The sequence below is a fragment of the Nocardia sp. NPDC055165 genome (assembly GCF_053606985.1).
In genome coordinates this window covers 498562-556232 of record NZ_JBSGSS010000004.1, presented here as the reverse complement: position 1 = coordinate 556232, position 57671 = coordinate 498562, and the positions used below count along the sequence as shown (strand labels likewise).

47 protein-coding genes (2 of these 47 only partly in view) are annotated in these 57671 nt (G+C 67.2%); 19 read left to right on the top strand and 28 right to left on the bottom strand.

Going from position 1 to position 57671, the window contains the following annotated elements:
* Window positions 1-531, top strand: the end of a protein-coding gene (locus ACWFRF_RS11900) for a DUF2142 domain-containing protein (protein ID WP_452449891.1). The gene continues 993 nt to the left of window position 1, outside the view; only the last 531 of its 1524 coding nucleotides appear in the window; its start codon lies beyond the left edge, outside the window; it ends in the stop codon at window positions 529-531.
* 21 nt (window positions 532-552) lie between these two features.
* Here ACWFRF_RS11900 and rfbB read toward each other — a convergent pair whose 3' ends face one another.
* Window positions 553-1554, bottom strand: coding sequence for a dTDP-glucose 4,6-dehydratase (gene rfbB, locus ACWFRF_RS11895; protein ID WP_378989525.1), 1002 nt, complete (start codon window positions 1552-1554; stop codon window positions 553-555).
* A 326-nt stretch (window positions 1555-1880) separates the two neighbouring features.
* On the opposite strand from rfbB, the gene ACWFRF_RS11890 reads away from it, so the two are divergent.
* Window positions 1881-2579, top strand: coding sequence for a hypothetical protein (locus tag ACWFRF_RS11890; RefSeq protein WP_378989524.1), 699 nt, complete (start codon window positions 1881-1883; stop codon window positions 2577-2579).
* A 118-nt stretch (window positions 2580-2697) separates the two neighbouring features.
* On the opposite strand, the gene ACWFRF_RS11885 is transcribed toward ACWFRF_RS11890, so the two are convergent.
* Window positions 2698-3741, bottom strand: a complete 1044-nt coding sequence (locus ACWFRF_RS11885; protein ID WP_452449889.1) for an alpha/beta hydrolase — start codon at window positions 3739-3741, stop codon at window positions 2698-2700.
* A gap of 245 nt (window positions 3742-3986) precedes the next feature.
* Between ACWFRF_RS11885 and rfbA the strand changes: the two genes are divergently transcribed.
* Together rfbA and ACWFRF_RS11875 are read left to right on the top strand one after the other, a co-directional pair.
* On the top strand, window positions 3987-4859 hold the full coding sequence (gene rfbA / locus ACWFRF_RS11880) for a glucose-1-phosphate thymidylyltransferase RfbA (protein ID WP_378638078.1): 873 nt from the start codon (window positions 3987-3989) through the stop codon (window positions 4857-4859).
* 3 nt (window positions 4860-4862) lie between these two features.
* Complete coding sequence (locus tag ACWFRF_RS11875) at window positions 4863-5414, top strand: dTDP-4-dehydrorhamnose 3,5-epimerase family protein (protein WP_266295138.1); 552 nt, start codon at window positions 4863-4865, stop codon at window positions 5412-5414.
* A gap of 60 nt (window positions 5415-5474) precedes the next feature.
* On the opposite strand, the gene ACWFRF_RS11870 is transcribed toward ACWFRF_RS11875, so the two are convergent.
* Complete coding sequence (locus ACWFRF_RS11870) at window positions 5475-6950, bottom strand: MFS transporter (protein ID WP_452449886.1); 1476 nt, start codon at window positions 6948-6950, stop codon at window positions 5475-5477.
* An 85-nt stretch (window positions 6951-7035) separates the two neighbouring features.
* Here ACWFRF_RS11870 and ACWFRF_RS11865 point away from each other — a divergent pair, with 85 nt between their 5' ends.
* A complete protein-coding gene (locus ACWFRF_RS11865) occupies window positions 7036-7455 on the top strand; it encodes a MarR family winged helix-turn-helix transcriptional regulator (RefSeq protein ID WP_378638073.1) in 420 nt (139 codons plus the stop codon).
* Here the strand turns inward: ACWFRF_RS11865 and ACWFRF_RS11860 are convergent.
* Window positions 7439-8284 carry a helix-turn-helix domain-containing protein gene (locus tag ACWFRF_RS11860; RefSeq protein ID WP_452449884.1) on the bottom strand — a complete coding sequence of 282 codons (846 nt, stop codon included), beginning with the start codon at window positions 8282-8284 and terminating at the stop codon, window positions 7439-7441. The genes ACWFRF_RS11865 and ACWFRF_RS11860 overlap by 17 nt on opposite strands.
* A 121-nt stretch (window positions 8285-8405) precedes the next feature.
* A complete protein-coding gene (locus tag ACWFRF_RS11855) occupies window positions 8406-8990 on the bottom strand; it encodes a DUF4282 domain-containing protein (protein ID WP_378638068.1) in 585 nt (194 codons plus the stop codon).
* A gap of 191 nt (window positions 8991-9181) precedes the next feature.
* Here ACWFRF_RS11855 and ACWFRF_RS11850 point away from each other — a divergent pair, with 191 nt between their 5' ends.
* The 3 genes from ACWFRF_RS11850 (at window position 9182) to ACWFRF_RS11840 (ending at window position 12747) form a co-directional block, all read left to right on the top strand.
* Complete coding sequence (locus ACWFRF_RS11850) at window positions 9182-9685, top strand: hypothetical protein (RefSeq protein ID WP_378989518.1); 504 nt, start codon at window positions 9182-9184, stop codon at window positions 9683-9685.
* A gap of 107 nt (window positions 9686-9792) precedes the next feature.
* Window positions 9793-11952 carry a molybdopterin oxidoreductase family protein gene (locus ACWFRF_RS11845; protein ID WP_452449881.1) on the top strand — a complete coding sequence of 720 codons (2160 nt, stop codon included), beginning with the start codon at window positions 9793-9795 and terminating at the stop codon, window positions 11950-11952.
* A gap of 168 nt (window positions 11953-12120) precedes the next feature.
* A complete protein-coding gene (locus ACWFRF_RS11840; RefSeq protein WP_378989514.1) occupies window positions 12121-12747 on the top strand; it encodes a pyridoxamine 5'-phosphate oxidase family protein in 627 nt (208 codons plus the stop codon).
* On the opposite strand, the gene ACWFRF_RS11835 is transcribed toward ACWFRF_RS11840, so the two are convergent.
* Window positions 12748-13245, bottom strand: coding sequence for a GtrA family protein (locus ACWFRF_RS11835; protein ID WP_378989513.1), 498 nt, complete (start codon window positions 13243-13245; stop codon window positions 12748-12750). It abuts the gene before it with no gap.
* A 27-nt stretch (window positions 13246-13272) separates the two neighbouring features.
* Here ACWFRF_RS11835 and ACWFRF_RS11830 point away from each other — a divergent pair, with 27 nt between their 5' ends.
* The 3 genes from ACWFRF_RS11830 to ACWFRF_RS11820 all read left to right on the top strand — a co-directional run bounded on the left by ACWFRF_RS11830 (window position 13273) and on the right by ACWFRF_RS11820 (window position 17589).
* Complete coding sequence (locus tag ACWFRF_RS11830; protein ID WP_378989554.1) at window positions 13273-14688, top strand: FAD-binding oxidoreductase; 1416 nt, start codon at window positions 13273-13275, stop codon at window positions 14686-14688.
* Complete coding sequence (locus ACWFRF_RS11825) at window positions 14685-15464, top strand: decaprenylphospho-beta-D-erythro-pentofuranosid-2-ulose 2-reductase (protein WP_378989511.1); 780 nt, start codon at window positions 14685-14687, stop codon at window positions 15462-15464. The genes ACWFRF_RS11830 and ACWFRF_RS11825 overlap by 4 nt, the downstream gene beginning before the upstream one ends.
* A gap of 115 nt (window positions 15465-15579) precedes the next feature.
* Window positions 15580-17589 carry an arabinofuranosyltransferase gene (locus ACWFRF_RS11820; protein ID WP_452449879.1) on the top strand — a complete coding sequence of 670 codons (2010 nt, stop codon included), beginning with the start codon at window positions 15580-15582 and terminating at the stop codon, window positions 17587-17589.
* Between the two features lie 55 nt (window positions 17590-17644).
* Here the strand turns inward: ACWFRF_RS11820 and ACWFRF_RS11815 are convergent, their stop codons facing one another.
* Complete coding sequence (locus tag ACWFRF_RS11815; RefSeq protein ID WP_452449877.1) at window positions 17645-18274, bottom strand: TIGR03086 family metal-binding protein; 630 nt, start codon at window positions 18272-18274, stop codon at window positions 17645-17647.
* Window positions 18275-18357: 83 nt separating this feature from the next.
* Here ACWFRF_RS11815 and ACWFRF_RS11810 point away from each other — a divergent pair, with 83 nt between their 5' ends.
* The 5 genes from ACWFRF_RS11810 to ACWFRF_RS11790 all read left to right on the top strand — a co-directional run bounded on the left by ACWFRF_RS11810 (window position 18358) and on the right by ACWFRF_RS11790 (window position 24578).
* On the top strand, window positions 18358-19320 hold the full coding sequence (locus ACWFRF_RS11810) for a helix-turn-helix transcriptional regulator (protein WP_387445961.1): 963 nt from the start codon (window positions 18358-18360) through the stop codon (window positions 19318-19320).
* A gap of 176 nt (window positions 19321-19496) precedes the next feature.
* Window positions 19497-20039: a hypothetical protein gene (locus tag ACWFRF_RS11805; protein WP_378989507.1), complete on the top strand. Its 543-nt coding sequence runs from the start codon at window positions 19497-19499 to the stop codon at window positions 20037-20039.
* A 215-nt stretch (window positions 20040-20254) separates the two neighbouring features.
* On the top strand, window positions 20255-20767 hold the full coding sequence (locus tag ACWFRF_RS11800; RefSeq protein ID WP_387445962.1) for a hypothetical protein: 513 nt from the start codon (window positions 20255-20257) through the stop codon (window positions 20765-20767).
* Window positions 20768-20849: 82 nt separating this feature from the next.
* On the top strand, window positions 20850-24254 hold the full coding sequence (locus ACWFRF_RS11795) for an arabinosyltransferase domain-containing protein (protein ID WP_452449875.1): 3405 nt from the start codon (window positions 20850-20852) through the stop codon (window positions 24252-24254).
* Window positions 24255-24416: 162 nt separating this feature from the next.
* Window positions 24417-24578, top strand: coding sequence for a hypothetical protein (locus tag ACWFRF_RS11790; protein ID WP_156677619.1), 162 nt, complete (start codon window positions 24417-24419; stop codon window positions 24576-24578).
* Window positions 24579-24652: 74 nt separating this feature from the next.
* Here the strand turns inward: ACWFRF_RS11790 and ACWFRF_RS11785 are convergent, their stop codons facing one another.
* Window positions 24653-27985, bottom strand: coding sequence for an arabinosyltransferase domain-containing protein (locus ACWFRF_RS11785; protein ID WP_449966957.1), 3333 nt, complete (start codon window positions 27983-27985; stop codon window positions 24653-24655).
* 78 nt (window positions 27986-28063) lie between these two features.
* Between ACWFRF_RS11785 and ACWFRF_RS11780 the strand changes: the two genes are divergently transcribed.
* Window positions 28064-28561, top strand: coding sequence for a peptidylprolyl isomerase (locus ACWFRF_RS11780; protein WP_378638030.1), 498 nt, complete (start codon window positions 28064-28066; stop codon window positions 28559-28561).
* 163 nt (window positions 28562-28724) lie between these two features.
* Entirely contained in the window at window positions 28725-29258 is a 534-nt protein-coding gene (locus ACWFRF_RS11775; protein WP_452449873.1) for a hypothetical protein, read from the top strand.
* Window positions 29259-29472: 214 nt separating this feature from the next.
* On the opposite strand, the gene ACWFRF_RS11770 is transcribed toward ACWFRF_RS11775, so the two are convergent.
* The 20 genes from ACWFRF_RS11770 to ACWFRF_RS11675 form a co-directional block, all read right to left on the bottom strand.
* Complete coding sequence (locus ACWFRF_RS11770; protein WP_378638019.1) at window positions 29473-31017, bottom strand: acyl-CoA carboxylase subunit beta; 1545 nt, start codon at window positions 31015-31017, stop codon at window positions 29473-29475.
* 4 nt (window positions 31018-31021) lie between these two features.
* On the bottom strand, window positions 31022-36238 hold the full coding sequence (gene pks13, locus ACWFRF_RS11765; RefSeq protein ID WP_452449871.1) for a polyketide synthase Pks13: 5217 nt from the start codon (window positions 36236-36238) through the stop codon (window positions 31022-31024).
* Window positions 36239-36337: 99 nt separating this feature from the next.
* A complete protein-coding gene (gene fadD32 / locus ACWFRF_RS11760) occupies window positions 36338-38248 on the bottom strand; it encodes a long-chain-fatty-acid--AMP ligase FadD32 (RefSeq protein ID WP_452449869.1) in 1911 nt (636 codons plus the stop codon).
* 181 nt (window positions 38249-38429) lie between these two features.
* Entirely contained in the window at window positions 38430-39449 is a 1020-nt protein-coding gene (locus tag ACWFRF_RS11755; protein ID WP_378638012.1) for an LLM class F420-dependent oxidoreductase, read from the bottom strand.
* Window positions 39450-39589: 140 nt separating this feature from the next.
* On the bottom strand, window positions 39590-40582 hold the full coding sequence (locus ACWFRF_RS11750) for a cutinase family protein (RefSeq protein ID WP_378989553.1): 993 nt from the start codon (window positions 40580-40582) through the stop codon (window positions 39590-39592).
* Window positions 40576-41079: a DUF732 domain-containing protein gene (locus ACWFRF_RS11745; RefSeq protein WP_378989498.1), complete on the bottom strand. Its 504-nt coding sequence runs from the start codon at window positions 41077-41079 to the stop codon at window positions 40576-40578. Before ACWFRF_RS11745 ends, ACWFRF_RS11750 begins: the two co-directional genes overlap by 7 nt.
* Window positions 41080-41192: 113 nt before the next feature.
* Window positions 41193-42986 (bottom strand): alpha/beta hydrolase-fold protein, encoded by a 1794-nt coding sequence (locus ACWFRF_RS11740; RefSeq protein ID WP_387445966.1) that lies wholly within the window; start codon window positions 42984-42986, stop codon window positions 41193-41195.
* A gap of 203 nt (window positions 42987-43189) precedes the next feature.
* The gene (locus ACWFRF_RS11735) at window positions 43190-44194 is read right to left on the bottom strand and encodes an alpha/beta hydrolase (RefSeq protein WP_378989495.1); all 1005 of its coding nucleotides are present in this window, start codon (window positions 44192-44194) and stop codon (window positions 43190-43192) included.
* A 298-nt stretch (window positions 44195-44492) separates the two neighbouring features.
* Window positions 44493-45554: an alpha/beta hydrolase gene (locus ACWFRF_RS11730; RefSeq protein ID WP_452449866.1), complete on the bottom strand. Its 1062-nt coding sequence runs from the start codon at window positions 45552-45554 to the stop codon at window positions 44493-44495.
* Window positions 45555-45855: 301 nt separating this feature from the next.
* Window positions 45856-46926 carry an alpha/beta hydrolase gene (locus ACWFRF_RS11725; protein WP_378637999.1) on the bottom strand — a complete coding sequence of 357 codons (1071 nt, stop codon included), beginning with the start codon at window positions 46924-46926 and terminating at the stop codon, window positions 45856-45858.
* A 233-nt stretch (window positions 46927-47159) separates the two neighbouring features.
* On the bottom strand, window positions 47160-49055 hold the full coding sequence (gene zomB / locus ACWFRF_RS11720) for a flagellar motor control protein ZomB (RefSeq protein WP_452449864.1): 1896 nt from the start codon (window positions 49053-49055) through the stop codon (window positions 47160-47162).
* Window positions 49056-49059: 4 nt separating this feature from the next.
* Window positions 49060-49992, bottom strand: coding sequence for a decaprenyl-phosphate phosphoribosyltransferase (locus ACWFRF_RS11715; RefSeq protein WP_378989492.1), 933 nt, complete (start codon window positions 49990-49992; stop codon window positions 49060-49062).
* Window positions 49993-50018: 26 nt separating this feature from the next.
* Window positions 50019-50531 (bottom strand): phosphatase PAP2 family protein, encoded by a 513-nt coding sequence (locus tag ACWFRF_RS11710; protein ID WP_364403367.1) that lies wholly within the window; start codon window positions 50529-50531, stop codon window positions 50019-50021.
* 74 nt (window positions 50532-50605) lie between these two features.
* Window positions 50606-52516 (bottom strand): glycosyltransferase, encoded by a 1911-nt coding sequence (locus ACWFRF_RS11705; protein ID WP_378989552.1) that lies wholly within the window; start codon window positions 52514-52516, stop codon window positions 50606-50608.
* A gap of 8 nt (window positions 52517-52524) precedes the next feature.
* Window positions 52525-53763 carry a UDP-galactopyranose mutase gene (gene glf, locus ACWFRF_RS11700; RefSeq protein ID WP_378989491.1) on the bottom strand — a complete coding sequence of 413 codons (1239 nt, stop codon included), beginning with the start codon at window positions 53761-53763 and terminating at the stop codon, window positions 52525-52527.
* A 271-nt stretch (window positions 53764-54034) separates the two neighbouring features.
* Window positions 54035-54688 carry a hypothetical protein gene (locus ACWFRF_RS11695; RefSeq protein WP_452449863.1) on the bottom strand — a complete coding sequence of 218 codons (654 nt, stop codon included), beginning with the start codon at window positions 54686-54688 and terminating at the stop codon, window positions 54035-54037.
* Window positions 54689-54779: 91 nt separating this feature from the next.
* The gene (locus ACWFRF_RS11690) at window positions 54780-55325 is read right to left on the bottom strand and encodes a hypothetical protein (RefSeq protein ID WP_452449861.1); all 546 of its coding nucleotides are present in this window, start codon (window positions 55323-55325) and stop codon (window positions 54780-54782) included.
* 79 nt (window positions 55326-55404) lie between these two features.
* Window positions 55405-55815, bottom strand: coding sequence for a hypothetical protein (locus ACWFRF_RS11685; RefSeq protein WP_452449859.1), 411 nt, complete (start codon window positions 55813-55815; stop codon window positions 55405-55407).
* Between the two features lie 111 nt (window positions 55816-55926).
* On the bottom strand, window positions 55927-56685 hold the full coding sequence (locus tag ACWFRF_RS11680) for a MerR family transcriptional regulator (RefSeq protein ID WP_452449858.1): 759 nt from the start codon (window positions 56683-56685) through the stop codon (window positions 55927-55929).
* A gap of 56 nt (window positions 56686-56741) precedes the next feature.
* A complete protein-coding gene (locus ACWFRF_RS11675) occupies window positions 56742-57452 on the bottom strand; it encodes an SDR family NAD(P)-dependent oxidoreductase (protein WP_452449857.1) in 711 nt (236 codons plus the stop codon).
* A gap of 103 nt (window positions 57453-57555) precedes the next feature.
* Here ACWFRF_RS11675 and ACWFRF_RS11670 point away from each other — a divergent pair, with 103 nt between their 5' ends.
* Window positions 57556-57671, top strand: the start of a protein-coding gene (locus ACWFRF_RS11670; protein ID WP_378989485.1) for a TetR/AcrR family transcriptional regulator. Its footprint extends 511 nt past the window's final position; 116 of the gene's 627 nt are visible here — the first part of the coding sequence; it begins with the start codon at window positions 57556-57558; its stop codon lies beyond the right edge, outside the window.

Below are 57671 nucleotides of genomic sequence, written 5' to 3'. Positions count from 1 at the left end.
TGGGGCCAGGTGCGACCGGGTGATCAGCTGAAGGGAATCCTCAGCGACCCGGTGCAATTCGTGCACACCTTCGGCGAGAGCATCGCGCTGCGCGACCATCGCTGGTTCAACCAGTTCTTCGGCGAACTCGGTTTCGCGTATGTGGACGTGCCCGCGATTTCGATGCTGGCGTGCCTGCTCGCCTTCGCGGTGAGTTTCGGCATCGTCGACCGGATGAGTGCCACCACAGCCACTTTCCGTCGCACGCTGATCGTGGCGCTCACGGTGCTCGCGAGTGTGGCGATGATCTACGTGACGCTGTACATGTCGTTCACGCCGGTCGATTTCTATATCATCGACGGTGTGCAGGGCCGGTATTTCGTGCCGCTGGCAATCATGGGACTGGCGGTGCTGGCTCGCGTGGTGGGGCTGCGACTCACGAATTCCGATGGTGTGATTCCGGCCCGCGGGACCGCGATCACCATCGCCTGCGCGTCGACTTTCGCGCTTGTCGCTACCGCCGCAACGTATTACACCGTCGTCTGGGGATAATTCCCCAGACGACGGTGGGGATTACAGAGTTTTCTCGCCCGCTGCCGCGTAGGCGCGTTCGGTATCGGCCTTTTTCGGTCGCCACCAGTTCTCGTTGTCGCGGTACCAGGCGACGGTGTCGGCCAGGCCGGCGCGGAAGTCCGCGTAGCGCGGTGACCAGCCCAGCTCCTCGCGCAGCAGACTCGCGTCGATGGCGTAGCGCTGGTCGTGGCCGGGGCGGTCCGTCACGTGATCGAAGTCGGTGGGCTCTCGATCGAACGCCTGCAGAATGAGCTGGACGACCGTGAGGTTGTCGAGTTCACCCTGGGCGCCGATCAGATAGGTCTTGCCGGTCCGGCCACGCTCGAGAATGTCCCAGACCGCGCGATTGTGGTCGTCGACGTGGATCCAGTCGCGCACCTGATGACCCGCGCCGTACAGCCGTGGGCGCACACCGTCGATCAGGTTGGTGATCTGGCGTGGGATGAATTTCTCCACGTGCTGGTACGGGCCGTAATTGTTGGAGCAGTTCGACAGGGTCGCGCGGACACCGAAAGACCTGGTCCAGGCGCGTACCAGCATGTCGCTGCCCGCTTTGGTCGCCGAATACGGGCTCGACGGGTTGTAGGCGGTGGATTCGGTGAAGCCCGGCTCGTCGGGGGTGAGATCGCCGTACACCTCGTCGGTGGAGACGTGGTGGTAGCGCACCTCGTGGCGGCGTACCGCCTGCAACAGCGAGTAGGTGCCGACGATATTGGTCTGCACGAACGGCCACGGCTCGGCCAGGGAGTTGTCGTTGTGGGATTCGGCCGCGAAATGCACGACCGCGTCCACCCCGCTGACCAGATTGTCGACAAGATCGAGATCGGCGATATCGCCGTGCACGAATTCGATCCGATCCGCGACCGGATCCAGCGATGCCCGGTTGCCCGCGTAAGTGAGCGCGTCGAGCACGGTCACTTGGACATCCGGGCGCGTGGCCACGGTCTGCTGGACGAAATTCGCACCGATGAACCCGGCCCCGCCGGTTACGAGCACTCGCACTCGGTCAACGATACGTGCATTCCGTGGACGCTCGTGACGAAAGGTGTCACCGTTATGTGTTGCTGGAACGTCTCTGACCTGTGACCCGGCATATATTTACACAGTGATCTCCGTCACATTACCTGTAGGTAGGTTAAGACTCAAAGTCGGTTTTCCTGAGAAAAAGCCCGGTCAACGCTCAGGTTTCTATCAGCGCACAGGCATCGGAGTATCAATGGTGAACAAAACTTGAACTAACAGTCACAGCAGGTTCACCTCTGGTTAGCTGCGGGAGCTTTTGATCTACGAGTCCCCTCCGCACGCTCCAAACTTGAGGTTCAACAAAAATGCTGATGAGGAAATTCGCCGCCACGTCGGCGCTGCTGATCGCCGCCATGGGCGTCACCGCCGGCACCGTGAACGCCGCGCCGGCCGAAGAAGCCGCCCCGATCAACTACTCCGCCGAGGTCGTCGACGGTTCCAAGTCCGTCATCACCACCGATGCCGGCTCGCTGGTCGTCGAAGACGGCGCCTTCAAGATCAAGGCTGCCAACGGCACCACCGTCGCCGGCACCCCGCTGTCGTTCCGCCTCGATGACTTCGAGCTGCCGATCGCCGCCGAGATCTCGGGCAACAAGGCCGTCCTGACCCCCCAGCTCGACCCGGCCCAGGCCGTCTACAAGCCGGTGGCCCTGCCCTACGAGGACAAGGCTCCTTGGAAGACCGAGTACGAGCGTGAGCAGGCCGCCTGGAGCCGTCTGACCTCCACCATCTCCATGGGCGCCACCATCGGCACCCTGGCCGGCGGCCTCGGCGGCGCGACCATCGGCTGCATCGCGGGTGCCGCGGCCGGCCTGGTCGCCACCGGTGTGCTGCTCGCCCTGTTCGGCGCGGGCCCGATCGCGGGTTGCGTCGTCGGCGCCACCACCATCGGCGCCCTCGGCGTCATCCTGGGCCAGATCTTCGTGACCGCTCCGGTCGCGATCGGTGCTGCGATCCAGTACTTCACCACGATCAACCAGCCCTTCGTCGCTCCGGCCAAGTAATTTCGCCGCAGGACAGAAGGAAAGCGGCCCCCGCCCGGAGAAATCCGGGCGGGGGCCGCTTCTTCGTGTCGGAGGTGGCTCGGTCGGCCGACCGTGGTCAGGACCGCCCGAGCCGTTCTCAGGCCGTACGTGCCCGCTGGGCCGGTTCCACCGCGGTGCGGACGAACTTCGCCACCCGGCCCAGCGCCGAACGGCTCTCCGGCATGCTCGGCAGGATGCTCATGAACGCGTGCACCTGCCCGCGCCACAGCTCCAGGGTGTTGGGCACGCCCGCGGCGGTGAGCCGGTGGGCCATCAGTTCACAGTCGTAGCGCAGGAGCTCGTCCTCGGCGGCGATGAGCAGCACCGGCGGCATCCCGGCCAGCTCGGCGTTGACCGGCGACAGCGCGGGATCGAGCGGACCGGCGTGCTCGGCGCCCAGGTGGACGACCGCCTCGAGGCCCTTCAGCGGAATGTAGGCATCCCGGTTGACATTGACGTAGCCCTCTTTGGCCCGGTAGTCCAGATCGAGCAGCGGGCTGAGGCCGACGAGGGCAGCAGGCAGCGGCAGACCGATCTCGCGCGAGCGGATCGCCGTCGCGAAGGTCAGGAACCCACCCGCCGAGTCACCGGCGAACACGATGCGCGCCGGATCGGCGCCGTGCCGCAGCAGCCAGCGGTAGGCGAGCACACAGTCGTCGATCGAGGCGTCGATCGAACCGGGCAGTTGCCGGTATTCGACGTTGAGGACGGGCAGTCCGGTGCGTCTGGCCAGTCCGGCCACGACCGCGCGGTGTGTCTGCAATCCGCAGACCGCGAAGCCGCCGCCGTGCATGTACAGCAACGCACCGTGGCGCAACGCGCGAGATCCGCCCGCGGGCCGCACCATTTCCATCTTGAAGCCCTGGAGCTGGATCTGCTCGCGCTCGATGCCGTGCGGTTCGGGCCGCAGCCGCGACAGCAGGTCGACCGCGACGGCGCCGACCGGAATGGTGGCCCGGTTGATGGGCACCGTGCGCAGCAGCGGTCCGATCAGGCCGAGGCAGGCGCCCATCAGGACTCGCGAGGAGGTACTGGTCCGGCCGGAGTTGACGATGATGCCCGACTCCGGCCTCTCGGCGGTACTGATCGGGGCCACGGGCGCGAGCCCACCCATCACGCCGGTGATCTTTGTGGCTACCATCGCGCACCTACCTCTACAGCTGGCGCGTCGACCCCTGACCAGGCGTAAACCCCCCGGATCGGATGTCGGCGCTGACATCTAACACAGTGATGTTTCACACATCGACGCTCACATAATCAGATGAACGTCTTGTCTGTCTCAGTTATCGCCCGACACACCCGGTCACGAAACGTTCGTGACCAATTCGTCGACGTGTCGGAACCTCCCCGTCTCCGGGGCGGACGGGACTGGCAGACTTGCCACCTATGCGCGGAATCATCTTGGCGGGCGGCACCGGTTCACGGTTGCACCCGATCACGCGCGGGGTGAGCAAGCAGCTTGTCCCGGTCTACGACAAACCCATGGTCTACTACCCGTTGTCCACCCTCATGCTGGCAGGGATCGACGACATTCTGGTGATCACCACGCCGGAGGACGCCGACGCGTTTTCCCGGCTGCTGGGCGACGGCAGCCAGTTCGGCGTCGCGATCAGCTACGTGGTGCAGCCCGAACCCGACGGTCTCGCGAGCGCCTTCGTCCTCGGGGCCGATCACATCGGCAACGAACCGGCGGCGCTGGTCCTCGGCGACAACATCTTCCACGGGCCCGGCCTCGGCGCCAGCCTGGAACGCTTCCACGACATCGACGGCGGCGCGGTGTTCGCCTACTGGGTGAAGGACCCGACCGCCTACGGCGTGGTGGAGTTCGACCAGGGCCGCGCGGTCTCCATCGAGGAGAAGCCGAAGGTCCCGCGCTCGAACTACGCCATCCCCGGCCTCTACTTCTACGACAACGACGTGGTCGAGATCGCCCGCGAGCTGAAGCCGTCGGCGCGCGGCGAGTACGAGATCACCGATATCAACCGCGCCTACCTCGAGCAGAACCGGCTCAGTGTCGACGTGCTCGCCCGCGGCACCGCCTGGCTCGACACCGGCACCTTCGATTCCCTGCTCGACGCGGCCAATTACGTGCGCACGATCGAGGAGCGGCAGGGCCTCAAGATCGGCGTGCCCGAGGAAGTGGCCTGGCGCCGCGGCCTCATCTCCGACGAGCAGCTGTGCAAGCTCGCCGAACCGATGGTGCGCTCGGGCTACGGCCGCTACCTGCTGGATCTGATCGACCGCGGAAAAGACTGGTAGCGCATGGAATTTCGTGAACTGGCGATCCCCGGCGCCTGGGTGGTGACCCCGCGTCTGCTCGGCGACGACCGCGGCATGTTCTGCGAGTCGTTCAAGGCCTCGGAGTTCGAGAAGGCCACCGGGCGCCCGTTCGAGCTGCACCAGGTGAACACCTCGGTCTCGGCCGCCGGGGTGCTGCGCGGCATCCACTACACCGACGATCCGCCCGGTCAGGCCAAGTATGTGACCTGTGTGCGCGGTGCGTTCCTGGATGTGGTGGTCGACCTGCGGCCGGGCTCACCGACCTACGGCCGCTGGGACAGCGTGCTGCTCGATGACGTCTCGCGGCGCTCGGTGTTCCTGTCCGAGGGTCTCGGCCACGCCATCCTCTCGCTGGAGAACCGGTCGACGGTGACCTACCTCTGTTCGCTCGAGTACTCCCCCGAGTTCGACAGGGACCTGGACGCTTTCGATCCGCGCCTCGGCATCGAATGGCCGACCGAGGGCCGCGACGGCCGCCCGCTGACCTATGTTCGCTCGGCGAAAGACGAAGCAGCGCCGAAGTTTTCCGCCTGATTCACGTGAAACGTCGAACGGCACCACCTGCGCGAGGTGGTGCCGTTCGACGTTTTCCGATCAGGCCACCGGTTCGAGAACCTTCGCCTCGACCGGTGCGACCTCCGCCGGCTTGCGGAACCGGGGCAGGAAGACCGTGAGCGCGAGCAGCGCGCCGACGATGGTGACGCCCGCCGCGAACTCCAGGCCCGGCCGGTAGGCGTCGAGCATCTGCTGCGGAGTGGCACTCGTTCCGTGCCCTCCGGAGGTGACGATGGCGGTGGTCACCGCGAGCACGACGGCCGCGCCGACCTGCATCGAGGTCTGCAGTACGCCTGCGGCGAGACCCTGCTCGTCGTCGTCGATACCGCTGGTGGCCTGCACATTGATGGCGGGGAAACCGACCCAGCCGATGCCGATCAGCAGAATCGCGGGCAGCAGCACGGTGAAGTAGCCGGGTGCCGTGTCGATCCGCAGGAACAGCAGGTAGCCGATCGCCATGACGCTCATGGTGACCGCGATGACCGGTCCGGTGCCGAAACGGTCGATCAGCTTCTCGGAGAAGAAGGCCGACCCGACGACCAGGATGCCGACCGGCAGCAGGGCCATCGCCAGCTTCAGCGCCGACCACTCCAGGGTGTCCTGCATGTACAGGGTCACGATGAACTGCCAGGAGAAGTAGGAACCGGCGACCGCGATGATGGCCAGGCTGGCTCGCACGAGCGAGGCCTTGCGCAGGATGCCGAGGCGGACCAGCGGGTGCTTCACCCGCTGTTCGGTGACGACGAACGCGGCGAACAGGGCGATCACGGCGAGGAACGAACCGATGGTGCGAGCCGAGGCCCAACCGACTTCCGGCGCGGTGACCACGGTGTAGACCAGCAGCAACATGCCCGCGGTGGACAGCAGCGCGCCGAGTAGATCGTGTCCGCCTTCTTCGGCCTTACCGTCCTTGGGCACCAGCACGAAGGCGGCGGCCAGGGCGGCGAGCGCGATCGGGACGGGCAGCAGGAAGGTCCAGCGCCAGCCGACGCCGGTCATCAGGCCACCGAACAGCAGGCCCATGGAGTAGCCGCCCGCGCCGAAGACGGTGTAGATCGACAGCGCCTTGTTGCGCGCTTTTCCTTCGGCGAACGTGGTGGTGATGATCGACAGACCGGTCGGCGCGGTGAACGCGGCGGCCAGGCCCTTGATGAAGCGGGTGGCGATCAGCAGCGCGGGGTCGCTCACCAGGCCACCGACGAGCGAGGCGACCGCGAACACCGCGAGGGCGATGAGGAAGACCTTGCGGCGGCCGAGCAGGTCGGCGGTGCGTCCGCCCAGCAGCAGCAGGCCGCCGTAGCCGAGGATGTAGCCGCTGACGAGCCACTGCAGGGTGGAGGTGGACAGATCGAGTTCGGCGCCGATGGACGGCAGCGCGACGCCGATCATCGAGACGTCGAGCCCGTCGAGGAAAAGGACGATGCACAGAGTGATCAGCATTCCCCAGAGGCGGAGGGGCCACCTGGTGGGATCGGTCGCCTGATCTGCGGCCGAGAGCGTTGCTGGCGAAGTCATGCGGAGGACATTACATGCGTGTGCATTAATTGCCAACACATAAAATGCCGTTGCATGAACATGCGCCTACCACTAAGATGGGGCCATGAACCCGGCCGTAACGTCAGCTCGGCGCACCGAAGCGCCCACCGAGCTGGTCGGTCAGTGGCGCGAACTACTCGGCAGGCACGCCGCCGTGAGTTGCGCCCTGGAGAAGGCGCTCCAAAGGGACCACGAGATCGGCCTCAGCGAATTCGAAACGCTGGACCGACTGGTCGACGCGGCGTGTCAGAAGTACCGCATGACAGAACTGGCCCAGGACATCTACCTGAGCCAGAGTGCGCTCTCGCGCGCGGTGGCCAGGCTGGAACGCGACGGCCTGGTCGAACGGAGCATGTGCGATCTCGACCGTCGCGCCATCTTCGTCCAGCTCACCGACAAGGGCAGGGCGGTCTACGACCGAGCCCTGCCCACCCACCGTTCGGTGCTCGCCGGTTCCTGGGACAGCCCTACAACGTGCCCGTAGCCGCCTCGGTGATACCGGTGAAAGCACGCCGGTAGCGATCACATTCGGCAGGCTTGTCCAGGTAGGTGCTGCCCGCGAAGGTCTCCACGTAGACCACCGGCGGCTCCGGTCGATCCACCGAATCGTCGACCCCGAAATCCAGGATCACGAACCGGCCCGATTCGAGACCCGCGTGGTAGCCGGAATCGCCGGGAACCACCTGGATCCGCACCGTTTCGCGGTCGGCCAGCTCCCGCAATCGCGCGAGCTGGCCCGCGCGGACGCGGTCGTCACCGATCACACGGGTGAGCACCGACTCGGCCAGCACCACGTCCAGTCGCAACGGAGCATCCGCCCTGGTCACCAGAGCTTGCCTGGCCGCCGACACCCGCAGCCTGCGCTCGAGCTCCGCCTCGGTCAGCCCGGGGATCGTCTGCTCCAGCAGCGCTTTCGTGTAGTCCTCGGTCTGCAACAGGACGGGGACGAGGCCGTCCTCGTAGAGCGCGAGCCCCGACGCGGCTTCCTCGAGGCCGATGTAGACCTCGAATCCCTCCGCGATCACGTCGCCGTAGCTCGTCCACCAACCCCGTGCTTTGGTTTCGCGAGCCAACGCGGCCAGCGGTTCGACCAGATCGGCCGGCGCGCCGTACACCTTGCACATGGCCTCGACGTCGAGGCTGCGCAACGACGTCTGCCCCGTTTCGATCCGCCAGATCTTCGCTTCCGACCACTCCAGTTGCGCCGCCGCGGTTCTGGTTGTCATCCGCGCACGATTGCGCAGGTCACGTAAGTGCCTGCCCAACTGCCTGCGCGGCATCGTGGAACCGGTGACGCCCTGTGGTGAAGCCATACTTCCCCCCTGTATCCGAACTCCGGTCTCCGGACAGAACTTACGGAGACCGACCTACGCAGCCGACATATCCGGATCTGCGTACGGATTGTTTCACAATGAATCGGACACCGCGCAAGACCTATTTTTTCTTGCGGAACCGCCAGAACTGCACCGCACGAACGTCTTCGGAGAGCTGACTCACCGGCTCGGCGACATCGGACAGCGCCTGGAACAGGCCGTCGGCCAGATCACTGATGTGTTCGACGCGGCCGGCCAACCGGGCGGCGTTGTCGGCGAACTCGAGCATCAGGCGGACCGAGGCCGCGATGGTGAGCCCCAACGGGATCGACACCAGCGCGGCGAGCACCCCCAGCACCGCGGAGGCTTTCCACATCAGCACGGTGAAGGCGATCGGCAGGCCGATGCCGAAGGACGCGACACCGAGCACGTACGCCAGCGGTAGCAAAGTCCTGGTCGCGGGCCTGCGGAACTGCACATCCAGCAGCGAACGGGCAGCCTCGGCGGCCCACTGTTTGGCCGAACCGGTACTGCGGAACGGCTCTTCGAACCCCGCGTCGCGCGCCAGATCGGCTTCGTAGGAGACTTCACCGGCACGATCGGGCCGCTTGCCACCGGCCTCTTTCCAAGAGAGCCAACGGGATTCGGCGTCGAATTCCTCGACATCCTCGTCGTTCGACTCGGGGGTGCCAGGCGCTTCGGTCATGCTTCGAATCCTGCCCGCTTTCAACCCCGACGCCAACCTGTCGGCGCCTTACCTGCGATAGCGAAGGTTACCGGACTGAGACGAAGCAGACACTCTCGAATATTTTTCGGTAACGGCGTAACGAGTCGGCCACCTCCCGCCGATACGCCCATGAACGCAGGAACAGAGCTCTTCGGGGAATGGAGAACACAGTGCGCACGACGTTTCCGACCACCACTACGGCCGCCGACAAAGGTGCCGCCGCGCAGGAGTACACCGCGCGTGGATGGACGGTCGCTGAAACCACCAACGGTCTGTGCTTGATCACCGACGACGAGGTCTCGGCCATCGAGATCACCGGTGAGATCGCGGGCGACGTTCGCCGCTTCCTGCGCGCCAACAACCTGTCCGGCCCCGTGATCGAGATCCCGGGCCAGGAGCGTCGCGAGATCCACCTGGTCACCGGTGTCCGCAAGGCCGCCATGGCGATCGAGGCCATGCGTGAGGCAGGCGTCATCGTGCACACCGACGGCGCCAGCATCCCGCTGCCGCCCACCCAGCTCGCCGCGGGCAGCGCCTCCTGGGGCGTCGCCCCCACCGAGGCTCGCTGGATCCCGCCGGTCGTCGCCCTCGGTGCGGCCGTTCGCTCGGCAATGGCCCGCAGGCAGACCGGCAAGCAGGTCGGCAAGCGCGCGGCGCTGACCCTGGCCAGCTGACCTGAACCAGCCCGAACCCGCGATCCGCGACGCCTCCCCGACGTCGCAGCTCGCGGGTTTTCGGCGTTTCCGGCCATCGCCCGCCCCAGTGGGCGTAAGCATGGGGTATGGCTCCACGTTCGCTCCTGCGTACCTGTCCGCTGTGTGAGGCCGTCTGCGGTCTCACGGTCACCCTCGACGACGCCGACCAGGTGCTGTCGGTACGCGGCGACCGCGACGACCCGTTCAGCAAGGGCTTCCTGTGCCCGAAAGGCGCCAGCTTCGGCAAGCTCGACGGCGATCCCGACCTCGTCACCACCCCGCTGATCCGCGACGGTGACGGGTTCCGCGCGGCAAGCTGGGACGAGGCGTTCGACCTCATCGCGGCCGCGTTCGCCGAGATCCCCCGTGGCGCGTCCGCGGTGTACCTGGGCAACCCCAACGCGCACACCGTCGCGGGCGCGCTCTATCTGCCCGTCCTGATCCGGGCGCTGAGCACCCGTCACATCTACACCGCGAGCTCGGCCGATCAGATGCCCAAGCAGGTCGCGGCCGGACTCATGTTCGGCGACCCGCTGACGGTGCCGGTCCCCGACCTCGATCGCACCGACTTCCTGCTGATGCTGGGCGCCAATCCGCTCGAATCCAATGGGTCGCTGTGCACCGCGCCCGACTTCCCCGGGCGGTTGAAGGCGTTGCGGGCGCGCGGAGGCAAGCTGGTGGTGGTCGATCCGCGCGAGACCAGAACCGCGGCACTCGCCGACCAGCACCTGTTCATCCGGCCGGGTTCGGACGCGTATCTGCTGTTCGGGGTCGTGCACACACTGTTCGACGAGGGCCTGACCGACGTGCGCGTCGACGTGGCCGGACTCGACGAACTACGCACGGCCGCCCTCGATTTCCCACCGGAAGCGGTGGCCGAGCGCACCGGCATCCCCGCCGGTACCATCCGCGCGCTGGCCCGCGAACTCGCGGCCGCGCCCACGTCGGCCGTCTACGCGCGGATCGGCACGTGCACCGCCGAGTTCGGCACGCTCACCCAGTGGCTGGTCGACGCCGTCAACACCCTCACCGGCAACCTGGACTCCCCCGGCGGCGCCATGTTCGCCGATGCCGCGGCGGGCGGGGTGCAGCGCAGCAAGCCGTTCCGCCTCGGCCGCTGGACCAGCCGGGTCCGCGAGCTGCCGGAGGCCATGGGCGAACTGCCCGTCGCCACCCTCGCCGACGAGATCGAAACACCGGGTGAGGGGCAGATCAAGGCGCTGGTGACGGTGGCGGGCAACCCCGTGCTGTCCGCGCCGAGCGGTGCGCGACTCGACCGTGGCCTGGCCGGGCTCGAGTTCATGGTCAGTGTGGATCGCTACGTCAACGAGACGACGAGACACGCGAACGTGATCCTGCCGCCACCGCGTTCGGTGCAGTCACCGCACTTCGATTTCGCGCTGCTGCAGTTCGCGGTGCGCAACTACGCCCGCTACTCGCCGCCGTTGGTCGCGCTGGGCGAGCGGCCCTCGGAATCGGCCGTGGTGGCCCGGCTCGCCGCCGCGGTGAGTGGTCAGCCGCATGCCGGGACGGGCGCGGCCAGTCCGATCGCGATGGTCGACGAGCTCGTGATCGCCGGCACCCTGCACAAGGCCGGCATGAGCGAACGCCGCGACGAGCTGACCGGCACGGACACCACCGAACAGCGCCTCGATCTGATGCTCAAGCTCGGCCCGTACGGCGCGTGGAACGGCGGCGACCTGAGCCTGAAAACCCTCCTGGACAACCCGCACGGCATCGACCTCGGCCCACTGCGCCCACGACTGCCCGGTGTCCTGCGCACCGCGTCGAAGCTGGTCGAGCTGGCACCGCCGCAACTGCTCGCGGACGTGGAGCGACTGCGCGCCGGACTGGCGAGCACCGCGCCCGCGATGGTGCTGATCGGACGACGTCAGCTGCGCTCCAACAACAGCTGGATGCACAACATCGCGGGTCTGGTCGGTGGCTCCAACCGCTGCACTCTCCAGGTCCACCCCGACGACGCGACCCGCCTCGGCCTCGGCGAACAGGCCGAGATCACTTCGGCGGCGGGCTCGTTGACGGTGCAGGTCGAGCTCACGCCGACGATCATGCGCGGCGTGGTGAGCCTGCCGCACGGCTGGGGCCACGGCGCGAGCAGCACCCAGTCGGTCGCGCTGGCGCACGCGGGCGTGAACGCCAATGTGCTGACCGATGATTCGGTGGTCGACGTGGTGTCCGGAACCGCCGTGTTCAACGGGGTACCGGTGACGGTAGGTCCGGCCTGATCAGTCCGAGTCCGGAAACCGTTGCGCAAACTCGGCTTTCATATCCTTCGCAACAATGGACACGCCCCACCGGCAGTGAGAGTCCCCTAGACTGGGTGAGATTGCGGTCACAGCGGGGGTTTCGTCTAGAAGCCCGCATCAACCGGTACGGCTAGCAGAGGGGGCCCGATGCCCGAAAAATTCGTCGGTAGCGACGGAGAACACGAGCTACAGGACACGTTGGGCACCTCGGACAGAGCCGAGCGCTTCTACGACGACCAGGTGATCGACTATCTGAATCCCACGATGGTCGATTTCGTCGCCCGCATGGACATGGCCTTCATCGCCACCTCCGATTCACACGGCGAATGTGACTCCAGCTTCCGGGCGGGGACCCCCGGATTCCTGCACGTGATCGACGATCGCACGATTGCGTACCCCGAATATCGAGGTAACGGGGTGATGGCCAGCCTGGGCAATATCCTCGAGAACCCGCACGTGGGAATCCTGATGATCGACTTCGTTCGCGACCTCATCGGCCTGCACATCAACGGAAAAGCCCGCATGGTCGCCGACAGCGAGCTGCGCGAGGACGTCACCGATCTGCCGCCCGCCGAGCGAGGAAAGACCTCGCAGGTGTGGGTGGTGGTCGATGTCGAAGAGGCCTACATCCACTGCCGCAAGCACATCCCGCAGATGGTGCCGGTCTCGCGGGACCAGCGCGAATGGGGCACCGACAACGTGCGCGCCAAAGGCGGCGACTACTTCGGCGTCAAGGCGGGCAAGCAGGCACCGGCCATCGCCGAGGCCAGCTAGCTACTCGATCTTGAAGATCACCACACGCTGCACGACGAAGTTGATGACGGTTGCGGTGCCCTGCGCGATCACGAACGCGAGGGGCTGGCGCCACCACTCGTCGGGCAGCGCGAAGTACAGCGCCGCGTTGATCCCCACCTGCACCGCGAACGTCACCGCGTAGAGCGCCACCACCGCGAAGAACCTGGCCCTGCTCGGCTCTGCCTTGAACGTCCAGCGCCGGTTGATCAGGTACGCCGTGGTGGTGCCTGCGACGAAACTGATCGCCTTCGCCAGGCTCACCGGCCACCCGAGCAGATTCAGCAGCAGGCTGTAGATGCCGTAGTCGACGATCGCCGACAAACCACCCGTCAGCGTGAACCGCACGATCTGCGTCTTGAGGTCGACTTCGGTCCCGCCGGGCTCGTCGACCAGGGGAATTTCGGCGGGCAGCGGCAGATGCGGTTGGGCTTGCACGTGAGGAAGACTACGAGACCGGTCGCTCCTCGCGCCATGCATGTAGCCTCTTAGCCGATGTCTGAGAACATTTCGACCACCAACGATGAGGCGTTCGCGCTCCCTACGCGCACCCGCAAGCTCACCGGTTGGGGTCGCACCGCACCCACCTCCGCCGAAGTGCTCTCGACCAGCGATCCGGAACTGATCGCCAAGGCCGTGAGCATGGTGGCGCAGGACAACGACTCGAAGCCGGCGCATCTGCGACGCGGCGTGATCGCGCGTGGCCTCGGCCGCTCCTACGGCGACAACTCGCAAAACGCGGGCGGCCTCGTGATCGACATGCCCGCGCTGAACAAGATCCACAGCATCGACGCGGCCACCCGCCTCGTCGACGTGGACGGCGGCGTCGACCTCGACCAGCTGATGAAGGCAGCGCTGCCGTTCGGCCTATGGGTTCCGGTCCTACCCGGTACCCGCCAGGTCACTGTCGGCGGCGCCATCGGCTCCGATATCCACGGCAAGAACCACCACAGCGCCGGTAGCTTCGGCAACCACGTGCGTTCGATGGATCTGCTCACCGCCGACGGTGTCGTCCGCACGATCACCGCCGCGTCCGATCCGGAGCTGTTCTGGGCGACCATCGGCGGCTGTGGCCTGACCGGCATCATCCTGCGGGCCACCGTCGAGATGACCCCCACCGAGACGGCGTACTTCATCGCCGACGGCGACGTGACCAGCACCCTCGACGAGACCATCGCCTTCCACAGCGACGGCTCCGAGGACAAGTACGAATACAGCTCGGCCTGGTTCGACGCCATCAGCCCGCTGCCCAACCTGGGACGCGCGGCCATCTCACGCGGCAACCTGGCCAAGGTCGACCAGCTGCCGAAGAAGCTGCAGAAAGACCCGCTGCGCTTCAACGGCAAGACCTTCTTCACGCTGCCCGATGTGTTCCCCAACGGGCTGGCCAACAAGTACACCTTCGGGCCGATCGGTGAGATCTGGTACCGCAAGTCGGGCACCTACCGGGGCAAGGCGCAGAGCCTGACCGCCTTCTACCACCCGCTCGACATGATGGGTGAATGGAACCGCGGCTACGGCTCCAACGGCTTCCTGCAGTACCAGTTCGTGGTTCCGCCGGAGTCGGTCGAAGAGTTCAAGCGCATCATCATCGACATCCAGAGCTCGGGTTTCTACTCGTTCCTCAACGTGTTCAAGCTGTTCGGCGAGGGCAACCAGGCGCCGCTGAGCTTCCCGATGGCCGGCTGGAACATCTGCGTCGACTTCCCGATCTCGCGCGGGCTCAACGAGTTCGTCACCGAGCTCGACCGGCGCGTGCTCGAGTTCGGCGGGCGGCTCTACACCGCGAAGGATTCGCGCACGTCGGCCGAGACCTTCCACAAGATGTACCCGCGGATCGACGAGTGGATCAAGGTCCGCCGCAGCGTCGACCCGAATGGCGTGTTCATGTCCGATATGGCCAGGAGGCTGGAGCTCCAGTGATCAACGCAGTTGGCAACCCGCAGACCATCCTGCTCTTCGGCGGCACCTCCGAGATCGGTCTCGCGATCGTGGCCGAGTACCTGGCCAAGAGCCCGGCCCGGGTCATCCTGGCGAACCTGCCCGGCGATCCGCTGCTCGAGAACGCCGTCACCCAGGTGAAGGCCGCGGGCGCGACCCAGGTCGACGTCGTCGACTTCGACGCGCTCGACACCGAGTCGCACCCCAAGGTCGTCGACTCCGCGTTCGCCGCGGGCGACGTCGATGTCGCGATCGTGGCGTTCGGTGTGCTCGGCGATGCCGAGGAGCTGTGGCAGAACCAGCGCAAGGCGGTCATGACCGTCGGCATCAACTACACCGCCGGTGTGTCGGTGGGCGTGCTGGTGGGCGACAAGTTCAAGGCCCAGGGCCACGGCCGGATCATCGTGATGTCCTCGGTGGCCGGTGAGCGCGTTCGCCGCTCCAACTTCGTCTACGGCTCCACCAAGGCCGGCCTCGACGGTTTCTACCTCGGCCTCGGCGAGGCGCTGCGTCCCTTCGGGCCGCGCGTCACCGTGATCCGGCCGATGCAGGTGCGCACCTCGGCGACCAAGGCCCACTGGGAAGCCACCGGCGCCAAGGAAGCTCCGCTCACCGTCGACCCGGAAGACGTCGCCAAGCTCGCCGTCACCGCGTCGGAGAAGGGCACCGAGATCGTCTGGGCGCCGGGCGAGGCCCGCTTCCTGATGTCGGCCCTGCGCCACGTGCCGCGCCCGATCTTCCGCAAGCTCCCGATCTGATCGACTGCGTTCAGGACTGCCGCATCATCCCCGGATGGTGCGGCAGTTCTGCTTTTCGGCTCCACTAGGCTGGCCCGGACCGTTGAGCACAGTGGAGCCGGAGGATTGCGCGCCGATGACGACCAATGACGAGGTGCGGGCGGGGCGCAAGATCTGGAGCGGGGTCGGCGAGGGGGCTGCCGCCGCGGGTGTAGCGCTGGTGGTCGCCGTGGTGGGGCTGTTCGCGTTCTCCGCGGTGCAGTGGCCCGCGTTCAACTCCTCCAATGTGACTCGTGCGCTGACCACGGTGGGACAGGTCGTCGCGGTCGCGCTGCTGGTGGTCTCGGTGCTGCTGATCCGGCTGCGCAAGTGGCCGGTGGTGGCGAAACTGCTGTCCTGGGTGGGAATCTCGAGCTTTGTCACGGTCACGCTGGGGATGCCGCTGGCCGCGACGAAGCTGTACCTGTTCGGTGTCTCGGTGGATCAGGAATTCCGGACCGAGTACCTGACCCGGCTCACCGACAGTGCCGCGCTGCGCGATATGACGTATGTGGATCTGCCGCCGTTCTATCCGGCCGGGTGGTTCTGGATCGGCGGGCGCGTGGGCAACGTGCTCGGGATGGACGGCTGGGAAGTGTTCAAGCCGTACGCGATCGGGCTGCTCGCCATCGCCGCCGCGGTGGCGCTGGTGTTGTGGATGCAGTTGGTGCGGGCCGACATGGCGGTGGGCGCGGCCGCCGCGGTCACGGCGATGACGTTGGCGTACGCCTCGCCCGAGGCTTATGGCGCGGTGCTCGTGGTGTTCGTTCCGCCGGTGCTGGTGCTGGCGTGGGGTGCGCTGCATCGGCGGTCCGGTGGGTGGGGCGCGGTGCTCGGTACGGGACTGTTCCTCGGGGTGGCGGCGTGTTTCTACACGTTGTACCTGGCGATCGCGGCGTTCACCGTGGTGATCATGGCGGTGGTGGCGGCCGGGTTCGCGGTCTACGCACAGCGGGCAGCTGGGCGGCGGGCAAGCCGTCTGGGCGGCGCGCGAGCGGGCGCGGCTGCTGACGCCGGTACCCCCGGCGTTTCCTCCGCCACGGGCGGAACTGTCCCGCTGAGCGCTCCGCCCGCCTGGCGCGCCGCGATCGCGCCGCTGACCAGGCTGGCGGCAATCGGCGGCATCGCCATCGTGCTCGCCCTTGTCGTGTGGACGCCGTATCTGCTGAAGATGGCGTCCGGTGCGAAACTTCCCTCCGGCAGCGCTTTCCACTATCTGCCGGAGTCCGGCGCACAGTTGGCGTTCCCGATGCTGGAGTTCTCCCTGCGGGGAGCCCTGTGCATGATCGGCGTGCTGTGGCTCGTAGTTCGCGCCGGATCATCGAGGCGCGCACAGGCACTGGGCCTCGGCGTCGTATCGATCTACCTGTGGACCCTGCTCTCGATGATGGCGACCGCGGCAGGCACGACCCTGCTGTCCTTCCGGCTGGAGCCGGTCCTGCTCGCGTTGCTCGCCGCGGCGGGCGTTTTCGGCTTCGTCGAAGGCGCGACCGCCCTCTACCAGGCAGTGAACGAGCCCGCCCCGATGCGCACCGCGGCTGCCGCGATCGCCGTCCTCGGCGCCATCGCCTTCGCCCAGACGATCCCCACCGTGCTGACCCACGAGATCGACACCGCTTACACCGACACCGACGGCAACGGCGAACGAGCCGACCAGCGCAAACCCTCCGCCGTCTCGCACTACCGCGAGATCGATGCGGCCATCCTGGCGCAAACCGGCCGTCCCCGAGACGAATCCGTCGTCCTCACCGCGGACACCACTTTCCTGGCCTTCTACCCCTACTGGGGTTTCCAGGCCCTCACCTCCCACTACGCGAACCCCCTGTCGGACTTCAAGGCTCGCGCCGCCACCATCGCCGACTGGAGCAAGCTCCCCGACTCCCCTGCCCTCGTCGAAGCCCTCGCGAAGTCCCCTTGGCGCGCCCCCGACGCCTTCCTCTTCCGCAACGACGGCGACAACTACACCCTGCGCCTGGCCGAAGACGTCTACCCCAACGACCCGAACGTCAAGCGCTACACAGTCTCTTTCCCCAAGTCTCTCTTCACCGACCCCGCCTTCACCGCCACCGAAATCGGCCCCTTCACCCTGATCACCGTGCGCCGCTGATACTCGACGACCACTGTGGCGAGGCCATGTCCTCGACCGGTGGCCGAACCCCGGCTCACACAGCGGCGCGGCCGAGGTAGTGCAGGAGTTCGGCGGTGGGCGTGGTGGCCGCTGTTTCGACAACGGCGGCGTAGGCGCCCCACTGGCGCAGGGGCTCGATGATTTCGGCATCGGTGCCTGAACCGGGGGCCGGGTGGATGGTGCGGGCGGCGGTCAGGAGATGGGCGGAGAGGTCGTCGGTGAGGGGCGACGGCTGGCCGGTGGCGATCGCGATGTCCCAGGCGTGGATCGCGGCGTCGAGAGCGGCGAGGGTGGCCGCGACGGGGGTCGGGAGGTCGCCGTGCGGGAGAGGCGTGGGGACAGTGGTGGTTTCGTCGGCGACCGTGGCCCACGCCGCGGCGGTCTGGTCGACGGCTTCGCGGACCAGGGCGGCGGCGGAACCGTCGATCTCGCCGGAGGGGTCGAAGGGGTTGTAGGACGGGCCGGGGCCGACTCCCAGGGCAGCGGCGTAGGCGAGTTGGTCGCCCGCGGCGTGCTGGATGACCTGGGTGACGGTCCAGTCCGAGCAGGGGGTGGGCAGGTTCCACTGGTCGTCGGCGATCCCGGCCACGACGTCGCCGAGGGCCCGGTAGGAGGTGGCGACCACGTCGCGCCAGACGGTTTCGAGGGCTGCGGTGCTGTTCATGATGGTGCCTTTCGTTTCGGTGATGACTCCAGCCTAGAAACCTATTAGGCTCGTTTCTTTCCTAATTTTCGACGAGGTGGAAAATGGCTGCGACAACCCCGCGCGTCCTGCGTCTGCTCGCCCTGCTGCAGGACCGCGCCTACACCGGGCGCGAGCTCGCCGACCGCCTCGAGATCACCGAACGCACCGTGCGCAACGACATTTCACGGCTGCGCGAACTCGGCTATCCCGTCCACGCCGAACGTGGCGCGATCGGCGGCTACCGCCTCGGCCGCGGCGCGACCATGCCGCCGCTGCTCCTCGACGACGAGGAAGCGGTGGCGGTCGCGCTGTCCATCGCCGTGGCCCATGACGGCTCGCTCGCCGTCTCCGACATCGGCGACCAGCTCACCAGAGCACTCCGCAAGATCGAACAGATCCTCCCGAAACGATTGCAGCGCAAGGTCTCCGCGTTGCGCGACGCCACCGAGATCGGCCCCGCCACCACCGGTTCCCGCGAACCGGACGCACCGGTCGCCGCGGGGATCCTCACCACCCTCGCCGACGCGGTCCGCCGCACCACCGCTGTCACCGTCGAAACCTCCGACGGTGCAACGGAACTCGAGCCCTACCGGCTGATCAACTGGCAACGTCGCTGGTACCTGGTCGCCTACAGCATGCGCACCCACGACTGGACGGCACTGCCCGCCGCCGGGATCACCCGGGCCGAGGCGGGCACCCGCGTGTTCGCCCCGCGCTCCCTCCCACACGACGACCTGGTCGCCTTCGTCATGCGTCACATCGCCTCCACCGGCTGGCGCGTCCACGCCCGCGTCACCGTCCTCGAATCCGCGGAGACCGTGATCGCCAGGATCAACCCGGCGGTCGGCGTGGTCGAGCCGATCGACGAGCACAGTTGCGTGCTGCTCACCGGCGCCGACGCGATGGAGACGATCGCGATCTACCTCAGCATGTTGATGATGGATTTCCGCGTCGACGGCCCGCCCGAGCTGGTCGCGCACCTGCGCACCCTGGCCCGCCGCTACACCGAATCGGTCGCCGGGTAGCCGCCGCAGATCGTGCCCCTTCCGTGCCGGAAGCAGGTGTTCATCCCGCTCGACGGCACTACACTGACTGGTGCGGCACGGTCGTCGCCGGCGGATTCGAACTCTCCCGGCGGCTGGCGTAGAAACCAGATCCTGCACGTCACGGGTCCCGGCGACCCGCTATCGGAGGAGGACGTATGTCCGATCCGTTGCACACGAGGGTGTGCCTCACCGGCTTGAACTGTTCCTGCCCGAGCATCAGCGTTTTCCTGGTGCCGGAACCGCTGGTTCTCGGCGGTCAGATGATGCACCTGCTCGAACAGGCGCCCCTCGCCGGGCGAATACCGCAACCCACCCCGGACGCCGAGCTGATCGACTTGATCCAGGCCGTGCGCACGCCGCTGGACACCCGGGGGCTCGCGCGCGCACAGCAAGTCGCGTTCTCCGGTCCGCGCCACGACCCGCCGGTCGCGCGCGAGGTGCTGCACGACCATCTCATCGAGGAACCCGCCCCATGGGGGCTGGATGTGGACGATCCCGCGGAACTGACCCGGCTGGCGATGCTGCCCGAGTGGCGCATCGGAGTGCGCCGCATCGATGATTTCCAGGCGCATTCGGTCCGCCAGGCGATGGAGGCCGTCTACCGGTATTTCGCGATCGACCAGCGCATTCCCCTGGTCTATCACGGCTTCGCCGACCCGCGCGAGGGCTGGTTCGCGCTGCGCGCATCGGCGGCGTGAGCTGATCCCCGCGGTGTGACGGCGTCGACCCTGTGTCTATCGACACCCGATAGCTACTGGTGTGCGGAAGCTCGATAGACCACAATATGTCCGGTCAGTGTCAACAAACCGCGCGGTCGGTGTCGCGGGGCGAGTACGCTGCGAAATGTTGGAAGTTCGGCCGACCGAAATCAGGTTTTGGTAGCGCTGATCGGTACGGATGCAGAGGTATAGCTATGACGCTCAACCGACCGGAGCGGATCGATCTTTTGTTGTCCCGGCCGCAACGTATCGGCCGTGAACCGGAACCGCGCGAGCAGCTCGACTCGCTCGCCGCGATCGAGCGGGTCGTCATCGACGCCACCATCGCCATGCTCGCACCCGGCCAGAAATTCGCCCTGCTGTGGTCACTGCAGGTCGGCGAGCAAACCGTCGCCGGCGTGCAGATCAAAGAGCGCGACGGAACGGTCACCAACCTGATGCCGCCCACCGAGGTGCTCGAATACCTCACCGATCACAAGCGCATGTCCTACGACCCGAACATCGGGGCCTGGCTCAGCGCCGAGATCTTCATCGCCGGTCCCACCCGGTACAAGACCAACTACTCCACCGGCTCGGTCGCCGACTGGATGCCCGAGGTCACCGCCGACGACCTGCGCGCCGAATTCGCCGCCTTCCCGCGCCCCGACACCGAGATCCCCGACTGGGCCCGATCCCAACTCGACTGGGCCGACCGCCGCACGGGTTGAGACGTACCTGCGCCGTCGCTGCGGCGGCCCGTTAGGAGCGGCGCCGACCCGCGCACAGGTTCGATGGCTAGCATCAGACCCCGTGCGACCGGACCGATCTGAACGAGCGTTCACCCGATACCGCCTGATCGCCCTCGTCTGTGGGCTGCTCGGGTTCGTGCTTGCCCTGCTCACACCGCTGTTACCGGTGCGCCAGGACCGCGCGAGCCTGGACTGGCCGCAAGCGGGCGCGACCAGCGTCGAGGCACCCCTGGTGTCGTATGTGCCGCAGCGGCTCGACGCCCAGCTGCCGTGCACGATGCTGAGCGGATTGCCGGGTCCCGGGGCGGAGAACCCCACCGCGACCACCCTGCTCACGACGATTCCGGCCGCCTCGGGCAAAGCCGACCGCGGACTGAGCGTCACCGTGCGTGACGGCGTGCTGGGGGTGCAGGCGCGCGATGTGCCCATGCTGTCGGCGCCGATCGCCGAGATCGCCGGGTGTGAGCGGATCAGCATCGTCTCGACCATCGAGGCCACGACTGTGGAGTTCGTCGGGGCGGCACGCCAGGACGGGACGCCGTTCCGCAACACCGTCACCGTGGACAAGCGCCCGCAGATCGTCGGCGTCTACACCGACCTCGACTCGGCCGCTCTCACCGGCGCCCGGCTGCACGCCGATATCGACTCCCGCTTCACCTCGACGCCGACGATGCTGAAACTGGCGACGATGATCGGCGCCGGTGTGTTCACCCTGCTCGCGCTGATCGCGTTGCACCTGCTCGACACCACCGACGGCCGCCGCGCCCGCCGCTTCCTGCCCCGGCACTGGTGGCGGATCACCCCGGCCGACGTGGTGGTGGTCGTGACGCTGCTCGGCTGGCATGTGATCGGCGCGAACACCTCCGACGACGGCTACATCCTCAATATGGCGCGCGCGTCGGGCCCGTCGGGCTACATGGCGAACTACTACCGCTGGTTCGGAGTGCCGGAGGCGCCGTTCGGCTGGTCCTACGAACTGCTCGCCTGGATGACGAAGATCTCCGACGCCAGTCCCTGGATGCGCCTGCCCGCGCTCGCCGCCGGATTGGTCTGCTGGGCGGTGATCAGCCGGGAAGTGCTGCCCCGTCTCGGTGCTCGTGTGCGCCGCGACAAGGTGGCGCTGTGGACGGCGGGCCTGGTGTTCCTCGCCTTCTGGCTCCCGTACGACAACGGCCTTCGCCCCGAACCGCTGATCGCGGCGGGCGCGCTGCTCACCTGGTGCCTCATCGAACGCGCCATCGCCACCGCGCGACTGCTGCCTGCCGCCTTGGCGATCCTCGTCGCCGCGTTCTCGCTGGCGGCGGGCCCGACCGGCCTGATCTGCATCGCCGCCCTGATCGCCGGTACCCGGCCGGTCATGCAGGTCATCATCAAACGCGCGCAGGGTCTGCGCCCGCGTCGGATCGCCGCCGACAGCGAGTTCGACGCCGCCGACGACCAACCGTCGCCCGTCGCCCGCAGTACGGCGAAGACGGACGCCACCAGCCCGGCTCGCACGAACAGCTCGGCAAGCCCGGACAAGGCGGATCGGCTCTCGCTGGGGGCCAAGATCTTCCGCTACGCCGCGCTGCTGGCCCCCGGCATCGCGGCGGGCACGCTGGTGCTCATCATCGTTTTCGCCGACCAGACGCTGGCCACCGTCATGGAGGCCACCCGAGTCCGCACCCTCGTCGGACCGAACGTCGCCTGGTTCGACGAACGCACCCGCTGGGACTCGCTGTTCATGCTGTCGCCCGACGGCTCGCTCGCCCGCCGGTTCGGCGTCCTGGTGCTGCTGCTGTGCCTGCTCGTCTGCATCCTGCAGGTGCTGCGCAAGGGCCGCATCCCCGGCACCTCGCGCGGCCCGTCGGTGCGCATCCTCGGCATCGTCTTCGCCGCGCTCCTGCTGATGATGTGGACGCCCACCAAGTGGACCCACCACTTCGGCGTCTACGCGGGCTTGGCGGGTTCGCTGGCGGCACTGGCGGCGGTTGCGGTGGGCACCAACGGAATCAAGGCTCCACGCAATCGAGCGCTGTTCACCGCGGCGGTATTGTTCCTGCTCGCGATGACTTTCACCGGCTCCAACGGCTGGTGGTATGTCTCCAGTTACGGCGTGCCGTTCTGGGACAAGGCGCCGATGGTGGCGGGCAAGGGCGTTTCGACGCTGTTCCTCGGTCTCAGCATCCTCGCGCTGCTGGTCGCCCTGTACTTCCACCTGCGCGCCCCGTACCGGACACCGAGCGACACCGGGCGTTTCGACCGCTTCGCGACCATGCCGCTCACCATCGCGGCGGCCTTGCTGGTGCTGTTCGAGGTGGCGTCGATGGCCAAGGGCGCCATCACCCAGTACCCCGCGTACTCCATCGCGAAGTCGAATCTCAATTCGCTGCAAGGCAATACGTGCGGCCTGGCCAATGACGTTCTGGTGGAATCGAATACGGCCGATTCCCTGCTCACCCCCTATACCGGCGCCCCCGCCGACGGACTGAACGCCGAATCCACCGGCTTCACCCCGGACGGCGTGGCCGACGACCTCACCGCCGATGCCGACGAGACCGTGGTCGGCGGCGCCAACTCGGTCGACACCGATTCCGCCAACAAGACCACCAAGACCACCGGCGCGGGCACCGGCGGCGGCACCAGCGCCGAACCCGGCATCAACGGCAGCACCGTCGCCCTGCCGTTCGGCCTCGACCCCGCCCGCACTCCGGTCCTCGGCTCCTTCCAGGACGGCGTGCAGCAGCAGGCGAAGCTGACCTCACAGTGGTATCGCGTCGACCTCGGCGACAGCGTGCGCGACGATCCCGCGTATCAGGCCCTCGTGGTCACCGCGGCCGGGCGGATCCGCTACGTCGACACCGACGGCGTCGTGCACTACGGCCAGGAGTTGCGTCTGGAATACGGCACCCGCGCCGCCGACGGTTCCGTCGAGGTGACGGGCTCGGTCGCGCCGATGGACATCGGCCCGGCCCCGTCGTGGCGCAACCTGCGCGTGCCGATCGATCAGCTGCCCGCAGGCGTGAACGCGGTGCGCCTGGTCGCCGCCGACAACGACATCACCGGCAAGCAGTGGCTCGCGGTGACGCCGCCGCGGCTGCCGAAACTGGCCACCCTGGACTCGGTGGTCGGCCGGACCGCGCCGGTGCTGCTCGACTGGCACGTCGGCCTCGCGTTCCCCTGCCAGCGCCCGTTCGAGCATCACGACGGCGTCGCGGAGGCTCCGCAGTGGCGGATTCTGCCCGACCGGGTCGGTTCGGACGCGTCCAACGCCTGGCAGGACGACATCGGCGGCGGCCCGCTCGGGTGGACAAATCTGCTCCTGAAGGCCGAGACTGTGCCCACCTATCTCGACCACGATCTCGGCCGGGACTGGGGCTCGCTCGAGCGGTTCACGCCCTATCAGCCGGCACCGCCCGCGAAGATCGGGGTGACTGTGATCGATCAGACAGGACGAGCGAAAGAACCGGCAATTCGGGCGCAGTAGAACGGCGTAGAGACTATGGCAGCGCAAGGGCAGTGACCGGGCACTTGCCCATGTCACTTACGAAACCCTCAGTGTCCGTTAGGGTTTCGGTTTGATGAAACACCTGTAAATGACAGCGTAAAGGTCCTGTGCCTGCACGTTTGAGCACGTACCCTGGTGGGTATGACAGGAGCCTTCGATGACATGGATCTACGAGATCTCGTCGAGTTGCTCAGCAACGACGAGAAGCAAGAACTACGACCGGCCGTAATGCGGGTACTGGAAAGACTGCCTTCACAAGAGGTATTACGCCGCGACCTGAACCGTCGCATGCTCAACGTCTGACTCCTGTCCCCCCATCCAACCGAAAAGGCGCGGACCACATAACGTGATCCGCGCCTTTTACTGTTCGCCCGAGGTCAGAACACCCGCAGCGGTCCCGGGCTCCACAGCCCGTTGCGCGCCGCCGTGCCGGTCTCGAGCTGCGCGGGCGTGGCCTGCGCGTACTGGTCGTAGCGTTCCAGCGAGCCCCAGTCGCGGGCCCAGTCGTCCTTCAGGTATGTCGGGATGGTGACCCGGGCCGCCAGCATCTGTGTCATGCCGAGCGGACCACCGAACTCCTGCGCCTGCCAGGTGTCGGTCGACGAGATCGCCAGCGGGCGGTCCGGCAGGATCCGGTAGTTCGGCACCTCGGCCACGCCGTTCTTGTGCGCGAACGGACGCTGGCACGGGAACTGCAGGCCGACGGCCCAGTCCAGCAGTACCGGCTGGTCACGGCCGATGAACGTGTCCAGAGTCTGCAACTCGGGCACCCGCGGCGGGGTGAACGCCAGCCACTGGTCACCGATCAGAATCGGGTCGTTCACCATCACGCGCACCGCGTTCACCTCGGCCGGAAGGTCGGCCAGCGGCACGCGCAGGTTGCGCCACGACGGGGCGGGGCCGATATCGCGCGGCTGGTAGGCGCCGAGCGTGGTGACGCTGCCGTCGGGGTTACGGGTGCCGTATTCGACGAACAGCGCCTGACCGTACTTGTCGGAGCCGGAGTCGTCCTTGGAGGCGATGCGACCGGCCGCGCTGATCACGACCAGCGGCGAGTCGTCCGAGCGGGCGGGCAGACCGTACCAGGCCGATTCCAGGTGGGCGGGCTGCTGCATGCCCTCCTGGTAGGAGCCGAGAATCGGGGTCTGCGCGGGGTCGAGGCCGAACGGCAGCGCCACGGTGGAACCGTTGACGCCGAGTGCGCCCTCACCACCGCCGGTGCCCGCGCTCTCGCCTTCGGCGAAGGCCGCGCCGACCGACTGGTTGCTGGTGTTGCCGGTGCCCGGCTTCACCTCGACCGCGTCGGCCGACAGATCGCCCGGCACGCCGTTGGGCGTGAACCCGACCGAGCCGGTGCCCGCGAGGGGATCGTTGGGGTCGGTGAACGGACGGGCCGGGTCGACGATCGGGTCGAGCCTGCCGCCGTTCGGGTCGGATTCGACCAGCACGTCGTTGGCCAGGCCACACGAGTTGTCGCTCAGCGCGTCGATGTTGGAGCGGCCGAGCGAGTAGCCGGGGTACTGCTGCGTCGCGCCCTTGACCAGCGAGAGCACTTCGAACAGCACCATCAGGCCGACCACGATGGTCAGCGGAATAGCCGCGAACTTGCGGATCCTGTTGCCGCGCTTGGTTTTCACCGACGGCACCGGCTTCACATAGTCCTCACGCAGCGCGTACCAGCCGACCAGGGCCAAGGCCACGCCGAACAGGACGAGCATCACCGTGTTCGAGTGGACGCCGCGCAGCGAGATGGTCTTGTCGAACCACGGCACCCCGTAGCTGGACACGTACCAGTAGCCGTTGATGCCCGAGAACGACAGCGCCAGCACGAACAGCAAACCGGCCAGGAAGATCGCCCGGTTCTTGCGGGAGCGCAGCGCGCTCTGCGACACCGCCACCGCCGTCACCGCCGCGAGCCCACCCGCGATGCCCGCGTAGGCGCCGAAGTGGTGGGTCCACTTGGTGGGGTTGAACATCATGAAGAAGATCGTGCCGAAGACGATCCCCATCAGCCGCCACGTCGGACCCGACGCGATCCCCGGCACCTGACGGCGGCGCAGCAGCACCAGCAGCGTCGTGAACAGGCACAGCAGCATCACCAGGAAGGCGAACCGGCGGGCCAGTGAGCCGTCGACGGTCTCGACGAACATGTAGTAGTAGCGCAGGTAGTCCTCGTACCAGGCCAGGTTCGGGCCGGTGGCCTGACGGACCCGGTTGGCTTCCTGGATGCCGGCGAAGGTCTGGTCGCCGTAGACCACGGTGAGCACGAGCACGCCCGCCGAGGCGATCGGAGCCAGCAGCGGCAGCGTGCCGAACTGGCGATGACGGCGCACGATGATCCGCACCAGCGGCCGGATACCGGCCAGCAGCGCGGCCACACACATCAAGCCGGTCGGCGCGGCGGCGAGGGTGAACGCCGCGATCAGCACCGCGATGCCCGCGGGCAGCAGACGGCCGGTGGCGATGGCGCGTTCGATGGACACCCAGGTGAGCAGTGCGCCGAGGGCGACGATGGGCTCCGAGCGCAGGCCGTTGTCGAACGGCAGCCAGAACGCCAGGAACACCAGTCCACCGGTCCACAGCGCCACCTGCGAGCGCTTCACGGCATTGCCCAGGCGCGGCACCACCTCGCGGCTGATCACCATCCAGCACAGGATCGCGCAGATCAGCGCGGGCACGCGCACCCACGGGCTGGCCGTGGAGATCTCCGCGAACACCTGGATGACGTAGTAGTACCAGCCGAACGGGGCCTCGGGGACGCCGTACCAGCGGAAGTAGTTGGCCGTATAGCCCGCGTCGGGGGCCACGCGCACCATCGACAGGATGTAGCCGTCGTCGGAGGTGTTGGCGCCGACGAAATGCCAGACCAGCAGCGTGCCGATCACCGCACCATCGGCCCAGGTCGGCTTCAGCCAGTTGCGCGGCAGGAAGCGGCGGTGCCCACGCCCGTCACTGCCGTCGAGGCGGCCCAGCGCGGCCAGCGCCAGCAGGGTGCACAGCACGGCCGCGATGATCGCGACCAGCTTGATCAGCGACGGGCTCGACGAGAAACGGGTGTCGATCGTCGAGGTGAGCGAAAGACCCTGCGGCACCTCACCCTTCAGATCGGTGAACACGCCCACGATCTGCGGCCGCAGGTCACCGGCGAGCTGCCCTTGCACAGGCACCTGCACGGTTTCCACCGCACCGGGCTGACCGGCGATCGGCCGCTCGACCTGCTTGGTCAGTCCCACGAACTCCGCGGTCGTGCGGTCCTGATCGGACGTGATCAGGATCGCCGAGCACCCGTCCATCGCCGACCGGTCCGCCGACGCGACCACCGCATTGCGGTCCACCACGTCGACCGCGGTATCGGAGACGCGCACGAACAGCGCCTCCAAGGCCGCCCGATCGCCCTGCGGGGGCGCGGTCGCCAACAGCATCCCGCCCTGCTCGGGCAGCGTCGACACGGCACTACACGGAATCGACACGTTCAGATCGATCGGCACCTGCGACATCAGCGGCGCCTGCACATTGCCGAGCGAACCGTTCTGCGGCCAGTTCAGTTGCGCGGTCGTCTGGGTGACCGGCAGAAACGGCGTCGCCACCGCGAACAGGGCGCCGAGAATCCCGGCGACCATCGCGATCCATCGCGCGGTCCGGAAGTCCTTCGCGGAGGCCACCGGTTCGGCAGGAGGCTTGGAGAGAACAGCTGTTGCGGCGTCTGGCACGGTTCGACATGCTATCTGTCCCTCGGTACTTGTGAGGGGTCGCACGCCTCAGCAGTGCACTTCCCTAGACTCGACTCCATGACCAAGGTGAATCTCGAAACCAATTACGGACCGATCGTGCTCGAGTTGGACGACCAGGCCGCGCCGAACACGGTCGCCAACTTCGTGAACTACGTGAACTCGGGCCATTACGCCGGCACCGTGTTCCATCGCGTCATCCCCGGTTTCATGGTGCAGGGCGGCGGCTTCGAACCCGGCCTGAAGCAGAAGCCGACGCAGGCGCCGATCCAGAACGAGGCCACCAACGGCCTGAAGAACGACAAGTACACCGTGGCGATGGCCCGCACCAACGACCCGCACTCGGCCACCGCCCAGTTCTTCATCAACATCTCCGACAACGCCTTCCTCAACCACACCGCCCCCCAGGGCCAGGGCTGGGGCTACGCCGTCTTCGGCAAGGTCACCGACGGCACCGAGGTAGTCGACAAGATCGCCGCCGTCACCACCGGCAGCGCGGGCCCCCACCAGGACGTCCCGGTCGACGACGTCATCATCGAATCCGCTTCTGTCGCCTAGTTCTTCGACGCAGCGTGCCGGGCCGCCACCGAATTCATCGGTGGCGGCCCGTTTTTCGATCGGCTCCCAGAACGCGACTCCGGCTGTCGAGTCGTCGCCGATGCGATCGTGAAGGTGTCGCGGGGTACGGTGTCTCGACTGATCAAAGTTCTTGGGGGAATACGTGAAAGACCTTCTTTACTCGGTGCTGGGCGTAGTGTTCGGCGCCTTCCTCGTTTTCGGCGGAATCGTCACACTCAACAGTGGTGCCGACTGCGACGGCAAGGCCATGTCGGCGGGCCAGACCTGCGTGACGACCAGTAAGGGCTCGTCGGTGGAGCGTGACGCAGGCGAGCAAGAAGCCCAGAACAAACGCACCGGGTGGATGCTGATCGGCGGCGGCGCCGTGATGAGCATCGGCTCCGCGTTCTGGCTGCGGAGCAATCTCCGATCCCGCCGGGCCCGCCGCGCCGCTACCGCACCCCAGGGCTACCCGCCCGTCGGCGGGCCGCCGCCCGCCCCCAACGGGCTGCCACAGGCGCAGGGCCACTGGCCACAGGGCGCACCCGCTCCGTACGGCGCGCCGCAAGCCCAGGGCCAGTGGCAGCAGGGACCTACCGGATACGGCGCACCCGCCTACGCGCCGCACCCTCAGAATCAATCGCAGGCACCGCAACCAGGCGCCGGGTACAACCCGCACCCGAACTACCGGCGGTAACGGGTCGCACGCGATCAGACTTGGTCCAGCGAGTTCTCCGACCGCTACATTCTCGATCGGGCGACCGGGTCATACCGGACCGGCGACACGTTCACAGGAGCGGTCGATGCCTCGGCTCCCTTTCCCGCGGATATCGACCTCGGGAAAATGTGATCCGGACTGCGCGAACGGGCCGCCTCGGAGAACTTCCGGGGCGGCCCGTTCGAGGTTCTGGTTACAGCGGCAGGACGTGGTGCTTGCGCGGGTTGCGCTGGATCTTCTTGTCCTGGAGCAGCTTCAGGGCCCGGCGGAGTTCGAGGCGGGTGGTGGCCGGTTCGATGATGGCGTCGATGAAGCCTCGTTCGGCGGCTACCCAGGGGGTGGCTACGTTTTCGTTGTAGAAGTTGATCAGGTTCTGGCGGATGGCGGCGCGCTGGTCTTCGGGGGCGGCGGCGATCTGGGCGGCGCCCAGGAGGCTGACGGCGCCCTCGGCGCCCATCACGGCGATGCGGGCGGTGGGCCAGGCGAGGTTGATGTCGGCGCCGAGCTGCTTGGAGCCCATCACCGCGTAGCCGCCGCCGTAGGACTTGCGGACCACCAGGGTGATCTTGGGGACCGAGGCCTCGACATAGGAGAACAGGAAGCGGCCGCCGCGCTTGATGACGCCGACCTTCTCCTGTTCGACGCCGGGCAGGAAGCCCGGGGTGTCGACGACGAAGATCAGCGGGATCTCGAAGGCGTCGCACAGGCGGACGAAGTGCGAGGCCTTGTCGGAGGCGCGGGCGTCGAGGGCGCCTGCCGCGGCCATCGGCTGGTTGGCGACGACACCGACGGTGCGGCCGTCGATACGGGCGTAACCGGTGATGATGTTCTGGCCGGTGTCGGCGCTGATCTCCTTGAACTCACCGTCGTCGAAGATGCGCAGCAGGATGTCGTACATGTCGTAGCCGGCATTGTCGGAATCCGGCATGAACGTGTTCAGCTCGCGGTCGGAATCGGTGATCTCCGGCTCCAGACCGGGGTTCACCACCGGCGGCAGTTCCTGGCAGCTGCTCGGCATGTAACCCAGGTACTCGCGCACCCAGGTGAAAGCCGCTTCCTCGTCCTTGGCGACGTGGTGGATGTTGCCGTACTGGGCCTGCGTGCGCGCACCGCCGAGCTCCTCGAGGCTCACGTCCTCGCCGGTGACCTCTTTGATGATCTTCGGGCCGGTGACGAACATGTGCGCCGACTCGGTCGCGACCACCACATCGGTGCAGATCGGCTCGTACACCGCGCCACCGGCGCAGTTACCGAGGATCACCGACACCAGCGGAACCATGCCGGACAGCGGCTCGAGATTGGTCGCCATCCAGGCGTACCAGGCCAGCGAGCTGATCGCTTCCTGCACGCGCGCGCCACCGGAATCGTTGATGCCGACCAGCGGGATGCCGACCTTCGACGCGTACTGCATCAGACCGCACAGCTTGCGACCGAACGCCTCACCGACCGAACCGCCGTACACGGTCTGATCATGGGAGAACACCGCCACCGGGCGGCCCTCGACCTTGCCGTGGCCCACGACGACGCCGTCACCGTAGAGGGCGGTCGGGTCGCCGGGCTTGCGCACCAGCGCGCCGATCTCGACGAAGGTGCCGGGATCGAGCAGCTGGTTGATCCGGTCGCGGGCACTGGGAATGCCCTTGTGCGCCCGCTTCGCGATGCCCTTCTCACCAGCGGGCTCTTTGGCGAGCTCGAGCCGCTCGTGTAGATCGGCAAGCTTTTCGGCGGTCGTGCTCACTTACTTATTCTCCCTTAGCGGAAATCGCGGCCAGTTTGGCGGCGAGGTCGGCACCGATCTGGCCGATCCGCGGTTCGTCGACAATCTGCAGGTGGTCGCCCGGAATGTGGACGATCTCCAGGTTCGGAACGTACTCGTCCCAACCGCCGTTGGGCTTGCGGTCAGCGAATCGAGGCTCGAGTTCGATCGCGCCGTCGTGGTAGCGGTCGGCAAGGTAAAGGACGACATCGCCCTCGTACTTACGCGGCTGCACTTGCTGCAGCGCCCGGTTCTCGATCCAGGACGTGCGCTGGTGTTCGAGCACGCCGCCGGGGATCTTCGCACCGGAGAGCTTGATCAGATCGCTGATCATCGAGAACTGCTCGGCATCGGAAGCCGCTGCCAGTTCCTCGATCTGGTCACGGTCGAGCTCGGCGGGGACGTTGTAGGTCTTCTTGGCGAAGGCCTGGTAGCGCTCGAGGCGACGCACGCGCTCCTCGGGGCTGTTGTCCTCGTCCTCGACTGTCATCGCCAGGTCGATCAGGCCGACGTAGCGCACATCGGCGCCTTCTTCGCGCAGCAGCTGACCCACCTGCATCGCCAGCACCGCGCCCAGCGACCAGCCGTACAGCACATACGGGCCGTCACCCTGGAGCTTGCGCAGCTCCGGCAGGTACTGACGAGCTCGTTCCTCGATGGAACCGTCGACCCGCTCGATGCCGTACATCGGGGTGTCGGCGGGCAGACGCTTCAGCAGCGGCTCGTAGACCAGGGTGTTGCCACCGGCGGGATGGAACACGAACACCGGGGTGGCATCCGAACCATCGACGCGGGCACGCAGTGGGCGGATGAATCCGTCCACATCGGCGCCGCTGTCCTGCAGGTTGCGCACGATCTCCGAGAGCTGCTCGATGGTCTCGCAGTCCAGCACATCGTCGACGGTGATCTCGGCGCCCACCCGCTCAGTGAGGCGGGCAGCCATCTTCTCGGCCAGTTCCTCTTCGAGGATCGGCAGGGTGTTGAAGACACCGCCGGGCGAAGCGCCGGTGACGACGGCCCAGGTGGCGTAGGCGAGGCGCTCGGCCGCGTCGCGCGGAGGAACGTTGTCCTCGTCACCCGCAGGGGCGGAGTAGTCGACATCAGCAACGATCGGCTGCGCCGCAACGACATTCGGGGCGGCATCAGCTGTTGCCGAGCCCTTGTTGTCAGCGACGGACGAGGCCGGTCCTTCGGCTGAAGCATCCGAAACCGGTTCGGTAGCAGCAGCTTCCGACGACAGCTCGGCTTCGGCCTTCTTCGCCACCGCCAGCGGATCCTCACCCGCGGCGATCGCGGCCCGAGCCGCCTCGACGAAGTTGGCGTCGACACCCAGCTCGACATCTTCACCGGCGGCCTTGGCGGCAGCCTGCTTCTCCGCCATCGCCGCGACCTCGTCGCGATGCTCGATCGCGTAGCGCAGCACCTTCGACACCTCGTTGAGGCTGGCGTCGCGCACCGCGGAGATCTGCAGCTGCGGGATGTCGAATTCGTATTCGACGCGGTTCTTGATGCGCATGGCCATCAGCGAATCGAGGCCGAGCTCCATCAGCGGGATCTCCATCGGGAGGTCCTCGACGGCGTAACCCATGGATTCGGCGACGATGACGCACAGCCGCTGCTCGATGGTCTCGCCGCTGTCGGCGCTCCAGCGGTCGCCGGTGGCGATGGCGATCTCGGCGGCGGTGGGCTCTGCTGCGGCAGCCGGAATCGCGACGGCGGCAACCGGTTCGGGCAGCGCCGCACCGGAGGTGACGACCGCGTCGAACAGCAGGACGAACCCGGTGCCGGACTTGGCGTGCACCTGGACCGACGCGCCACCGAGGTGCGGAGTCAACGTGGTGGTGAGCGTGCCCGCGGTGGGCAGGGCAGCGTGCGGATGGGACACCGAGACCGCGACATCGGAGAGAACCTGGGCGGCAGCGGCTTTCACCAGCGCGGCCAGGTTGCTCACCGAAGAGGCCTGAACCTCCCAGGCGTGACGGCCGTCCGGCATGGCCACGTGCGCGCCGGGCACGCGAGTGTTCCCGCCTCCCGAGGTCATCGAGACCTTGGGCCAGTACTCCTTGCGCACGAACGCGGTTCGCGGCACATCGGCGTAATCACCTTCGGGCAGCAGCGAACTCAGGTTCACGGCGTGGCCGTGCACGTAGAGCTGGGCGAGCGCGCCGATCACACCGGCGGACTCGTCCTCCTTGCGCTTGAGCGTGGGAATGAGCTGCGCGTCGTGCACGCCCGCCGCGAACGTGGTGCCCAGAACCTGCATCAGCGCAACGGAATTGGGCGCCAGTTCGAGGAAGGTGGTGTGCCCGGAGTCGACGGCGGCCTTCACCGCGTTGGTGAACCACACGCTGTGGCGCAGGTTCTTCACCCAGTAGGGCTCGTCGTGGATCGGATCGGAACCGGGCTTGAAGTACAGCCCCTCGTGCACGGTGGAGTACAGACCGGTCTTCAGCGAGGTCGGCTCGATGCCCGCCAGTTCCGCGGCGAGTTCGCCGAGCAGCGGGTCCATCTGGGAGGTGTGGCCCGCGCCGCGGGTCGGCAGGATGCGGGCGAACTTGCCCATCGCCTCGACCTCGGCGACGATCTGCTCGACCTGCTCACGCGGACCGCCGATGACGGTGTTGGTCGGCGCGGCGTACACCGCGCACTCCACGTCGGGGTACTTCGGCAGCAGCAGCGCCACGTCGTGGGCGCTGAGTTCGACCAGTGCCATATTGCGCACTTCGTCGTCGGTGAGCATCTGCTCGCCCTCGCCCATCAGGCGCGAGCGGGCGCAGATCACGCGCACCGCGTCTTCGATCGTCAGGCCACCGGCGATGTAGGAGCCGGCCACCTCACCCATCGAATGACCGACCACCGCAGCCGGTTCGGCGCCGTGCGCGCGCAACAACGCGGCGAGGCCGAGCTGGATGGTGAAGATGCCGACCTGGCAGGTGCCGACGTCGTAGTCCTGCTCGTCGTCGAGGAACATCTCGCGGATCGAGTAACCCGCTTCGTCCTGCACGAGCTCGTCGACCTCGTCGACGGTCTTGCGGAAGATCGCGTTCTCGCCGTAGAGCTGCTTGGCCATCTTGCGATGCTGGGAACCGAAACCGGAGAACACCCAGATCGGACCGTTGGACGCGGGCGAATCGGCGGTGAACACACCGGCGCCCGGCTTGCCCTCGGCGATGGCGCGCAGGCCCGCGACGGCCTCTTCGCGGGTCTTGGCCACCACTACGCCACGCGAACGCTGGTGGCTGCGCTTGGCCAGCGAGCGGGCGACATCGGTCAGCGCGACATCGGCGCCCGCGCCTTCCAGCCAGTCGGCCAGCTCTGCGGCGGCACGCTTACGACGCGACGGCAGGTAGGCGGAAACGGCAAGGACCACGGGCAGCGGCTCGTCGCGCTCGCCGTCCCACTCGACGAACGGCGGCACCGGCTCGACCGCGGCCTCGGTGATCGCGACGGCCTCGGCGACCACGTCGGTGGTCTCCTCGCCCTCGATCTCCTCGGCGGCGACCTGCTCAGAGGTGACGTCCTCGACGACCGGGGCCGTGGGCACGTACTCCTGGAGCACCATGTGCGCGTTGGTGCCACCGAAACCGAAGCCGGAGATGCCGACGGTCGCGACGCCGCTGTAGCGCGGGTACTCGGTGGCCTCGTCGACGACCTTGAGGTTGGCCTGCTCGAACGGGATGTAGGGGCTCGGGCCCGCGTAGCTGATGTTCGGCGGAATCACGTTGTGCTGGAACGACATCAGCACCTTCGCGAGAGCCGGCACGCCCGCGCCCGACTCGAGGTGGCCGAAGTTGGTCTTGGCCGAACCGAGCAGGGCGGGCTTGTCCGCGTCACGGCCGCGACCGATCACCCGGGCCAGCGCCTCGGCTTCGATCGGGTCGCCGATCGGCGTGCCGGTGCCGTGCGCCTCGATGTAGTCGACGGTGCTGGGGACGATGCCCGCATCGCGGTAGGCGGCGCGCAGAACATCGGCCTGCGCGTCGGGGTTGGGCGCGAACAGACCGTTGGAGCGGCCGTCGGAATTCACCGCCGAACCCTTGATGACGCCCAGGATGTTGTCGCCGTCTCGCTCGGCGTCGGCCAGGCGCTTGAGCACGACCATGCCCGCGCCCTCGGAGCGAACCATGCCGTCGGCGTCGGAGGAGAACGCCTTGATGTGCCCGTCCTTGGCGACGGCGCCGTTCTGGTCGAAACCGAGGGTGATGACGGGGGCCAGGATCATGTTCACGCCACCGGCGAGCGCCACCTCGGCCTCACCGCTGCGCAACGCGCGCACGGCCTGGTGCACCGCCACGATGGTCGACGAGCAGGCGGTGTCGACGGTGACCGAAGGGCCACGGAAGTCGTAGAAGTAGGAGACACGGTTGGCGATGATGCCGGTCGAGCCGCCGAGCAACGCGTATCCGCGCGATGAGGCGGGCGCATCGGGATCGGTGTCGCCGAGACCGAGCGAGGCGATCATCTGGAAATCGTTGGTGGACGAGCCGACGAACACGCCGACCTGACCGCCCTTGAGGTCGCTGGCCGGGATGCGCGCGTGCTCGAGCGCCTCCCAGGTGAGCTCCATCATCAACCGCTGCTGCGGGTCGACCTGCTCGACCTCGATCGGCGACATCGCGAAGAACTCGGCGTCGAAGCCCTTGATGACGTCCTGGTCCAGGTAGCCGCCGAGGGTGTTGGCCTGATCGATGGACTTGGCCACCGACGGGTCGGTCAGGAACTCCGACCAGCGACCCTCGGGCAGCTCACGGATCGCGTCACCGCGACCGATGATGAACTCCCAGGTCGACTCGGGCGTGGTGCCCGCACCCGGCAGACGCGTGGACAGACCGACCACCGCGACGTCGTGCGCCTCGGAAGGCGCGAACGCGGCCGTGTACTCCGAGGAATCCTCGGGCTCAGGCTCCGGCTCACCGTTGACGATGATCTCGGCCAGCGACGCGATCGTCGGATGCTGGTAGATCACCGTCGGGGCGAGAGCGACCCCGGTGTGGTCCTCGATGTCACCACCGAGGGCGAGAGCATCGCGTGAAGCGAGCCCGAACTCCTCCATCGGCCGGTCGACGGTGATCGCGTCGACAGACTGCCCGGTCGCGTCGGCGACCCAGCGGCGCAGCCATTCGCGCAGCTCGGCTACCGAGAGATCGTTCGTCTCGGCAGGGACGTCAGGGTTCGGGGTGGGCGTGCCCTCGTTGTTAGCCATCAATTCCTCAAGCTACCTGTCTGCGTACAGGGCGCGCCGTGGAATGACGCCCGGCCTGCATCGCACACCGGACGTCACCTCCTTTTCGGACGTGCCGAATTACTCTTCCGGTGCATCGGGGAAAGCCTGCTGGGTGTAACCACCGCGCAGCGTTCCCTCGAGGTAGGCGGCCTTGCAGGCGCGCCGGGCGATCTTGCCGCTGGAGGTCCGCGGGATGGAACCCGCGGGGACCAGCAGGATGTCACGAGCGGTCACGCCATGACGCATCGAGACCGCGGCACGCACCGCGTCGGCGATCGGGCCGGGATCGGCCTTACCGGCGCCGGGGCCACGTTCGGCCACGACCACCAGCTGCTCGGACGCGTCGTCGACGTCGAACTTCAGGCCGGAATGGCTGTCGGCGGCGAAGACCTCGGCGGGCAGCTGGTTGGCAGGCACCGCGAAGGCCGCGACGAAACCGGGACGCAGCGCCTTGGAGGCCTCCTGTGCGGAGTACTCCAGGTCCTGCGGGTAGTGGTTGCGACCGTCGACGATCACCAGGTCCTTCACGCGACCGGTGATGTAGAGCTCGCCCTCGAAGTACACGCCGAAGTCGCCGGTGCGCATCCAGTCGGCATCGGGATCGGTGCCGTCGGTGTGCCCACCTTCGATGGGCTCGGTGACCTTGTTGCGGAACGCCTTGGTGGACTCGGCGGGGCGACCCCAGTAACCGATGCCCATGTTGTTGCCGTGCAGCCAGATCTCGCCGACCCGACCGTCGGGCAGCTCGCGACCCTGCGCGGTGTCCGCCGATTCGGGATCGATGATCGCGGCCCACTGCGACAGCCCGACGTAACCACACGACACCTGCGCGATGGCGGTCTCGTCGGACTGGTCGACGCGCACCATGCGGCCCGCGTTGAGCTCGTTGCGGTCGACGTAGACGTACTTGGCCTCGTCCTCGGCGCGGGTGGCCGAGACGAACAACGTGGCCTCGGCCATGCCGTAGCAGGGCTTGATCGCGGTCTTGGGCAGACCGTACGGCGCGAACGCCTCGTTGAACTTCTTCATCGAGGAGACCGTCACCGGCTCGGACCCGTTGATCAGGCCGATCACGTTCGACAGGTCCAGCGACTCGCCCGCCTTGGGCACACCACGCGCGGCGGCGTGCTCGAACGCGAAGTTCGGCGCGGCCGCGAACGTGCCCGCACCGTCGGAGACGGCGGCCAGCTCGTTGATCCAGCGCGAGGGACGACGCACGAACGCACTCGGCGACATGATGGTGATGAACTTGCCGCCGACCGCGGGCAGGATCACCGTGAGCAGGCCCATGTCGTGGAACAGCGGGAGCCAGGTGACGCCGCGCGAGTTCTCGTTCATGTTCAGCGAGTTGATCATCTGCAGCAGGTTGGTGCCGACCGCGCGGTGGGTGATCTCCACACCGGCGGGCACCCGGGTGGAACCCGAGGTGTACTGCAGGTAGGCGATGTCGTCGATCGCGGTGTCGGGGCGCACCCAGGAGTCACCGAGGGTGTCCGGGATCGCGTCGACGGCGATGATGCGCGGGCGCTGCGCGGCGGGCAGCGAGCGGAAGAACTGGCGCACACCGGCGGCCGAGGAGGTCGCGGTGAGGATCGCCGAGGGCTCACAATCACCGAGGACAGCGTGCAGGCGGTCGGTGTGACCCGGCTCGTCGGGATCGAACAGCGGCACCGAGATGGTGCCGGCGTAGATCGCCGCGAAGAAGGAGATCACGTAATCCAGGCCCTGCGGCGCGAGGATCGCAACCCGGTCGCCCGGGTTGGTCACCTGTTGCAGGCGAGCGGCCACCGCGCGCAGCCGTACTCCGAACTCCTGCCAGGTCAGCTCGTGCACCTCGCCGTCGCGTTCCCGCGAATAGTCGATGTAGCGGTACGCGAGCGTATTCGCATCGTTACGGGTGTGCTTCTCGACGTGATCGACCAGGGTCCGACCCTCGGGAATGTTGATATTCCCGGTTGCGTCCAGGTAGTCGTCGAAAGTCTCTTCCATTCCTTCTTCTCCTTGCGAGGACGCGATGACAAGCTCTGCGGCCTCGACTCGCTATATCGCCACCGGCCGTCGAACTCACACGAACGTGCGTCGACAACCTGCGGATTTTCGAGCGGTCTGCGCGGTGACCGCTATCGGCTAGATGTTCTCAAACCAGAGTCATGTTACAGAGAGCCCCCGCTCAGTCCTCCCGCAGCAGCGGAATGACAGGCGCGAATGCGTCCATCTGGGTGGGGAAGATGCCCACATACGACATCGAAGTGAGTTGGCGCACACGCTTGACCTGTTCGGCGATTTCCTCGAACGTGCCGATCGCGATGTAGGGCGAGCTCAGGATTTCCTCGACGGTCAGTTCGACGTCGACTTCGAGGTCGGGATGCAGGCCGCGTTCGATCGCGCGCAGCGCCATCTCGGCGGTCTTCTCCCGGTCGTCGGTGATGACGATGGCGGTGATGGCCCAGTTCAGTTCGATATCGGCGAACCGGTCACCGGCAGCGGCCTTGACGATGTTGACCTTCTCGATCGTCTTCTCGAGGGTAATGCCCGAGAGCAGGCCCTTGCCGTTCTTGGTGGTCTGCGGGACGACCGAGACGATATCGGCGTGCTTGGCCGCCAGCGCCAGCATCTTCGGACCGCCGCCACCGGTACACAGCGGCGGGCGCGGGCCCTGCCGAGGGCGCGGCGTGCCCTTGATGCCGCGCACCTGGTAGTGCTTGCCCTCGAAATTGCACTCCTGGCCGCGCAGCAGCGTGTCCAGGATGGTCAGCGACTCGTCGAGCTTCTCCAGCCGGATGCCGGGACGCTCGAACGCGATGCCCGCGTTGTCGAACTCTTCCTTGATCCAGCCCGCGCCGACGCCGACCTCGAGGCGCCCCTTGGACAGGACGTCGAGGGTGGCCAGCTCCTTGGCGACCACGACCGGATGACGTAAACCATTGGCCAGCACCGAGGTGCCGAGGCGGATCTTGGAGGTGGCCTGCGTGAGTGCGCCCAGCGCGGCGATCGGGCCGATCTGATCGCCCAGGTGATCAGGAACGAAGAAGGTGTCGTAACCCATCTCTTCGGCTTCCTGCGCCGTCTGAACGAACTTGCGCGCGCCACCTTCCTGCTTGTTGCCCTCTCCGGCCGCTCCGAAGCGGAACGGACGCAGCGGCGTACCCAGCGCGGTCAACTCACCGACGGGTGCGGCAGCTTCGGTCATGAACTCTTCGCTCCTGGCTGGTGTGTACTCGGGCGCAATTCCCAGCGCACTTTACAGCGTGTGAGCGATCCGGCGTGCGGATGTCACAGCGAGGCATGATCCATGGCAATCACGCCCCCACTGTGACTGTGACAACTCCGTCAGGAATGGGGCGGATGTGGCGCGTTCTCGATGAGCCCCGCGGCCCAATTCACCGTCCATTGAGTGGCCGTTGTGCCGTTGCCGTCCACCGTGTTCGAGGCGTACAGCGCGTGCACCGGGTTACCCGCCGAGCGGATCAGCGCCGCGAGACTGCCCAGCGCGTTGGCCGGATTGAGCGCCTGGCGCGGCGCGTCGCAGATCATGTCGCCGGGCGCGCAGAGGGAGTTCACCTTCGGTGCCAGCGTGCCGAAACCGCCGGGCCGCGGCCCGGTCATGCTGATGCCTGGCACGTTGACGCCCTTGAGCGCCACCTCGGCGCCCTCGCCGGCGGGCGGCGGATCACCGATCTCGGTGGGCTGCCCCGGGCCGGTCGCGGTGCGGCGGCCGTCGGCGATCACTGTCACGCCGAGCACGTTGGCCTCCGGGATCGGGCCGTTGCCCGCGCCGATCTGGGCGGCCACGTCACCGGCGATCACCGCGCCCTGGGAGAAGCCCGCGATGACGAAGTTCGTCAACGGGCATTCCTTGTGGCGCTGAGCCAGCACGTCGGTAGCGCGCGCGGTGCCTTCGGTGCGGCTGTTGTTGTAGGAAGCCTGACCGTCGGGCGGGAACGCGATCGGGTTCGAGAACTGCGCCACGTACGGAACCGTGTACACCTCGAGCCGGTTGTCCGGGAACTGCGCGCGCAGTGGCCCGGACACGCTGAGCATCAACGAGATCGGGTTCGCCTGCGGGTTGTACGGATCGTCGGCGCTCGACGACTCCCAGGTGCCCGGGATCGAGAGCAGCATCACATCGGGGCAATCGGCCGACTGCGACGTCGGCGGCGGCGGGCCGGGCGGCGTCGGCCCCGGCTCCTTCAACCGGCCCGCGAGCAGGTACCAGAGCAGCACGATGACGATGATCGCCAGCACGAGCAGCGCCAGCACGGTCAAGCACCCCGCAGGCCAGAACCTGCGGGTGCGTCGCGTCGGTCGGGGCGTCACTAGCAGTAGGTGGAGTTCGCGGCAGCGATGTAGATCTGTGCTGCCTTGTTGACGTCCATCTTCGAGGCGTCGAAGGACGGGTCGGTGCCCGCCATCGCCGCGACGAAGGTGGCCACGTCGGCGTCACTGGCACCGGTGCCCTTGGTGGAACAGATGTAGGTCGCCGTGGTGATCGCGGTCGTCTGGTCGCCCGGGGTGATCCCGTTCTTGGCCAGCTCGTCCAGGAACGCCTTGTCCTTGCCGGTCGCGGGTGCGGCGGCGCTGGTCTGCGGGAGGGGCGTCGGCTCCTCGGCGGGCGCACTGGTCTCCGGCGCGGTGCTCGACGGGGCCTCGGCCGGCGGCTCGATGACCACGGGCGGCGTCGTCGTCGACTTCGCGGCCGCGCTGGTGGACAGGGTGGGCGTCTGCGACGCGGTCGAGTCGTTGCCGCCACAGGCGGACAACAGGGCGACGGCAGCCAGGGCCGCGACCGATCCGGCTACCGTGCCAGGGATCCGATGCATGAAGATGTCTTTCCTCGATCGTTCGTCAGGGAAGCGGTCGCAGACCAGGCTAGCCGGAGGATCGGCACTGCCGGGCACTGCGCGGCGAAGCTCAGAGAGTTCTCAGCCCGAGATCACACCCCGTGGACTTCGGATTTGCCGTCTCGCACCACGATGAACCCGGTCTGAAAGTTCTGCTGGATTCCGCCGGGAACGGTGAACTCGTCGCTCACCGGATACCCGAGCCTGCCGTTCTCGAACCCCTGCGCGCCCCAGGCGTCGGCGAGCGCGCCGTTGCGCACCGACCAGGCGCCCGAGAGCGGGCTCCAATAGATGTTGCCGCCCTCGAACCGGCTGAATCGGCCGAGATCCTTCAGCGGCGCCTCCTCGGCGACCGGGAAACCGAGCGGGCTGTTCTCGAAGCCGAGCTGGCTGTACTTGTCCAGGACGAAGCCCTGCACCCGGTGTGCGCCGGTGGCCGGGCTGTAGAACATCGGACCGTGTTCGAAGGCCTGTACCGAGCCGTCACGGCTGGGTGTGCGCGCCTCGGCGGCCACCGGGTAACCGGCGGGACCGCCCTCGAAACCCTGCTTGCCCCACTCCTCGAGGAACGCGCCGCGCATCACCTGCGCGCCGGTCTGCGGGGTCCAGTAGATCGAGCCGCCTTCGAAGGTCTGCATGCGCCCACGCCCGTCGGGCAGGCCGTGCTCGTCGCCGGTGGGCATGCCGAGCGGCGAGGCCGGTCCGCCGATACCGGCGTAGGTGCCGCCGATGCGCCCGCCCACCGCGTGCGTGCCCGCCGCCGCGGAATGGAACACCCGGCCGTTCGGGAAGTCCTGCACCATTCCGGTGCCCGCCGGGTATTCGGCGGTGAGGCAGTTACCCAGCCAGTTCGCCGCCTGCGCGACCCCGGCGATCGCCCCGCCCAGCGTGCAGGTGGCGCCGCCGGGATCGGTCCCGAGCGCCGCGGCGGCCTGCGACCACGACTGACGCATCTCGAAATCCCAGTACGGCCAGGTATGGGTGCCCGCGGGCCGGTAGTTCGCCTGCACCGGGATCGCCAGCTTCTCCAGCTTGGCGACGAAATTCTGGGTCGACAGGCGCGAGAGGATCTCCAGGCCGGTACCCGCCCAGTTCTCGCTCATCAACGGCACTTCGCCGAGCTGATCGTGCGAGCCGGCCAGGCCGCTGCCGCTGGAGACGTACATGCTCACGCCTTTGAGCTTGTCGGCCAGCAGGTACGGGTCGTGCGCCTCCCATTCGGGGCTGCCGGGCGGGCCCCACATCGCGCCCGCGTCGAAACCGCCCGCGTCCTTGTTGGCGAAGGTGATCGCCTGCGGCATGCCGAGTGTCGTCGTGGTGAGCAGGCCCGAGTACGAGGCCACGTATTTCATCAGCCCCGGATTGCGGCCCGCGAGGTTCATCGCCGCCGTGCCGCCCATCGAAAGTCCTTGTACGCCACGCACATCCGTGGTTCGCCAGTCCCGTTCCAGGATCGGCGGGAGTTCCTTGGTCAGGAAGGTCTCCCACTTGTAGGTGAAGCCGTTGTCGGGCGCGAGCCAGTCGGAGTACCAGCTCGACTGACCACCCACCGGCAGCACCACATTGACGTTCTTGTCGGCGTAGAAACCCTCGGCGTCGGCGTCTTTGGTCCAGCCGTTCTCGTCGTCCTGCGCGCGCAGACCGTCGAGCATGAGCATCATCGGGAACTTCGCGTCGGGGCGCACATTCCAGTCCCGCGCCAACAGCATCTGCACCTGGATCGGGGTCTTCATGGCGGCCGAGTACACCCACAGCGCCACCCGCCGATCCGAGAGCCAGTCCACCCGCTGCACCGCCGACACCGCGGGTTGCGCCTGCGCCGGAACGGTGATCGTCGGCGCGAGCAGCGCCGCCGCCATGGCCGCGATGCCGAGGATCCGCCGCATCGGCGCTGAAACACTATGAACCGAGACACGATGTTTCATCACACGCGACCCTCCTCATCCCGGAATTGGGACACAGCATCACCGTCGGTTGTACCGCAATAACGAGCGATAACTGGGGAGGACACGCGAGCCGCGTGCGCAGCAAAAAGACCGGCCCACCCTGGGGGTGAGCCGGTCTTCGAGTTGTTGCTGAGCGGAAACTACTAGGCGCCCAGTGCATTCAGGATGTGCGGACGCGCCTTCCACAGCTCGTCTTCCCAGTACTTCCACGAGTGGGTACCGGCGGCACCGACGTCGTAGACGGCGTTGATGCCGAGGGTGTTGAGGCGACGCTGGAACGCGAGCGTGCTCACGAACGAGATGGCCTCGATGCCCATCGCGTTGGCGGTGTTGTAGGCACCGCCGAGGCCGGCCGGCTTGTCGTGCTGGGCGGGCAGGCCGTTGGCCGAGGAGATGAACAGCGGCAGGCCGCGCAGCTCGGGGGCGAACACCATCGGGTCCATCCGCAGCCACGCCGAGCTCCACGGCGCGGCCATGGCGTCGACGTTGAAACGGCCCGCGTCGAGCATCATCACGCGGATGGCCTCACGCATGCCGGGGGCACCCCAGTTCAGCGGGCCCGAGAGCGAGGACGCGTGCTTGAACTGATCGCGGTTCAGCGCGGCGAGGCGCAGCGCGGCCGGACCCGACATCGACAGGCCGAGCACCGCGTTGTTCGAGCGGGACACGCCGTAGCCCTCGAGGAAGGCCGGGAGCTCTTCGGTCAGGAAGGTCTCCCACTTGTAGGTGGTCTTCTGGCCGTTGGTGTTGCTGGCGGCGGTCCAGTCGGCGTACCAGCTGGACTGGCCACCGACCGGCATCACCAGGGTGACGTTGTCGTTGCTGAACTGCTGCATCGCGTTGGTCTCGAACGACCAGGCGTTGCGGTCGTCACGGGCACGAAGGCCGTCGAGCAGGTAGAGCGCGGCGTTGCCGCCGTTGCGCGCCCACTGCACCTGGACCTTCACCGGGCCCATCTTCGAGGGCACCATGAGTTCTTCGTAGCCACCGGCCGGTGCGCGCAACACGGGTGCCGACACCGATGGTGCGGCAAGCGCGGTCGGGGCCGCTCCCGCGGCGATCGGCAGCACAAGGGCTGCAGCGCCGACAGCTAGAATTCGATTACGCCAACCACGAGATGCCGGCGCGACGGCCTTGCCGAAACGCATGTGAATTCCGCTCTCTTTCTGCTGTTATGGCATGCCAGCCTCGTCTGCCGTCCTCGACGCGGCCCCGACAGCCCGGTCGATCAGACGGATGAAACAACGATCTGGTCACACTTACGCTCGCTGGAGGATATTCCACGCACGAATTAACTGCAAGGCCAACAGAAGTCGGCTGTGAAATGCCCGTATGGGCGGCGTGTCGGGCTGGCCCGATCAACCCTGGTAGACGGACGTGGCGAGGGGTCAGCGGGAGAAAAGAAACGCCCGGCGCAGTTATGCGCCGGGCGTTTCCGGAGATCGGCTAGCCGATGTTGTTCGACAAATCCGGGATCATCCGCAGTGCTTCGTCATTCCAGTTGTTCCAGGCGTGGATGCCGAAGGCCGGGAAAGAGTAGGTGACGTTACGGGCGCCCAGCGTCGCCATCCTGACTTCGAAAGCCTTGGTGTTGGCCAGCGCCAAGGCTTCCAGCGCCATCCCGTTGACGGTGCCCATGTTCGGGCCGTCGGTACTCGTCGGCAAGCCTGAGCCGGCCGCTATCCACAGCCGGGTGTTGTTGCCCACCAGGTTGGGGGCGAACACGAACGGGTCCATCCGCAGCCACTGTGGGCCCCACGGCGGTGCCATGGAGTCCACGTTGTAGCCGCCCGCGTCGAGCATCGCGAGCCGGATGGCCTCGCGCATGCCGGGCGCCGAGATGTTCAGGTACCCCGAATACGCACCGGCGAAGGAGAATTGGTCCGGGTGGTAGGCGGCCAGCGTCAGCGCGGCCGAGCCGCCCATCGACAGGCCGAACACGCCGTTGCGGAAGCGGTTGAAGCCGAGGCGGTCGGCGAGCGCGTTGCGCAGATCGCCGGTGAGGAACGATTCCCACTGATAGCGGTAGCTCTTGCCCGGTCCACCGGCCAGCGCGTTGCCCGCGCCGGAACCCGACGACGGCGCACCGTTGCCCGCGATACCGAAGAAATCGCTCGGCGCGTTCCAGTCGGCGTAGAAGCTCGACATGCCGCCGACGGGCATCACCACATTGATATTCGCCGCGGCGAGCGCGTTGGGGATATCGGTTTCGATCTCCCAGCCGTTGAGCGTCTCCGGTGCGCGCATGCCGTCGAGGACGTAGACGACACGGCTGGTATTGCCGTCGGCGGCGCGCAGCACGCGCGACTTGATCGGACCCATCCCGGAATCGACCCAGAAATCGAAGGCATTGCCGTTGAAGCCGGCCGAGGCGGGGGCGATTCCTCCGGTGACGGCCGTCGCGATCGGAACGAGCAGAGCCATGGATACGCCCGCGGCCCAGCGCCGAGCCCACGAACCAGGGGCTGCGGTCTTCACGGGCCTACGCTTGCGGCGCAGTGTTCGCATTCGACTAGACCTTTCTCGCAGACCGAACGCGCAAATCCCGAGCTACGCAGTCGGATCCCTCATCGGACGTCGAGAGAAACCAATCCAGGGCAAAACGGACGATTCAACCTCGACGCATGCTCACTGTGTATAAATCGGTGACGAATGGTCTACATGTTGCTGGAAAGTGACCCAGAGCACAACTCCCGGTGATCTGTCGCACATGATTCGTCACCGCCTGTGGCTCGGATCGTGACGAAAACGAAGAAAACCGCCCGGCGCTGACGAGGCACCGGGCGGTTTTCGGGTGGAGCTGGAGTGACTAGCCGATGTTCGCGGACAGGTCCGGGATCATGCGGTTGACTTCGGTCTCCCAGTTGCGCCAGTTGTGCACGCCGGTGATCGGGAAGTCGAAGTGGGCGTTGCCGCCACCGAGGGTGGCCATCCGGACCTGGAACGCGCGGCTGTTCACCATCGCGAGCAGCTCCAGCGGGACGCCCTGGACGATCTCCATCGGGTTGGACACGTCACCGGCGCCGGGGATACCGCTGGCCGCGGAGACCCAGATGCGGGTGCCGTTGCCGACCAGGCGCGGGGCGAAGACGAACGGGTCCATGTGGAACCACTGCTGGCCCCACGGCGGCGCCATCGCGTCGATGTTGAACGCGCCCGCCGAGACCATCGCCACGCGCATGGCTTCACGCATACCGGGTGCCGAGATGTTCAGGTACCCGGAGAACGAGCCCGCGAAGCTGAACTGGTCGGGGTGGTAGGCGGCCAGCGTCAGCGCGGCGGAGCCACCCATCGACAGACCGAACACGCCGTTGTTGTTGGGGTTGAAGCCCAAGCGCGCCGACAGCGCGTTGCGCAGGTGGCTCGTGAGGAAGGTTTCCCACTTGTAGGTGTTCTTCTTGCCCGCCACCTGGGTGGGCGCGACCGACGAACCGGTCATCGCCGAACCGGTCGCCGCCGAACCGGTGGAGCTACCACCCGAACCGGCGTCGAGGCCGAAGAAGCTGCTCGGCGCGTTCCAGTCGGCATAGAAGCTGGACTGGCCACCGACCGGCATCACGACGTTGATGTTGGCGTCCATCAGCGCGCGGGCGACATTGGTGTCTTTCTCCCAGCCGCTGAGGTCGTCGCCCGCACGCATACCGTCGAGCGCGTACACGACCCGATTGGTGTTGCCATCGGCCGCGCGGAAGATCCGCGACTTGATCGGGCCCATCTCCGAGTCGACCCAGAAGTCGAAACCTGTGGGATCGAAGGCCGCCGTCGCGGTGCCGGTGGGACCGGCCACAGCCGCACCGATCGGCAGCACTACAGCCAGGGAGAGAAGCACCGATCGTTTGAGCCAGCCGGCTCCCCGGGCTCTGAGACGTCCGCCACGCATTCTGTTATGGGCCTTTCCTCATGCGGTTCGCGCGGAACCGCGGTTGCAATGACCGCCGACTAGTTACCGGCACACCAGTGCGCCGACGGGCCGTTCCTCCAGTGACCATATCGCTACATACATAGCTTGGCGTTACCGAAAAGTGATTTAGCGGCGAACACCACTAAATAAGGCCTGGCCAGCCGGTGTGTGTCATAGGTCGACGGGTATCGATACCGACCGGCCGGGCCTGTTCAGCGTGGGGGCTCCGGGAAAGGATCAACCAGCCCACAACGCTGGATCTCGTACTTGGGCACCCGGTCGATCCGGTATTTCGAGAAGGCGAGGGCATTGCGGAAGTTGTGCTTGAACCGGTCCAGGGTGAGCGGTTCGCGCACAGAGATCATCAGCGCCTGGGTCTGCGGGCACGACATCGCCGTGCGCGCCTGGGTGACCCATTTCTCGTCCATGTACCAGGGCATCCACGGGTGGATGTCGACCATGCCCGAGTCCGCCACGACCCAGTCCGGCAGCAGGCTCTTGTCGTGGCCGATGCGGCCGTCAGCGAGCCGGTCCGAGTGCGCGGCCAGCGGATAGGCCAGGCCCATCGGGTCGATCACGCGGACGTCCAGCGGCACGTTCATGCTCGTCATGCCCAGGTTCAGGAAGTAGACCGTGTGCCCGGAACCCTCCTCGGGGATCGGCTCCGGCGGCGGGTCGAGGTACCAGAACGTGAACGCGGGCGAGTTCAGCAGCAGGCCGCCCTTGGGGTTGGCGGCGATGTCGTTGACCATGGCCCGCATACGCGGGTAGTCGAGGTAGTCCTCGGCCAGGATCGGGTGGTCGCGGCCGGTGTTGAGGACGTAGTAGATGCGCTCGTCGACGATGCCCGACGAGCGGATCTTCGTGCCGGTCGTGATCGCCGTCGTGTTCGACGCGTACAGCGACCAGCCCGCGGTGCCGAGCAGCGCGATCAACAGCAGTCCGACAGACCAGTCGCTGCGCCGCGATCGCACCGGAATCGGGACCACGGCCACCGGCAACAGCAGCAGGAACAGCTGGGTGAGCAGCATCCGCCCGTGCATGAAGTCGCCGCCGACGCGCACCGCGTACACGGTGAGCAGCAGACCGCTGCCGAGCACCATCACCACGACCGCGCTCGGCGAACGCAGCCACGCACGCAGGCCCGCCACCGAGAACGGCGGCAGCGCGAAGCCGCGCGCGACCCCGGCCACCACACCGGCGATCAGCAGCACGAGCAGCGGAATCCACAGGTAGTACGGACCGACGAGGTCCCACAGGTAGATGGCGCCCTGCCCCCATTTGGCCCCGCCCGCGTCCTTGGCGACCGCGGTGTTCGGGTAGGGCAGGCCGTAGTAGCCCATTCGCCAGATCTGGTACCCCACCGGCACGATCCCGGCGACGAACACGATCAGCGCCCGCAGCGCGATCGGCCCGAACCGGAACGCGGGCATCGGCGCCAGGAAGATCATCCCGAGCGCGAGCACGCCGATCAGCGTGGCCTCGGGACGAACCAGCGGCGCGAGCCCGGCCAGGAACACCAGGCCCAACAGGCTCGGCACGCGGACGACGGCGGCCTGACTCCAGCGGATCATCAACCACCACAGCAGCCCGACCCAGCAGATCACCAGGCCGCTCTCCAGCCCGGAGGTCGCGTAGTCACGCGCGGGCGGAAGCGCGATGTAGACCAGCACACCGGCCGGGATCAGCAACTGACCGCTGGTTCCGCCCCACAGCCGCGCGGTGCCGAGCATCGCGAACACCACCGCGAGCACCGAGACCACCAGCGCCACCCCGAGCACCACGTACTCGAGGCGGGCCTGGGTGAGCCAGGAGAAGAACCAGACCAGGTAGGTCCACGCGGTGCTGGTGTTCGCCTCGACCCGCTCGTCGGCATTGAAGACCGGGCCGTTGCCCGCGAGCAGGTTGCGGACCGTGCGCAGCACGATCAGGCCGTCATCGGCGATCCAGCGCCGCTGCCACGCACCCACCGTGAACAGCGCGGCGGTGATGACCACCCCACCGACGAAGATGGCGCGGGACAGAACCGAGGAACGCGCGTCAGGACGCGGCGACTCGTCGTCGCGTAGCTGCTCGTCTTCGGTTGAATCCTGCTCCGCTACCAACATCTCGTCAGGTGAGATAGACAGCGACACCTACCGCTCCGATCCAGGCAATAGCGAGGAACTGCAGGATGCGGTCCCCCAACGCGATCTCTTCGGGTTCACCGGCCTCGCCACCATCGACGTCGACCGCGTAACGCAGGATTGCGATGGTAAACGGGATCATCGAGATCGAGTACCACTGGGTGTCTCGAGCCGAGTCCTGCTGGAAGGCCCAGAGGCCGTAGAAGACCACGACCGCGGTGGCCGCGAGCGTCCAGATGAAGCGCAGGTAGGTCGGGGTGTAGTACTCGAGCGACTTGCGGATCTTGGCGCCGGTGTCGAGCGCGATCGCCAGTTCGGCGTACCGCTTGCCCGCGGCCATGAACAGCGAGCCGAACGCCATGATCAGCAGGAACCACTGCGACAGCGCGATTCCGGCCGCCGCGCCACCGGCGACGGCGCGCAGCAGGAAGCCCGAGGACACGATGCAGATATCGAGCACGGCCTGGTGCTTGAGCCCGAGGCAGTAGGCCAGCTGGATGCCGATGTAGATCGCCATCACCACGGCCAGGTGCCACGATGCCAGGAACGAACCGGCGATCGAACCGATCAGCAGCACCGCCGACAGCGCGTAAGCCAGGTTGACAGGAACGACGCCCGCCGCGATCGGCCGGAACCGCTTGGTCGGGTGCGCCCGGTCGGCGTCGACGTCGAGCGAGTCGTTGACCAGGTAGATGCCCGAGGCCGCCATGCAGAACACGATGAACGCGATCGCGACATGCACGAGCACACCCGCATCGCCCACCGCTTCCGGCCCGACGGCGAGCGGTGCGGCGAGCACCAGGACGTTCTTGACCCACTGACGTGGGCGCATGGCCTTGATGACACCACCGAGCAGCGTCTTCGGCGGGCCCTTCACAGCACCCTCGTCAAGGACGGCGGCGGACGGTTCTTCGCTCATCTGGGCCAAAGTTCTTTCAGTTGCGGTCACTGTCGGAGTCTCTTTTCGGCGGCTAGCACGGCAGCAGCCGACGCGGCCCCCAAAGCGGAACCGGCGATCACGTCGGAAGGGTAATGCACCCCGAGTACAACTCGGGACAGCAGCATCGGTGGGACGATCACCGCTGGCAAGGGTAGCCCGGTCAGCCGCCCGAGCAACACCGCCGCGGCCGTGGTGGACGTGGCGTGCGAGGACGGGAAGCTCAGCTTGCTCGGCGTCGACACGTTGACCTGCACCGACGGATCGTTGGGGCGCGGGCGGCGAACGATCCGCTTGATCACGATGGACGCGGCGTGCGCGCCGACCGCGCCGACCGCGACACCGGCCCACTGGCGGCGGCGCGGCTTGTCGACCAGCCAGCCCGCGGCGGCGATGCCGACCCAGCCGAGCGCGTGCTCGCCGAAGTGCGACATGCCGCGCGCGGCGGAGACGACGGCCGGGTTGCTGCCGATGGTGCCCTGCACGGCGTTGAGGATCGCGACCTCGACCGGGACCTCCACGTAGTCGCCGCTGCAATCGCAGCCGCCGCAGCAGCCTTCCTCGGCCAGCTCGAGCTCGGGCAGTTCGGTGTCGGTCACTTCGCGGTTCCGTTCAGGCCGAAGGTCTTCTCCCACGCCGCCGTGCTGGTGAGCTCGGCGTGCGCGGCCCGGTAGCGCTGCTGCATCTCCGGGAAGCGGGCGGTGAGTTCCTTGCGCAGGCGCATGGCTTCCTTGAGCAGGTCGCGGGCCTGGCGCGGGTCGCGCTTGCGGTAGACGACGCCGCGGCCGTCAGCGGTGGTCACGGTGACGCCGTCGACCTGCGAGAGCAGGTACCAGCGCGCGTCCAGCGTCGGCACGTTGAGCTGCGGCGTCTCGTAGGCGGCCGGATCGGCCTTGCGGAAGTTGTGCACCACGCCCTTGGCCAGGCGCGCGACCTTGGCGATGGGGTTGCCCGGTTCGCCGACCGCGCCGACGCCGTGGCGGTTGGCCAGCGGCAGTTCGGTGGACGAGGGCACGACCACGGCGTCCGGGAACTCCTTGCGCATGCCGTGGATCTTGCCCAGCGCGGTGGGGAGCAGGTCGAACAGACCCTCGGGACCGGCCAGGAAGTCGCGGATCGCCTCGTTCTGGATGGCGACCGTGGAGTACTCCAGGCACAGCAGGTGCTTGAGGGTGGCCTTGATCGTGTTCACGATCATCGGCTTGCCGTCGCCGGGCAGGTGCAGGGACGCGACCACGAGGCGGTTGCGCAGGTGGAAGTAGGCCTGCCAGTCGATGGCGTCGTCCTTGTCGGACCAGGCCATGTGCCACACCGCCGCACCCGGCAGGGTGATGGTCGGGTAGCCGGCTTCGCGGGCGCGCAGGCCGTACTCGACGTCGTCCCACTTGAGGAACAGCGGCAGCGGCTGACCGATCTGTTCGGCGACCTGACGCGGGATCACGCAGGTCCACCAGCCGTTGAAGTCGACGTCGATGCGCCGGTGCAGCAGCTTGGAGTTGTCGCGGTCCTTGAGCGGGTACTTCGAGAAGTCGTGGTCGTATTCGACATTCGGCGCCGAGGACCACATGAAGATCCCGCGGTCGACGACCTCGCCCATGCTGTGCAGATGCGAACGCTCCTGCAGGTTCAGCATCTGCCCGCCGACCAGCAGCGGCGACTTCGCGAACCGGGAGAACGCGAGGGCGCGCAGGATGGAGTCGGGCTCGATCTCGATGTCGTCGTCCATGTAGACGATGTACTCGGCGTCGGTCTTGAGTGCCTCGTACATGACCCGGCTGTATCCGCCGGAACCACCGAGGTTGGGCTGATCGCAGATCGAGAGCCGATCGCCGAGGGTCGCGGCGGCTTCGGTGAAGCCGGGCTCGTCGACCACCTTGCGGTTGCCCTGGTCCGCGACGATCACCGCGGCGATGTTGCCGAGCACCAACGGATCCGAGCCGAGCGCACCGAGCGTCTTGACCAGGTCGGTGGGGCGGTTGAAGGTGGGCATACCGACCGCGATCGAGCCGGTGCCCGCCGCTTCCTGCGGTGCGTACCAACCGCCGGACAGCAGCGTGACGGCCGTGTCGGTGGTGATGTCGAACCAGATCCAGCCGCCGTCTTCGAACGGGCCCAGATCGGTCTCGAATTCCACGACCACCGAGTCCGCGCCTTGTGCGACGGCGAACTCCTTGCCCTGCACGTGAATTCGCGAACCGTCGGCCTTGGACCGGTAGACGTCGGCGCGGCCGTGCCCGGCCAGTTCCAGGCGAAGGACCACCGACTTCAGCACGCTCCAGCGACGCCAGTAGCTGGCGGGCAGCGCGTTGAAGTAGGTGCAGAACGACACCTCCGACTCCGCGCCGATCGACAGCGCGGTGCGGCTGGTGGCGTGCGCGCGACGGGCGTTGGTGGTGGACTCCTCCAGGTAGAGGGTCCGCACGTCGAGGGGCTCACCCGGCCGCGGCAGGATGACCCGCTGCAGCAGCGAGATGGCGCGAGTTTCGGTGGTCACGTCTTCGAGCATGGCTTTCGTCACGCCTCGTCCACCAATGCCGCGCCGGATTCCAGGTGCGGACGCAGCACGTTCTCGAACATGCTCAGCGCCGAACCGATCGCCATGTGCATGTCCAGGTACTGGTAGGTCCCCAGACGGCCGCCGAACAGCACCTTCTTCTCGGCGGTCTCCTGCTTGGCCCGCTCGCGGTAGGCCAGCAGCTTGGCGCGGTCCTCGGGGGTGTTGATCGGGTAGTACGGCTCGTCGCCGGTCTGCGCGAAGCGGGAGAACTCGCGCATGATGACCGTCTTGTCGGTCGGGTAGTCGCGCTCGGGGTGGAAGTGGCGCGGCTCGATGATGCGGGTGAACGGGACGTCGGCGTCGTTGTAGTTCATGACGCTGGTGCCCTGGTAGTCGCCGGTCTCGAGGACTTCGGTCTCGAAGTCGATGGTGCGCCAGCCCAATTCGCCCTCGGCGTAGTCGAAGTAGTGGTCCAGCGGGCCCGTGTAGACGACCGGTGCTTCCGGGTTGGCCGCGACGATCTCGTCACGCACGTCGAACCAGTCGGTGTTCACCCTGACCTCGATGAGGTCGGAGGCAGCCATGTTCTCCAGCCACTTCGTGTAGCCGTTCTTGGGCAGACCCTCGTAGGTGTCGTTGAAGTAGCGGTTGTCGAAGGTGTAGCGCACCGGCAGGCGGGTGATGTTGCCCGCGGGCAGTTCCTTCGGGTCGGTCTGCCACTGCTTGGCGGTGTAGTCGCGGATGAACGCCTCGTAGAGCGGGCGGCCGATCAACGAGATCGCCTTCTCCTCGAGGTTCTGCGCGTCGGCGGATTCGACCTCGGCGGCCTGCTCGGCGATGAGCTTGCGAGCCTCTTCCGGGGTGAAGTAGCGGCCGAAGAACTGCGAGATCATGCCGAGGCCCATCGGCAGCGGGTACGCCTGACCCTTGTGCAGCCCGAACACCCGGTGCTGGTACCCGGTGAACTCGGTGAACTGGGTGACGTAGTCCCAGACCTTCTTGTTCGACGTGTGGAACAGGTGGGCGCCGTACTTGTGGATCTCGATACCGGTTTCCGGTTCGGGTTCGGAGTAGGCGTTGCCACCCAGGTGGTAGCGGCGGTCGATCACCAATACCCGCTTGCCCAGCACGTTCGCTGCACGCTCGGCGACGGTCAGCCCGAAGAAACCGGAGCCGACCACGATCAGGTCGTACTGGTTTGCCGGGGCATTGGAATCTGCGTTGACGGAGTTACCCGAGGACGATGCGGCGGTCACGGGTGCCCAGCGTATCGGAAGACCACCGTTTGTCCCGGCGGAGTCTCCGACCACGCCTTGACCAGGGCCGATTCATCCCAGATGAAAGCGAGCCTGCCCCGAGTCCACCGTCAGTGCCCCTGAGGCGGGTATCTGCCGGGTCGTCCGGCACGGATCCAGCGGCCGGTAGATGCCTCGCGTAGGGGTCGTAGCCCTGCTGTGGGCAGTCCGGCTACCCCGCGAATCCTCTCCTGCCGGCCATCACTGCCGGTCGAACAGCTGGCGTCGACCGTCAGTACTGCGGGTAATGCTGATAGCCGCTCGGCCGCCCTGCCCGGATCCAGCGGCCCGTGGACGGAGCGGCCGCCAGAACCAGGATCAGCAGGGGGATGATGCTGGTGATTATCCCGCCGACCAGGGTGACCGTCGGCTCTTCCGACCCGGTCGAGACCGCCGCTACGATCGATATCGCGCTGAAGATCAGGGCAAGCGTGGACAGCAGGATGAGGATCACCCGGCCCGCGGTCTTACGGCGGAACAGCAGAATCGCGCCGAGCAACCACAGCAGGCCCACCGCGGCACCGATCAGCAGGCTGACGGTCGCCGCGGATCGAACCTCGTCCCCGGCGGCACTTCCGGTGTTCTCGCCGAACAGGATCGCCGCGGCGATACCGAGGCCGGCCAGTGCGAGCAGTGACAGCAGCAGTGAGATGACCGCGGCGGTGATCGCCGTGCCGCCGCCCGCTCGCGGCTCACCGTAGCCCGGGGCGTACGGATAGGGCGCGGCGCCGTAAGCCGGTGCGCCATAACCGTTTTGGACGGGTGCGCCGTAGGGTTGCGGATAGCCCGGCTGACCGCCGTACGGGTCGGGTCCGTAACCGGGTTGCGCATACCCCTGCCCCGCATACGGGTCGTGACCCTGCTGTGGACCGTACGGATACCCCATCGTGTTCCCCCTCCTGGCGAGCTGTCCCTGAAGCCGCTAACTCGTTTCCCGGCCTCGCAGCACCCTCCACGGCAATGCTGACCTGCTGAAACTATACGTTCGGTCCGGCAACATCGTCCGGGCGAGCGAGTGTGTAGGCCGCGGTCCACGGCAGTGCCGCGGACAACAGCACGAGCCCACCGAACAGCGCGCCCGAAAGTGCCGCCGCCCAACTGTGATTCACGATCGCCGTCACCGCGCCGGGTACCCCGCCGAGGCCGGTCGCAATCGAGCGGATGACGGGTTCGTCGGCGAACCAGTGGATTCCGTACCCGGAGTCGTAGTTCACGAGCGCGGCGAGCAGGCCGAGCGCCCCGAGGGCGAACTGCGCGCCGGCGGCGACCACGATCACCCAGCGCCCGGTGTCGTCCCTGCGCGCCAGCAGCAGGCCGCCGTAAGCGAACGCGAACATCGACACCAGCCCGCCGAGCGTGGCGAACAGCGTGAGCGAGTCGTCGAGTTCGCCCGGATCGCTCAGGAACGACCGCACGAGAACCACCGCACCCACCAGATTCGCCGCGGCGGCGATCCCCGCGAGGCACCCGGCGACGATCGCCGCCACCTCACCGCTCTTCGACTTCGTCTCCAGCACGACCATCCCCCGACCGTAGCGCCATCAGCCGCGACGTACCGAGTTCGAGAAGCACGCGCGTCGAGCCGACCGCCACCGCTACGCCCTATCGCGTGATGGTCCAGCGCCGCGTCGGCTCACTCAGGTTGAGCGCGAGGATCACCACGTTGAGCGCCAGCCACGCGTCCAGCGGCCCGAACCGCCAGCCGTGACCGGCCCCGTTGAGCACGACGACCAGCAACGTCGCCCCCGCCATCACCGCGGCCATGGTGAGCAGCATTCGCCTGCCGAGCATCCGCCGACGCAACAGCAGCACCGCCCCGAGCAGATACACCACCCCGAGCCCGCCGACGATCCCCGCGCCCACGTAGTCGAGGTCGATCTCGCGCCCGAGCACCCGGAGTACGGCGGTCGCCGTGCCGACGAAGATTCCCGCCGCGCCGACCAGCACCCCGAGCCAGCCCGCGATCAGCGCGGTCACCGCACGCGAAGGCCGCTCCGGCCGCACCTGTTCCACCACTGCCCCCGCTATTTCTCGACGTCGCCGTCAGTTATACGGCGCGACGCCCGATCGAGCACGGTGTGGGCGATTGTCACCTCACTACCCGATCGTGCGCCCGTCAACCGCTCAGGCGGGATGAGCTGCGACGTAAGCCCGGAAGGCTTCGAGGATGTACTCGGCCACGCCCTGGCCGTGCACGTCGTAGTTGCCCCGGAAGCGAGGGTCGGCGACGTACATTTCACCGAGGCCGAGCAGGTATTCGTTCGATACCGCCTTGCCCTGCGTGCCGACGCCGAGCCAGGCGCGATGCCGGGTGACGATCGCCTGGACGACGTCGCCTTCCACGGGAAGTCCTGCGGTGAAGGACTTTCCGAAGTCGGTGGCGATGTCGAGCTGGGTCTGCTGGAAGCCCTTCTTCTCGGCCTCGGTCAGCGAACGCCACCAGCGATCGCCGCTCTCGTAGGCCTCCTTACCCCAACGCTCGGTGACTTCGTCCTTGTACTGCGTGTGGTCGAAACCATCGAAAACCTCTGCGGCCATGAGTGGTTCACCTCTTTCCGTCTTGTGCAGAGTGGTCGACACCGATTCGATCTGTCGCGCCACCCGATCTTGCTGCTGCCGAAGCAGTGCCAGATGGGTGCGCAGCGCACCGGCGGTGTCCTGTTCCCCGGCGAGGACCTCGGCGATCACGGGAAGGCCGAGGCCGAGTTCGCGCAGCAGCAGAATTCGCTGCAGCCGAACAAGAGAGGTCTGGTCGTAGTAGCGATAGCCGTTGGCCCCGATCCGGCTCGGCTCCAACAGCCCGAGCTGCCCGTAGTGGCGCAACGTACGACTGGTGGTTCCCGCGGCCTTCGCGAGGTCCTGAATGGACCATTCACCCACCATGACCTGCTCCCTTTCTCGTCGGTCCCTCCACTCTGCAGGTTGACGCTACGTCAAGGTCAAGACGCGAAGCCGACTTCGACCTCCACCGTGTCGCGCTCGGTGTACATGCGCCACAACCGCGCGCCCAGCTCGGCATTATCGATCCGCGGCAGCACCAGTCCGGGGGGCACGAGGTCGGGATTCGCGTCGATGACCGACTGGACCGCGCTGTTCTCGATGAGCGAGCCGATGGCGAACAGCCCGACATAGACGCCGGTGCCGTCCACTTCGCGTGCCAGCTGCCGCACGTAGGCGCGCTGGGCCCCCAACGCGACCCCGACATTGGCCAGGTAGGGCTGCAAATACTCCTCGGAGGCGCCGGAGGTGAACAGCAGCGTGCCACTGCCGCGGGCGAGCATCGCGGGCAGCAGGGCGCGAGTGAGCAGGATCGGCGAGTGCACCTTGAGCGCGATCGGCAGGGCGAGGGACGGCAGGTCGACGTCGATGGTCGTGGCGCTGCGCACCGACATGTCGGCGGCCGCCGCATGCAGCGCGACGTCGATCGGCCCCAGCTTCTCCTCGACCCGGCCGATCACGTCGAGCACTTGCGCGGGATCGGTGACGTCGGCGATGAACGGTTCGGCGTCGATGCCCTCCGCCCGCAGCGCCGCGGCGCGTTCTACCGGGTCGCGTCCGATCACCGCGATCCGAAAACCGTTGCGGCCGAAGTGTCGTGCTGTCCCGGCGCCGAGTCCTGGTCCGTAGCCGAAGATCGCGAGCGTACTCATCAGATACCCCTAAGTTGAGTGTTGGTTCAAGTTATGCCGAACGTAGCACTAAGTTGAACCCATGCTCAAGATATTTCGGACACCGGATTTGTAGGATCAGCGGATGCCCGAGGACAAGCCGTTGCGCAGTGACGCCGAACGCAACCGCGTCGCGCTGGTGACGGCAGCCCGCGAGATCTTCGAAGAACGCGGGCTCGACGCTCCGCTCAAGGACATCGC

Coding starts and splice junctions, on each gene's coding strand:
- ACWFRF_RS11890 (WP_378989524.1), top strand. CDS start 1,881: ATGCTGATGAGGAAATTCGCCGCCACGTCGGCGCTGCTGATCGCCGCC.
- ACWFRF_RS11885 (WP_452449889.1), bottom strand. CDS start 3,741: ATGGTAGCCACAAAGATCACCGGCGTGATGGGTGGGCTCGCGCCCGTG.
- rfbA (WP_378638078.1), top strand. CDS start 3,987: ATGCGCGGAATCATCTTGGCGGGCGGCACCGGTTCACGGTTGCACCCG.
- ACWFRF_RS11875 (WP_266295138.1), top strand. CDS start 4,863: ATGGAATTTCGTGAACTGGCGATCCCCGGCGCCTGGGTGGTGACCCCG.
- ACWFRF_RS11870 (WP_452449886.1), bottom strand. CDS start 6,950: ATGACTTCGCCAGCAACGCTCTCGGCCGCAGATCAGGCGACCGATCCC.
- ACWFRF_RS11865 (WP_378638073.1), top strand. CDS start 7,036: ATGAACCCGGCCGTAACGTCAGCTCGGCGCACCGAAGCGCCCACCGAG.
- ACWFRF_RS11860 (WP_452449884.1), bottom strand. CDS start 8,284: ATGGCTTCACCACAGGGCGTCACCGGTTCCACGATGCCGCGCAGGCAG.
- ACWFRF_RS11855 (WP_378638068.1), bottom strand. CDS start 8,990: ATGACCGAAGCGCCTGGCACCCCCGAGTCGAACGACGAGGATGTCGAG.
- ACWFRF_RS11845 (WP_452449881.1), top strand. CDS start 9,793: ATGGCTCCACGTTCGCTCCTGCGTACCTGTCCGCTGTGTGAGGCCGTC.
- ACWFRF_RS11840 (WP_378989514.1), top strand. CDS start 12,121: ATGCCCGAAAAATTCGTCGGTAGCGACGGAGAACACGAGCTACAGGAC.
- ACWFRF_RS11835 (WP_378989513.1), bottom strand. CDS start 13,245: ATGCATGGCGCGAGGAGCGACCGGTCTCGTAGTCTTCCTCACGTGCAA.
- ACWFRF_RS11820 (WP_452449879.1), top strand. CDS start 15,580: ATGACGACCAATGACGAGGTGCGGGCGGGGCGCAAGATCTGGAGCGGG.
- ACWFRF_RS11815 (WP_452449877.1), bottom strand. CDS start 18,274: ATGAACAGCACCGCAGCCCTCGAAACCGTCTGGCGCGACGTGGTCGCC.
- ACWFRF_RS11810 (WP_387445961.1), top strand. CDS start 18,358: ATGGCTGCGACAACCCCGCGCGTCCTGCGTCTGCTCGCCCTGCTGCAG.
- ACWFRF_RS11805 (WP_378989507.1), top strand. CDS start 19,497: ATGTCCGATCCGTTGCACACGAGGGTGTGCCTCACCGGCTTGAACTGT.
- ACWFRF_RS11800 (WP_387445962.1), top strand. CDS start 20,255: ATGACGCTCAACCGACCGGAGCGGATCGATCTTTTGTTGTCCCGGCCG.
- ACWFRF_RS11790 (WP_156677619.1), top strand. CDS start 24,417: ATGACAGGAGCCTTCGATGACATGGATCTACGAGATCTCGTCGAGTTG.
- ACWFRF_RS11780 (WP_378638030.1), top strand. CDS start 28,064: ATGACCAAGGTGAATCTCGAAACCAATTACGGACCGATCGTGCTCGAG.
- pks13 (WP_452449871.1), bottom strand. CDS start 36,238: ATGGCTAACAACGAGGGCACGCCCACCCCGAACCCTGACGTCCCTGCC.
- fadD32 (WP_452449869.1), bottom strand. CDS start 38,248: ATGGAAGAGACTTTCGACGACTACCTGGACGCAACCGGGAATATCAAC.
- ACWFRF_RS11755 (WP_378638012.1), bottom strand. CDS start 39,449: ATGACCGAAGCTGCCGCACCCGTCGGTGAGTTGACCGCGCTGGGTACG.
- ACWFRF_RS11745 (WP_378989498.1), bottom strand. CDS start 41,079: ATGCATCGGATCCCTGGCACGGTAGCCGGATCGGTCGCGGCCCTGGCT.
- ACWFRF_RS11740 (WP_387445966.1), bottom strand. CDS start 42,986: ATGCGGCGGATCCTCGGCATCGCGGCCATGGCGGCGGCGCTGCTCGCG.
- ACWFRF_RS11735 (WP_378989495.1), bottom strand. CDS start 44,194: ATGCGTTTCGGCAAGGCCGTCGCGCCGGCATCTCGTGGTTGGCGTAAT.
- ACWFRF_RS11730 (WP_452449866.1), bottom strand. CDS start 45,554: ATGCGAACACTGCGCCGCAAGCGTAGGCCCGTGAAGACCGCAGCCCCT.
- ACWFRF_RS11725 (WP_378637999.1), bottom strand. CDS start 46,926: ATGCGTGGCGGACGTCTCAGAGCCCGGGGAGCCGGCTGGCTCAAACGA.
- zomB (WP_452449864.1), bottom strand. CDS start 49,055: ATGTTGGTAGCGGAGCAGGATTCAACCGAAGACGAGCAGCTACGCGAC.
- ACWFRF_RS11715 (WP_378989492.1), bottom strand. CDS start 49,992: ATGAGCGAAGAACCGTCCGCCGCCGTCCTTGACGAGGGTGCTGTGAAG.
- ACWFRF_RS11705 (WP_378989552.1), bottom strand. CDS start 52,516: ATGCTCGAAGACGTGACCACCGAAACTCGCGCCATCTCGCTGCTGCAG.
- ACWFRF_RS11695 (WP_452449863.1), bottom strand. CDS start 54,688: ATGGGGTATCCGTACGGTCCACAGCAGGGTCACGACCCGTATGCGGGG.
- ACWFRF_RS11690 (WP_452449861.1), bottom strand. CDS start 55,325: ATGGTCGTGCTGGAGACGAAGTCGAAGAGCGGTGAGGTGGCGGCGATC.
- ACWFRF_RS11680 (WP_452449858.1), bottom strand. CDS start 56,685: ATGGTGGGTGAATGGTCCATTCAGGACCTCGCGAAGGCCGCGGGAACC.
- ACWFRF_RS11675 (WP_452449857.1), bottom strand. CDS start 57,452: ATGAGTACGCTCGCGATCTTCGGCTACGGACCAGGACTCGGCGCCGGG.